Raw genomic sequence first — 57,671 nt, forward strand, 5'->3', positions numbered from 1 at the left:
GATTGGGAGCAAAACCTGGTTAAATTACTCTCTTTCGACATATATCGGTTAAACACCCGAATTTTTGAGTCTACGTCACTTAATCAGCTACTATCATAGTTTCTCTTTCTTTTTCCTCATACTTTAATTTTCTTGGCCTTCACTTGTTGCATCGCTACAGCTTGGCGGAACAGCTTTGGTGCTAAATCAAAGAGACTCCCGTGCATACGTCGTTCGTTGTAAAAACAGATATAGTTCGTCACGACCTCGTAGGCTTCCTGGTAGGTACCAAATTCATAGCGCTGTAAACATTCCGTTTCCAGTAAACTGTGAAACGACTCAATATGCGCATTCTTGTTTGGTGTCTTTGGCGGGATTCTCTCGTGCACGACCTCATACGCCTCACATGCTTCTTCAAAGACGTGAGAAATAAACTGCGGGCCATTGTCGGTGCGAATCACGGGCCGTTGCTTCGTCTCGAAAAGCTGTCGTTGCCACAGGGTACGCTGAATTAATCCTGCTGCATGCTTGCCTTCACAGGACAGTCCCATGTGGAAATCGATGATCTCACGGTCTAACACATCCAAAACGCATAGTAGGTAAAAAAAGCGCTGTTCTCCTGCAATGTAGCCGTATTTGATGTCCATTTCCCACAGTTCGTTGGAAGCCGCAATCTCACGGTTATTTGCCAATCTACGTGGATGTTTGATCCGCTTTTTCCGCTGAGGCTGGAGCATTTCCATCTCATCAAGCAGGCGATAAACCTTCTTCTTGTTGATCACCAGGTTGTACTCACGCTGCAAGCAGATCGTCAGTTTACGGTAGCCATAGACGTCAGTTTCGCCATTCAGCAGCTCACAAAGCCATTCCTGGATCTGACCATCACTAATCGGTACGCCGGCTTTCGTCATGGAGAAACCAGGCACCGGGCGACCACCTTTACCAGTAGAAGGAACCTGACTACTAGGCTGCTTCTTGCGGTAATAATAAATCTGTTCGCTCACACCGACAATCCGCAAAATGCGGCTGACCACATGTCCCAGCTTAATCCACTTGTCGGCTATTTCAATTTTGTCCGATAAGCTGGGTTCTGCTTTTTTAGCAAATCACGAAGAACGGCAATCTCCAGATCCTTCTCGCCAAGGAGTTCCTTCAGTTGTTTATTTTCGCCTTCAAGTGAACGAAACTCTTGCGGTGAAGGTGTATAAGCCGCAATCGCTTTGGATGCAGAATCTGTTGTTTTCCAATCCGTATGTTCAGCTTGCTCCATCCATCGGTATAACATCTTCGGATTTATGTTATGGCGGCGCGCTACTTGCGCAGCATTCCCGACCTCTTTAGCTTCTTGAATCACTTGCTGTTTGAACTCGATCGTAAACCGTCTACGTTGCATAAAAAATCCCCTCCACTGATTCTTCATCTAGCTTACTACGTTAAGTAGCCTAGACTCAAATCCAATTTCGGGGCTTAAGAGATATCCTCTTTTTCCCTCCCGATTTCAACAAAGGACCTATGCTTCGCAGTACAGTGCATTTCATCACATCAATTCTACTTCAACGAGGCATGTCTTTGTGATAATATTGAAAGGGAATGTAATGAATTTACTGAAAAAGAGTGATTACAATGCAGACCTTTCCTAAAGATATTACTGATGCGATGCGTACTTGCATATTGGCTATTTTTTGGCCAAAAGAGCAGATCGTCGATTTTCTTAAAAATAATGGTTGTACGAATCGTGACTTAAAAACCGTTTTAAGCCAGGGGCTAGAAAATAAGAATCGAGCTGCCATTATTGATGAAGTTTTCGGACAATTAAATGCACGTGACGATAAAGGAATTGGGCAGTTTAGAGCAATGTTAGCTTCCATTATTAACTGGGATCATTTTGATCCATACTATTTTAAACAGCTAAAGCGTTTAGATGAGGCAGAGGCAAAACGTTGCATAAATCACTTGAAACAAGTTCAAGAGATACGTGATGCAAAAACTAAAGAATTAAGGAAGCAAGCTGATGAAAGGAGAGCCGCAGCAGCTCCCAAAATCTCATTAGTCGATCTAGAGACAGAATTTATTAATCTATACCGAGGATATTCTTCAAATCAAAATAGGGGTTACCAGCTAGAAACCCTTCTAAAGAAGCTGTCTGATTTCTCAAATTTGTCTTTTTCAGAGCCTTTTAAGCTTAACGGGGAACAGTTAGATGGTTCACTAAAATTGGATGGGGAAAATTACTTAGTAGAAGCAAAATGGCATGATAGTTTGACTGCTAGCGATGCACTTTATCATTTTGCATATAAGGTTGAAGGGAAAATGTACGGACGAGGTTTATTCATTTCTATAAACGGCTACTCACGGGATGCCGTTAAAGCTTTAATTGCCGGAAAATCAATCAAGACAATCTTGATTGATGGCGGTGACCTTTCAATGGTATTCTCCGGAACCATACCATTTTTCGAAATGCTGGATGCAAAAATAAGAGCAGCACAAACAAAAGGTTTAATATATATTGACCCTTTAAACTTCAAGAGCAAAATCGAATAGAAAAACAAAGTTGTTCTGATGGACTACAAGGGACACGCGAGGCATCATCGCCCCCTTTTCTTTCCATCCTATCCCCAGTCCTCGGTAAGATCCAATTCTCTGTTGCAGATATCGCATCGAACCTTGATAACCTGCCCAATGCTTGTTGGAATGAATGTGTAAGCAAACTTTCCCCCTGTCACGTCTACTGCTTTACATGTGTCCCAATTCCTGATCTTTTCGTCCATTATTTCAGTAATTTCGAATATCAATTTTTGGCCCCTCCTAAAAAACACCCCGCCTTCAAAAGCAATCAGCGGTTATTGATCTTCCTCATCCCTTGTAGAAACGTCCATTTTCTTACCTAACAGGTAAATTAATAGCATTAAAGTTCCAATACTTATTGACTCGACAGCGTTTATCCAATCGTGATTTATTAGAAACCCAACTCCAAATCCAAATAACACAACTATTACAACTTTTATGATTGGATTTTCAAACTTATTTAGCCATCTTTTCATTAAAGCACCTTTAAATGATTTGTCTTGTCCATATATATTGAGCAACTCGACCGGTCAAACTAGTCTATCTACATGTTTCAACAAGCGAATTTTATCACTGTCACATACTACTGTCAAACTGATTTTTTTCCTATTCACTCATCAACTGTGCAGTGAAAAGGAAGCACTATCTATTTACATTGTAAAAAATTTTATCAACAAAATTCGACGAGTTTTTTCAAATTTGCTCCCAAATGTTGCTATGAATCTACCTCATTTTAATAGGGAATTTTGACTGAACGTCGAATAGTTGAATAATAGAGAGTCATTACGTTATCAAAAGGAGTCAGAAATGTACATATCCAGCCTAATAATAAAGGGTTTCCGCAGTTTCGGAGAACGCTGTGAAATCCCACTCAATAAAGGCTTAACAGTTTTGATCGGAGAAAATGGAAGCGGAAAATCGGCGATTATTGATTCCATCCGATTATTGCTTCAAGAAGATGAATACGGCCGCTTAAATGCCTTATCTAAGAGTGACTTTTGGAGACCCAGTACAAAAGGCAAAGATATCGTTGCGACTGATAAGTTCTCAGTCGACTGCGAATTCTCCGGACTAAGCCAAATTGAGCAGATTACTTATCTGCCTTGGCTGAATGCTCACACCCCAACCAAGGCTAGCCTTCATCTAGAAGTGACAAATAGCAACTCTGCTCGAAAAAGATTAAAGCGAGACATTTGGGCAGGCGATTCAAGAGCAAGCATATTTGAGTGGGATACCTATAATACGATCGAATGCAACTACCTGCCTCCTCTTAGAGATGCTGAAGAAAGGTTAAGGGCGATTCGCGGTTCGCGCCTATCTCGTCTTCTAACAAAGCTCGAACCGAAGGTGTCACGGGAACATGATCAAGAAGGCAATAAGATTACACTTGAAAAGAAAGTAAAGGATCAGAACGATGAATTACTAAAGGACCCTCTAATCCAGTTAGCAAATGAAAGAATACGCCAACGATTGTTAGATGCTTTAGGAGATGTCCTTGGACAAGATGTGCTAATTCTATTTACAGAAAGCCGATTTGAAAAAATACTAGAAAATTTGAGAATATTATTCTTTCCAAGATATCCGAGCCAAGGAACTACTACCCCAACTGATCTTTTTAGGGAATTATCAGAAAATAGTTTGGGTTATAACAATTTAATTTACCTTGCAACTGTGTTGGCAGAGCTTGAAGAGTCAGAAGAAGAGGATGATTCTCTACGTATTTTATTAATTGAAGAACCCGAAGCACACCTTCATCCTCAACTTCAAACAAGAGTCATGCAATATATTCAAACACAAGCGAATAAGGCCAATATTCAAATAATTGTTACTACTCATTCTCCTACCATAGCGGCCGCAGTTAGTTTGGATAGTTTAGTGGTGGTGACCCGACCGGATATCGACGCTTGCCCAAAAGTAATACCGTTATCCAAATGCGGATTAGAACCACATCAAAAGTTTTTCTTGGAGCGATGGCTGGACGTAACAAAATCAACTCTTCTCTTTGCGCGAGGAATAATTTTTGTAGAAGGCATTGCTGAAGCTTTGGTAGTCCCGGAACTAGCGAAACGAGTATTGTCAGAACATTTTAACTCGAAAGACCCAAAATCAACAAAAAAGTGTTACTCGCTTGAAGAATTTGCTGTCTCAGTAATAAACTTGGGTGGTATTTATTTCGAGTCCTTTTTTCAATTATTCCGCGGCGCGTCGGATAATGATCCAGCTACAGCTGGAATCCCGGTAAGGTGCGCCGGCATAACAGATTGTGATCCTAAAGCAGATGAAGCTCCCTACGAAGGCAATAATTGCGAATGTAAAAATCATGCATTGGGCCTTATTGTAGATTTACAAGAAAATAAGTATTGCCAATTATTTTATAATACGAAAACCTTCGAATACGACCTTGCCATGGAAAGCAACCACAATTTGAAATTGATGTGTGGGATTTTTCTTGAAATATTAACAACAGACGGACCAATTCGAGATGAGATCACAGCGATTATGAATGATCCGGATATGAAAACAGCGAGAGAAAAGGCCGAGGATGCAGCAACATTATTGAAAAGAATTGACGGAGTCGGAAAAGGGATATTTGCACAAAAACTTGCATTACGTCTAGCCGATCCAAAAACAACTTTTTCAGTTCCAGACTACATCAAGCGGGCCGTTCTTTGGGCATGCAGTATTTGAATATTTTGTCATTTATTTCGGAGGATTTGAACATGAACGCTAAAAATAGCTATGAGCTAAAATTAAGCAAAATTAAGACAATACTCGGAGACCAAAAAGTATTAAACGATCTAACAAATGAGCAATTGCTTTTTATACTTCAACCATTAGATCAGGGCTCTTTCTTAAGCGCATGTCCGGGAAGCGGAAAAACGCAGTGTGTAGGTGTAAAACTCGCTTTTCATGCGGCGCAATGGCTTAATCTCTCCAAGGGAATTGCCGTATTGTCTTTTACAAAAATCGCAGCAAATGAAATTAAAGAGCGCGCTAGTCTGTTCTCTAAGGACAAAGGTATTTCTACACCACATTTCGTTGGAACAATCGATAGTTGGATTCACAATTTTCTTTTTAACCCATTTGGTCACTCCGTAACTGGGTTTGAAGGAATCGACGGCGACTATTCACATCGACTAATCCAAAATGACTCTAGAGCACCTTTTCTCAATCAATACATTACTGTTCTGACTATGGAACAATCTACGACAACCGTAGATATCTTGGGCTTTTCTTTAGGTACGAAAAACGAACCTATTTGGGTTGGACAAGGAGAAAAGACATTTCCATCAGATGAACTTTGGAAATTAAAATCCAATAAAGAAGCTTTTGCAAAAAAAGGATTTGTTACGTACGCCGATATAGAATACTGGACTTTAAGATTGCTGCGAACAAGAAAAGAAATACGTAAATTACTGGTCCAAAGATTCCCGTATATTCTAATTGACGAGTGTCAGGATTTATCCAAAATGCAATTGGCTATCTTAAATGAATTAATTAAAGAAGGAGCTGCGGTTCATCTAATTGGCGATAAAGATCAAGCGATTTATGAATTTAGAAAAGTTGATCCGACATTAGTTGAAAAGTGTATTAACCATTGGAAACTTAATCGACTCCAGTTAACTAAAAGTTTTAGATGCGCTCAAACCATCTGTGATTTCGCCGCCAAACTCAAAGGACGCTCGCCAATGAAAGCAAATCATCCAGGAAGCGACGAGAGTTGTTTATTATGGGAATATGAACATGCTCATCTTTCAGATATTCAATCATCGTTTCACAAAACACTAGTTAAGTACGGAATTGAGCCCAAGAACGCAGTCATTGTTGCTCGTGGTCACACGATTCTAAAATTAATAAAGGGAACCAGTTTTACAGGAAAAAAAACAATTGCATACGACATTGCAACAGCCTTATTTAATTGGACAGTTCTAAATAAATCAGGCTCTGATATGCGCCAGGCAATCGAATTATGCGGTAAGGCAATCGAAGATTTAGCCTATGACGGTAGATACAATCACTTTCGAGTCCCTAATGGTTATTCATCAGCTGATTGGAGACGCCTGGTGGTGGAAATGTTAAATGAATTTAAGGATATTGCATTCTTCCTGCATAACTCTCAGCCTGCTACTTGGTCAGAATGGATTAATCGTTATCTCAAACCGAAATTACAAGCATTTTGGCCTAAGTTTAAAAACCATGTTCATTCATACGACGAAGCAAAAAACAGAATAAAAGCTGCGGCAGGAACTGCGAAAGAATTGGTTTTTGATGGTGATTTTAAGAATAAACATATCCAAGGGATAAAGTTGGAGACGATACATGGAATCAAAGGAGATACTTATGAAGCAACGCTCCTAGTTTCGGCTCCAAATAAGCAATCTAAAGGCGGACATTTTGAACACTGGTTAGAGAACCCCGAGAACGAATATAATCGATTTGCATACGTTGCTTGTACACGACCCAAGCAACTTCTAATTGTCGCTACCCCAAAACTAAAAAAAGCATCCAAGGATATAATGATTGGTTTGGGACTTAAGCCTTCAGCTATCCCGTAAGGACTCTCTGAAGAGATAACCCTTCAATAGAAGGGTTATCTCGAAAGAAATATAAAGAGCACCTTAGAAAGGACAAATTCTTCATCATCTATCCAATCTTCTAAATGACCTCCAATTCCAATTTTTAAAAGGTCATTAATTATATCCGTTTTAATGATTGCAACATCGATTTCTTTATTGAGATGATCCAAAGGTTAACCTATGATTGTTAAGCTATTCTTCTCATAATCAACTATTTTATTTAATTTTATCTTTAAGATTTTTTATTAAAAATCATATGGTGGGCAGTTACAAACATACCCTCCCCCATATGAAATGCACTCTCAAATCTTTTGTTTAATCATTATTTTGAACTTCAATATAAGCCATAGCAGCACTATACTTTTGGTACAATTCTTTAAACTTGCTCATGTAACTCCCTACTACGATCCATCTACTTATCTACCCACTGATTCCCCAAATTACCATATAAACGGTATTACGTTTTGAAGAATTCTGCCCTTCAGCTTAACGGTAGAGGGAGCAGTTGCCTCGGCGGCAAACTGCTTCCTGGATTGCTGAACTAGCGTCTCATTTAGTTGAAAAATTGGAAATTTTAACACTTCCTTTTCTGTCAGGCTTGTTCATGTAATGAATTACCTTTATTCAGTACAACTATATGATTATGCTTGTGCTGCTCAAATGTGGATTATCGCCTCTATATATGATACAAAATGTATTGACTTGAGCGACTTGCTTCATCTGGGGTTCGCTTGTGAATCGAACAGTAAAACTCTCGTTCCTGATCTATATGGACGCAAAGCAACTTCCGATACCTCTGGCAAATCGCGGTTAACAAGTCCCGATGTACTTTTAGCCTTGTTCCGTACGATAACTTTTCCCTAGAATACGACTCATCTTGATAGCCCTCCTGCCATTCCTCGTATTGAGCCACCAATTTGTCCTCTTGCAACAAATTTAATCCATCGAAAACAAGCTTGAAGTCTTGTACAATAAACGAAGCCAAACTGCATACTATGCTATGACCGGCAAAAAAAGGTGAGTTGTGTTGAACGGAGAGTAGTGGGAGAGACTCCCGATTCAGCAATCTTCTACTCTGTCCCCGTGTTTGTAATATCTCCGCGGTTTGAGTTTCGGTTACAGATACTTCCGTATGCCATCCGATCTTTTCAGTAAAGTGATCCACTTCTTCAATTGCCGAAGCATTTCCGTATACCAATTGCGGCACAAGATAAGCCTGTACTATCACATGTTGTTTATAGGGTACATTGTTGAACTCATCCTGCGCTAAATGCCTCCATTCGCAGACTGTTATCCAGTCGCCGACTGGTTCATCCGTTTGAAAGGCTGGAACCATATCCAACTCTTTGAGCCATTCTTCTTTATCCGTCACAATCAAAGGCTTAATATCGCCCGGCCTTAGCATCTTCCCGATCTTTGCAGTTGAGGGATCGGCAAGTTGAAATAAATGCCACAACGCGTCTACTTGATTGCTGCTAAGCCAGAGCATTCGAGTCACCTCATCGACGCACTCCCACAACAGATCCATAAACCGTTCAAAGAATGTAGTCGTAAACATGACAATGGGCCAGCCTTGAGGATGAACATGGCCACCATAGTCTTGCTCCAGTTGTTCCTTTTCCGGCTCTATTGACCACTCTTGTTCCATTAGCTTGTACTGAACTGCAGCCATCAGAAAACCAGGTTCGACCTCAAGTATCTGTTCTGCAACAGCAACCTGTCGCATAAAAAAATCCGGAACACATTGATCGAAAAACTCAAAATAATCAGCGTTGAGCTCTGCCTCTACAAGAGAGGAGTATTTTGTACCGGAAGTATACATCTGCTCTATTCGAATAAGTTTTTCAGTCACCTTATCATCTAATGGGTGCTTCTTGTTCAATCCCTCAAGCATACGCATAGCGATAATTCGGCAAAGAAAATGATCACGTTCGAGCAGGTCGGCGAGCAATTCGACATGAGGTTCCATGATACCCGACTCTTCTTCAACAACGCAGTAGATGATCGTTAACAGTCTACGTAGTAACCTTCCAGATGCCTCCGGCAATCGTCCAAGCAGAGGAAGAAGAGTAATTTCTGGCCGCTGGATAGCCAAAATGACAAGCGACCGTACAAGTTTTTCACCAAGATCAACCTCGGAATTATCGAGTTCCTGAAAAACAAACTCAATCGCCTTTGCCTCAAAACAAGTCGATTGGTCCTCTGAATCCGTACACGTATTGGATTGATACAACCAAGAGTAATCATATCTTTTGGGCAATTGGGCAAACATACTCGCGCAATGAGTCAGGAACTCCTTAACGACATTCTCTAGCTCGTTCTCCTTCAGTAAGTCAAACAAACCCGCTGCTGCAATGGCCGGAGTTGTGAAACCACCTTGCGATCCAATTGTCGATCGGTAACAGGCTTCCAATAGCACATGTGCTGCCCTCTGTTGATCGATTGCCGCGATATCAGCCAAATACCTGTTTGTTGCTGGCCAATGAGAGATCCTCAGGAATTCGTGATATGCCAATACAAAACTTGATATGGCATTGTTATAATCCCCCAATGCCACGAAACACTGACCCAACTCTTTCATAATTGTGGGTTCCGGTGAATTTCTCTGTGACTTTATAAACTCCAAGGTGCGCACTAACTCTGTGGAAGTTGAGGCTCTAGCTATATACTGTCTAAGAAATTGATTCATTAATTTGGGGGCGTAAAAATAACTGTTTTCCTGATTCAATCTCTCTACCACCGAGCAAAACACATCAAAGGAGCCGGTACATAACTCCAGCAGTTCTTGAACAGTGTATTTTTGTCCGTCAAGTAGATATTGTTCGGAACCCCGGTAAATGCTGTCAGGCTCCTCGTCCATGTTGATGTCATACCCTGATGCTTCCTTTAAATCAACAGGCCAAAATCGAGGAGAGATTTCGGTCATAACAAATCGGCGATACCGCTCCGTAAAAGCTGCATGTTTCGTCTTATCATTGATTACTTCAGTCATTTCGAGTATATGACTACGCGTTTTTAACATTTGACCAGTATAATCACTGGAATGATTGGCTACAGTTTCCGTAAGCCCCCACAAGAGGTAAGGGTCCTCATCAAGGGATGACGTAATATAGGCCTCAAGGCATTCTTGTACTTTCCACTTGCCTACCGACCTTGCATAGTGCAGTAGCAGGTTGAACGCCGCTGAACGATCAAGAAGAAGAACCGCTTCAAATGCTTTAGTATGTAGACCACTGGTCTCTTTTCCTGTTGTGAGATAAGGCATCAAGTCAACCAAGGGCAACAGCACCGCCATAAATTGCATGGCCTTATCACGATTCGTAAGTCCGACCAACGATACCATATCGATAAGATGATATAGCGTAACGTCTTTATGGTATCCGTAGATCAACGAGGAGCGAATCCCGTACTGCATCCACTGCGAGGATTCATCTTTGAGCCCAACCCTGCCCATGATTGCTGATAAGCGGAGGAAATGTTCGGCCCGGCTCTCCCCTTTCAAAAGGGGCGTTTGTTCATACGTCAGTGCGCACGCCCTGACAATAGGTATAAGTGCATGAGCAAACCCTTTGATTTGAGATAACCTTTCCCATACTAACAATTCAAATGAATAATTGCGAATAGACTCGTTGATTCCATAATGCGTCGTCCAGGTATAGGAGTTGCGCAGTTCTTGCAATAGTTCTGTCCACTCGACCATCCGCCGCGGCATGTTCCCAGTGACTTTCTCCGTCAAAATACCAATTGTGAGGGGAAGAATTTCCCTTATCAGGTCAATCGCTTCGATTGTCCGTTCAGTAACACCGCGCTTTGCACCAATCAGCGAAACAAGACATTCTTTTGCGACTTGGAACCACTCGCTCTCCTTATCTCTTAGCAGCAGTCCCACAGCGTAACCGGCTTGGTGAACATGACTGACAATCGCTCCCCAGAAAGTATCATTTTGCTCTTTATTTATTAAATATCCTTTTGCAATTTGCTTATAATTACCCTCGTAAGCCACAACTACAGCGGAGTAAAAATATTTATACAGGACAGGGTCTCCACTGGAAATACGATCAATTTGAGATAACTCCGGTGCATCAATCGTTCCTGCCAACTTAGTGACTTCTGCTGGAGGGTAACCTGCTATCGCGGCAAAGCTAGCAAGTTCAACATTGCTGTTTTCAGAATTATGCTCCAAGTATTGTGCTAACGCAATTTTCAGAAAGTCCAACCGGTTATAAAACGCAGCTACCCTCATTACATAATAACAAACCAATGCATTGGGGAAGAGCATTTTGACACGCAGGATAGAGAACAGCCGATTTCGTTGATCAAACTTCACCAGAGAGTCGATGTACGCCTCCAGGTGAGGAGCATAACCTGGTGAAAACAAATCCTTTCGTTCGAGAACATCCGGAGTGAAATCAAACTGTGACAGCCAAGATACGGCCCGCCCATGATTTGATGTATATAGCGCTAGACATTTGGCAATCTCGATCACCTGATGCTTCTTTTGTCTACCGTCAGAAAAACTGCCGTCAAATTCGGAAGTAAACACTTCAAATAACTGTTTTCCCCGTTCAATTCGATTTGTCTCAGCCATATAATACATGACCTTTAGAGCGGTTTCGCGATTTACCAACCATCTGTCTGCCTCAGATGAGTATGCAAAAGACATGAGATCTTGCTCGCGGCCTTGTGCCAGCAACGTTTCTGCGAGTAAAGTACGATTTAAATTTTCCTGGAGCCGTTCGCTTGTTCTAAACTTTAAAGCTCCCAACCGGCTTAACGCGACTATATCTTGAAGCTGGTAAGCTGATTCGATTGCAGTGTTTAACGTCTCATCAATTTCTCTTGAAGGACGACAATGCTGCAGTGATCGTTCTATGAAATCGGCATTCACTTCCTCTATAATATAATGCCACTGACCGACCTCCTGGGCGTACGCAAAGACATGTCCAAACCATCGTGGTGTATTTATCTTTTCCTTAAGGTATGAAAAGATGGATTTTCTAACTTCGGTTGTCCAGTCTTCCGGTAATTGCTCGATAATAAATTCTTTGAAACTGTTATGAAACACGGAAAGTCTGTCGTCCGAATTGCGCAGCAAATGACTCATCGTTTTGAAGGCATCTTCAAAATCCGCTCTCTGCAGACCGGATATGGCCATCAATTCTTCACGATGAATGTAGAAGCGCAAACATGCCATAACAGCACAAAGGTGTCTAGCGTTACCCATGCCAACCCGTTCGAATTCTTCCCAAATAAAATGATAATACCGAACAATGTTACCCTCGACTGCCGGATATAACGAGGCAACAATGTCCGACGTCGATTCTCCGGCGAGAATCCTTTCTGCGACATAAGACAAATAAAGAGGCAGACCTTGACTCTGCGATTGAATTTCTACAATCTGGGGGTGAGTAAGCCAATTTATGCCTCTTCTTTCAACTAAATAGCTTTCTGTTTCCCGCGGCGTAAACAATGGCATTGCTACATGGCGATCCGCATGGTTTCGAATAAGTCTCAAGAAATAAGGCCATTTGTGAAGTTCCTGACTCCCAATCAAAATGATCATACCGGCAGGCACCTCGGCTGGCAATGCCGAGATTACCGTATCCCTGATTTCCGATTCCAGTCGTTCCGCATGATCCAGTCCGTCTAAAAACAACAAAAATCTTCGGCCACGGCTAGATACATGCTTCGCTATAGCTTGTACACACTCATTAAAGTTGCCTTCACTATAATCGTACCGCCGACGCAGAATCCCGCGGTAGCGACGCTGCAATTCATGCAATAAATTTGAACGCAAACTCTCGGCTTTCACTCTACTACGCTGTGCATTGTCATGAACGCCCACAAAGCAATAGTAAGAGATCACTTCAAATTTTTCGTCACTCAGATTTCTGATGTATTCAGTCAGGGAAGTAGACTTGCCGCTTCCAGGTGGACCGGTAACAATGACATAACCATCGGCAACCTTCGATAAAGCATTGTCGAGGCGCCTTCCCAAAGTTTCCGGTTCCATATAGTGATCCTGTTGTACGGGAAATACTTGCGGAAGCAATAACGTATTCTGTGTACGGAGAATAATCTCCTCGATGACCTTAAGAGTGATCGGCTCTCTCGACTCGATCGCGTAGGTTTTGATAGCCTGTAGAAAATCATAGAAAACGGCGTCGCCTGATAATCCAAGCTCTCGATCCAACTGGACAATTCGAATGTAATCGGACAACTCCTTGATTTGTGGCAGACGAAGGAGAAATTGAAAGCTACAGAGCAGTTGCCGGAAATCATCTTCCAATAATCCGGACGCCTCTCTCATCTCCAAGCGCAGCCGCTTCAAGTCTCCTCTAATCCGATCTTCTATAAACACCTGCCTAAAGGTTCCATCTTCCTCTATACAATTGACTAAACTTGCATCCAATGCGCGATTAGAGCAAAGTCGAACCTTGATGGGTTGCTCCGGGAATCGCTCACTTAACATTTTCCAACTGTCGGCAAATTTCTTGAGAAATACCGGACTCTTCGGGTCTAGAAAGTGAGAGGCTTCATATACGTCAAATGCATGGACTGCATATTTTACCTGGTTACCGATCATTTGATCATCATCGAAGATGACGATATCATCCAAGTTTCCCGAACGTTCATACTCCAAATACATTTGAAAAGGCTTGTTTGCAATGTAGTATTCCAATGCGAATTGCAAAGCGGCCAAATCCTGAAAATCGTCACCTTTGCGCCGTGAACTCCCCAGTTTCCCCACTTCCGGCAATGCGTCCCCCTCCAATCATAACGGTTTTATAGAAATAAGTTGTTTTTCATCCTTGCTCATTCTCACTTGCTCTTAAATTTATGAATAAGGTCAACTTTTCTTCCATTAAATTTGCATACAGATCTAATCTCATGAAAACCAGGGACGTCATCAGTCATGTTAGTAACCACAATCTTTTCTTGAAATCCCATACAAACCAACGTTACAGAATATTGTTGCATATAGCTACAAATTAGGTCGTGGCTGATTAGAAGGCCATTTGTGTCACCGTTTATACAGATAATTTCCTTCTCACGAGATTCATTGATCCAAGACGAATGTCCGTCCCATTTCAATCCACCATAAGCAATTAGATTTGGTGAAGGAACTATTAGGTTATCTCCCTCTCCTTCTTCGCTACAGTCATACTCAAAATTCTTGCCTCGAAGTAAATCAATTGTCGTAATTTGTGCTTTCGTTCCGGGTATATTATTTTCCAGAAACAAGTCTCCCGTTTCTACTGTCTGATTCAAAGTAAGTGAATCGGGATATTCCCCAAGTAAAATACGATAATTATCTGGCGTATATTCTGAATGATCAGGATACCATTCTTCTAGCAGTATTGCTTGTTTCATTTTAGTCATATTTCGATTGGGCACAAAAACGGATGTTATCATTGTTGTAAAATAACGATATGGGTATCCGTCCTCCGTTGTATCCTTAACAATTCCCTTAATAGGATAATAGAGCGACAAATGAATCCATTCTTTTCCATTTCCATCAGTTACTCGAAGTGAATTCGTTATGTCCGGGAAATCATCCTGATGAATCCACTCCTCATGGGAGACTTGACTTACTTGATCAAAATCATATTCTACCGGCTTCCACCAACGTTTATCACTACTTTTCTCCTGAGTACTGTAAGCCCTAAGATCAGTTGGATCGATATCACGAAAATTTATTCCCTGTATCGCTGCTGCCTTAGTATTCCTACCGGAATTCCATCGATCAACCTTCTTTGGAATATGATCAGCAAAAATAGCGCCCAAGCGATGAAGCAATATCCAATAATATTTCTTTCCAAGCCGTTCTGCCCAAATCGGCTTTCCCCGACCTCCTCCAAATTTGCTTATCATATACCGATCATACTTATAACATCTCTCATCTAGACCTGGATATCCTAGATTAGATACACTTAAAATAAACCAACGATGTACCTGTTCCTCCGTGATCCCGGCTGCCTTTAAATCGTATTCATTGAGTAATCGAGGCTTTAATTTATATCGCGCAAAGTCGGTTCCTATACCTTGACCAAGAGCCATGTCGCGTTGAAAAGCAGTTTGCTGCGTTAATTCCACAATATCTTCCTCAGTCGGCCAGTGAATGGGCCACAAACTGTTATATGGTGGACGAAATTGATTCGGTTGTACTTCACTCAGAACTCCGCGATGATACGCATATTCCAAGATTAATCTCAACCAGTCGCGAATAAGTGCATTTACAGGAACCTTACCATCCTTAAATACTTTATTGTAAATTGACTTGCTGAGTTCTCCTAATACATCATCGTTTTCAAGTAACATCACAGCACTATAGGCTGCTAAACAGACTCTCTCTACAACGTAGTCATCATCTACATTTAAAAAATAGATTACCACATACCTCATAATCTCAGGGGATGAAACAAATATTCTCGTTAATCCTTTTGTGGCTCGGTCTCTCACACGCCGATCAGAAGAAGCACAAAACCATGCTAGAGTGAAAGCCCAGTTAGTGGCCGTTTCTTTGCCAAAAAACGAAAGTTCAGCTTTCAAAGCCCAATTCAATAGACGCCAACCTGCGCCACGCGTCTGGTAATCTTCATGCAAAATATAGCACCAAAACGTATCTCTGGTCGTCATACGTGTTTTTCTAAGCAAACGGTCTAGAAAATTTGCATTAAAAGGATGATTAGGAACCACAGCTGCATTCATGATTGCTTGCATAGCTGCAATACTCGAATTATGATACGACAATCCTTCTTGCACCAGTTCCTCGGTATGCTCCGTAAAACTCTCAATAGCCCGCCATTGAAACCCATCATACAGTATAGGCAACATCGTCTCGTATCGCGAAATTTGATTTGACAGGTCAACTAATTCGATTCCGAATGTTTCAGGCAAAATAATAGACATGGCTTCCAGCAAACCACGATTTGCCTCTGCATCTTTGTCAGACTTCAAAGCAAAATGTAGCCTTTCCGAAATTTGAGAGACCTCGTGCGTTATACCTTCAATGATCGAGGCTGCAATCATAAAATCCGCAACTCGTTCAAAGGTAAACCTACAAAACCACTCTTTGGGGCCAAGAAGACGCGATCTGTGTTCTACAAATGATATAACCCCTTCTTTTTCAAGGAGCAGCAGTAAAGAACGTGAATGGTCATTTGTAAAGAATATTTGTTCTATAACACTTTTGGCAACTTCTCTTGGAATCAATCGAGCTCCTAATTCTGCCATTTTGTTTGCCAAAGCATTAATAGTCGTATGTATCAAGTTATCACGTTCATCAAACCCATAAACCTTTGACGCCCTATGGTTTATGCCTTCTAGTATCAGACCTACTACGTCCGAAAAGCCGATGTACCCTAGAGGGATTTCGTTCATACCAGCACCTTTTAACCCTTTACATACCAAATGCAAAAATAACGGATTTACAAACTCCTTTTGCAATAGAGGTGTCGTCGGTGATTGTATGCCGTAAAATTCAAAGAATTTTTGAATAGCATCAAATTCTCTCCCTATAAATCCATTATGGATATATTCCGGCCACATACCTCTTTCGTCGATAACATCATTTAAATAGGTGTCGCGGCAAGATATACAAAGCTTTAACCAAGGAAAATGAGCTAGCTGTTGTCGCAAACCCGGCAACCACGCATGTTTCCAGCGCTCTCTCTCTTGGGACTCATTTAGAGCATCAACATAAATAATTGCATATTTACCTGATGCCTCTGCCACAGTATTCAGCATACCCCATAATTCATCACGGCTGATATTACCCGAAAATCCTAGCTTGCTTGCAATGACTTCCCAAGGCTCAGCCCCTGTAAAATCCTCACCAAACAAAACCACACTAACTTGACCTTGAAGATTTTTATATTTTGCATGATCGATAATGGCGTGAGTCTTGCCAACGCCAGCAGGTCCTCTAAGAAGCATCGTAGAACTTCTTGGAAGACTCGTTTCTGGTCCTTGCAACCACTCTTGAAGTTTATACAAACATTTGATTAGATCACGCGCCGAGTCAATCTTCGCAGCAGGAAATTCGCACATGTACTCTGCTTGAAATTGACGAAAACTAGGTGTATCCGCATTTTCGCCATGCTCTAAGAGGAACTCTTGTAAAAATTGCTCTTCGATCTCCTCTATACTTCCAAGCAAACGATTTGTCAGGGTTGCACATAAAGTATAATTAAACTGTGAATCAATACATGTTAAATTGTTTAGCTCCCCTCTTAACTGACTTAACTCGTCAGTAATTATGCGGACAAATTCAACCAGATGACCGGAGAGATTTTGCTCCCGACTTACGTCTCTTTCCCAGTGCTTGATTTCTATTACTACATATTTTTGTATTTCTTTTGCCTGATGAAGCCACTTATCTGAACAGGAAAATGCCTCTAGAATATCAAATGCAGGTACATCTATTGAGAGAGCAGGAGAGTATCGATGTCCAGCCTGTGCTTCTGCTTCTTGTAGTCTCTGCTGAAACCACTGAGGAGTTAGTATTTCACGATCAAACCAGTAGCGCCGCATCCCTCCACCATTATCCACTTCAATAAGTCGATCTCTTAAGACGCTTTCGGTCCAGAATTCTATTCTAGGATGAGCACCTTGCTCGGCTAAAATTGCTAGCCTTTGCTGCACCCATTCTTCAAGCTTCTGAACCTGGCTTCTCCCCCGGCGTCCATTGGCTCGCGGTCCGGTAGGATCAAATGGAATGCAAAAAATAAATCGAGATAACGTTGGATGGTTCATAAATGCAGCACTTATGGAGTCTTCCATTTGGATAAATTGGGTTTGTTCTAGTCCGTCGAAGTACTTGGCTTGAATCCCCCATTTCTCCCCATCTGGTAGTTGCCAGATTGCTTCGACTCCTCCGTCTCCACCAGAACCACGAAAACGAAAAAATCTGCTACCTTGTGGTAACTCACTAGCAAAAGTACGACGAAATATTTGACAACATAACTCCTCGAAAGAATCCCTAGCGCCGTTTTGAAAAGTCCGAATTTGTTTAAAGTTAATTTCCCTCATTCAATTTCTCCCCTGCTTACGCATGTTTGCAAAAACAAAATCAATTGCACGGCTGAATTAAGAATTTCATTGAATACTCCACGTAAGTCTTTTTCACCTATAGCAAATACTTTACAAATCTTCTCGTAGTTCTTTCCTTTTCGATGACCTACTCCAGATGAACGTAATTCATATAAATTTCTTAAAAATTTGATATGGACTTCAAACCCAGCTATGTTCCGTTGCTTCATCAACAATTCTAGTTTAGACAAGCCTTTGATTTTAGGATCATCAACAACAATGAGTCTCTCAATCTCTTTTTCATTCAAAGAGTCAATAATAATTTTTACAAGTGATAGAACCTGCTGATCAAATTCAGACTGGTCGTTTGTGAGTGGAATACGTAAGCTTTTGTAATGATGCTCATCTTTGCTTTCCAGTGGCTTAAAGAAATTCCAACGATAATGCTCCAGCCACAGTTTTTGAAAAGTTTCAAAGGTCAGCTTAAATATCAAATCCGAGCTTTCTGGGCTAGTCCATTCCGCCAAGAAGTCCCTCTTGAACTTTACAGAACTCATTTGACCGTCGGGAGGGATATTGAAACTTTTCCAGTATGTTTGCTCCTTATCAGGCAAATCCCGCCCCAAATCTCCCAAATAAACGATAACAAAAGAGGGGTGATTATTGTCTATTCTGAGAGACCAAAAACCGTTACATTCTATAGAGCCATCCTTAACTGTGTAGTTCTCAGGTTGAGAATAATATTTATTCAGGACTTCTCTCCTGAAAAATACGGGTGTTAAATAATGTGGCGCATCTGGGTTTCCGCCGAAATAATTGGCTAAATAATCAGGATTGCAATTATAGCTAACATCTGTCCCGTTTTCATCTATTTCTATAATAAAGTTCTGATATTGCCTTTTGGCCTCATAAGGCCAAATTCCGCTCGATTCTTTGGACATTCCTGCTATCAGCTTTTTCCCGATTATTCTAGAGAACGTTTTCAAAGACTTATCTGACATCCAAAAACATTCATTGATGTGGAAATGATATCGAATATCTCCTGACTTGTACTCTTGACTAATTTTTTTACCAATTGACAGTTCAGCTAATGTTTTTTTAGAATAGACATCAGCTTCGACATAAAGCGCTAATCGCAAGTCCTTTATCGCCAAAAACTGTTTTATATATTTAAGCTTAATACGCACTTCGTTATCACTTGCAATGATAGCAGTATCTTCGTCACCATTATCATCAAAGTGCAGGTAATTACTCGTTTTAGAATCATAATAAAAATTGTGGAATAATCGAAACTCCTCCGAAACTTCAACATAAGAGGGCTTTCTACCATGAAAATCTCTTACATATACCAATGGTTCTATCCCACTTTCATTGCCAAACCGTAGATATTTCACTATCGTTGAATTGCCATTGTACTGTTCAGAACATCCTGGCATCCCACGACCAATTAATAAGTCCCAAGAGTCGTTGTTAAGAACATCGTTCACCTTATTTTTTGGTATTAACGCACTCCAATAAGTGATTTTATTCGAGTCGTTATAACTGTTTTTATAAACCGTGACCCATTGTTCTGTTCCCAGTACATTAATAAGATGATTAATTTGTTCTATCTGAAATATAGGATCTTTTTGTTCTAGGCTCATCGTTGCCCCTCCACAGTGGAAGTTATGTATATATGATTACATCATCTTACAATTTCTCTGAATATCCTCGAAAATCCTGCTGGTTCTCCGCTGTGACTTTAAAGAACCGTGTATCACCATTTGAGACTCACATGAAGAAACTAGCTTTAAGTATTAGCGTATTAATAATAAAACACTTGAGTATTGCGATTTCCGAGAAAAATGCCTCAAATGGGCAGACCTGTAGCGAGAAGCAGAGTACAGCAGTTTAGGCGGGGATCTTGAGATGCTTAAGGATGTCGAATAACGGCCTCTTCTCTAAGGCTTGCTGATAAACATAGACGATGATCTGCCCGAAATAGGCTTGCCGAATGCGATACACCACATCTCCGAGCGTGAGATACTTGTCGTTCTTCATCCAGTCGTGGCGCTGAGACTCCAGAAAGTTCTGCGTCAGAAACTGAATCGCCCAAAACCGCTGAATGCCTTCAAAAGAAAGCAACTGATATTGGTCAAAGCCCAGCAGTTCCTTGAAATAGCGATAACCCGTTTCGATGTTCCACCTCACGTGATAGTAGCGTTGGATGGTGACGAGATCCAAGCGGATATCCGTGCACAGGAGACAAACCTGAGGTTTGCTCGAAGCGGTATATTCGTCTTTCCAAGACAGCAACGCTTTGACGTTTTCCATCTCGCTTACGGGACCTTCATATTCATAAATCCAGTACCTTCCCTGACTTTCCACCGTAACGGAGCGGAGGTCAGACTTGCGGATGTACTGGGCAGCGAAATCAGCTATGGAGATCGTGACGCCGCTCACGCAGATCAGCCGGTTCGTCTTTACAGCAGCGATGACATGGAATCCCTTGCGGTTACAGGCGTTGATGATTTTCTCGCTGGTGTACCAGTTATCCATGAGCACGTAAACCTGCTCATCCTGCGTAGCCGGAAACGCTTCGATCATTTCGATAGCGAGATCGTTTTTGCTTTTGAATGAAAAGCCGTGACTCGTGCAATATTCTTCACGATAGTAGGGACGGAAATCCCAAGCGTAGGAGCAGCCTTCGCTTACGACGTGGGCCGTGACCACGCAGTGGCACCAGACCGATTTCCCAGCTTCGTGTGAATATTGAAAACTGAGGGCTTCCATTTTCTTGGTTGAAGGTTCTTTCTTACAGCAAGTGTCGTCGACAATGAAGAACACAAGGCACCGTTTATCCCCGTTCTTCATGCGTTTTGCCCGGATTTTCTCCATGACGAATTGCGTTCTTCTACGTTGCATGCGATTGACGCACCAAGGAGAGTGATTCAAAAAGTTCGTCACATTACTAAGGTGACGCTCCCCACGGGCGGCATGCCGGATTTGCGTGATATTCTTACGTCCGGCACAAAGAATGATACCGTGGACGAGGGTAAACAAATGGCCAAGCTGTGGTTTAGAAAATTCCAGTTTCAGTGCTAAAATGAACTTGACGATAGGCAAGTAGAGGGATACCATGAGAGTGGGACATCTCCTTTTTCTTGGAAATTGTGGTGTGGTAACCGACAATTTCTCCATCCAAAGGCGATGTCCTCCTTGTTTCTATCCGTCCGACGAAGCTTCTGAAATCACGTCTTTATACGGCCTTTGTCGACAGCAATATTTTCGCAACACTCAAGTAAAACAGTAAATTGATGGTGACGAACTTTGCATATTACCACAAGTAGGAAAGAAAAATTCAAACGAAGATCATTAATAACCAAGCACCAATTCATCGCAAGTTATTTGTTTATATCTACTAGTGCCTTTTGGTTAACAATGACCCTCACGGCTTTTCGATTATCGATTCTTGCCGGTATTCTTTGCTGTATCATGTTATTCCCGCTCGTTGGATGGCGAATTAGTAGTCGCAATGTGTTCACTATTTTTCTCTGTTATTTCAGCCTCTACCCGACAGCTGCAGCCTGCTGGATATTATTTGCAATTTCATTCCTTTATACACTGAATGTACCGATAAATAACTCAATTGCCTCACTAGTCTTGCTCAGTGTTATTCCAGTATTCTCACTGTTAATTGTCTTTCTTAAACGAAAAAACAACGAGTTCTTAAATCGTGCTAAGAAATCTTTGGAGTTATTAAATGCTCTCTCTTTAACGGCAACGGGTGTAGCAGCTTTATTCGCGTACATGAATTCAGATTTCAACTTCATTGCTCCTTATATTGACTTTAGAAAGCTTCCGGAGCTCGGATTTCAGACAAGAGATGCGTTCAATTACATTAGTCTTTACCTATCTTTTCCTTTTGTTATTTCAGGAGCATTTTGTAAGTTTGCATTAGAAGTAATTGTTGATAACAAACAGATATCATAGAAATAAAACAAAACCTTAATGAGGGAGGTACGAAGCTTGGTAACAAGGATTCTTGATATTGATATGGACTTTTTCTTAAGCGACATCGCCCACTGGGTTGATAATAGTGAGCGGCTAGACAGTGAACAGTATGTACCTTGGGATGAAGAGAGATTCCGAGTATTTCTAGAGGAGCGGTGTCGACTAAATAAGGATAATCCAATTAAGGGAAGGGTTATAGAACATCATGATGAAGCATTCCATTTTTGGAAAGAACTTATTCATCGAGGTGATTTACAAACACCGTTCGTTCTTACTCATATTGATGCACATTCAGACACTGGACTGGGGGATGCTAACTATGTGTACATAATGAAAGAATTACTGCATCATCCTATGAACACACGCTTACGTAAACTTAATATAAAAAAAGTGAACTATGCTAATTATTTAGCATTTACATTGGCACTAGGGTGGGTAACTAAAGTTGAGTTCGTACTTCATCCTGAGTGGGACAACGATTTTTTATATCTTCATCTAAAGGACTTTTCCGACAGCAGCGGTTCATTTCAATTTAAAGCGTATAACAAAGATATCGATATTGTAATGCAAATGCATCGACTTTTAGAAATTAAACCGCTATTAGTCGATCCTGAAATCCCCTACTCTTTAATTAAAGAGGATGAATTTACGAGTGCTTTGCCATATGACCTTGCTGTATTCTGTAAATCCCCCGGATACACGCCGAAAGAAGCAGATTATATGCTTTCGATATTCAAAGAGTATATAGAGGAAATTTAATGTAGGTATTTCGATGGACTGGTCAGAACAATTTTATATGATTCTTTCTGTCTTTATTGTGACTTGTGCTATGTAGGATGTATTACCCGATTAATCAAAAGAAATTGACAAAAAAATGCAAGTACCTTCTATCAAGTTTCTTTTTAGGCAATCAAATTCAGTGAAATAAAATACCTTTGAATTAATCGAAGGATTTCGCTGTTAAGTATGGATGTAGTCGAGAGAGGACTTCGCACCTCCATTTCATTGCTGGCACGTCTGCTAATTCAGCCAAGACCATAAGGAAAGAGGCTCTAAAAATTCCAAATTCACTTTAAAGAATCATCTCTTCTTTGATAACGAAGTAATTTTAAATTTGAATAATCCAGTAACTCTTCTTTTGCGATATCTTCGAGATTTCTGTAGTTTTCCAACAATTTGAGCTCATCGTTTTGTAATCCAATATGTAGTTCTGCTTTTTGGTTTATTATCAACCAGTTCATATTAACCATATACTTCACTGCTAAAATAGCTAAGACATCGAAAGAAGGCTTAGCCTTTCCAGATTCTATCTCACTAAGCGTACCTTGTGATATTTCTAGGCTTTGAGCAAATTCAATTTGGGTCAGCTTATTTTGCCTTCTTATTAATTTTATTCTTTCTCCAACTGAAGTAAAATCATTCATTTATTTGCTCCACCCTAACTGGAGATTTAATGTATAAAACAAAAGCATACTTCCGTCCGATTTCGGACAAAAATATGCATTAGACTTTTAAGTATGGAGCCGAGGGGATTTGAACCCCTGTCCGAAGATAACGCCACATAAGCTTCTACGAGTGTAGCCACAGTTTTAATGTTACCCGAGCAGCGCCCCGTAACCGGCTCAGCGTTGGGTCAGCCTGATTATCTTCTTCCGTCGACCCCAGGCGGAGACCGAACGGCGTATCCCACTATAGTTGAGCCCCTATCCCAGTCACATGGGCGATGCTGAGGAGGAGCACGCTAACAGGTTATTAAGCTGCTAAAGCGTAAGGTTGTTGTTGTTTGCCGTTTAATAGGCTTTAGCGTTGATGAAGTGGACGCGTCCCCACTACTCGCTACTCATGCTCGAACTATCCCCGTCGAATCCATAAACGGCCCCGAGCTAAAGAAATTAAATATTAAAGCAAATGTTTGCCGCGAGTTTATTAAAGCATATGCTTGCCGCGGCGGCAAAGCTTTGGTTTAACTCTCAACCTCGTGAGGTCGCTTTTCTGATAGTATTGGTGGAGGCGAGGGGAGTCGAACCCCTGTCCGAAGATAACGCCACACAGGCTTCTACGGGTGTAGTCACGGTATTGATGTCACCCGAGCGTCGTCCCGTAACCGACTACGCGTTGGGTCAGCCTGATTATCTTCTTCCGTCGACCCCAGGCGGAGACCGATCGGCGTATCCCACTACTTGTTAGCCCCTATCCCAGTCACATGGGCGATGCTAGGTAGAAGCACGCTCACAGGTTATTAAGCTGCGAAAGCGTAAGATTGTTGTTGTTTGCCAGTTAATTGGCTTTAGCGTTGATGAAGCGGACGCGTCCCCACTACCCGCAACCCATGCTCGAACTATCCCCGTCGAATCCAAAAACGCCCCCGAATTGGCATAAACGGCTCCTGCAGGCAAGCATCCGGCTATTTGCTGTTAAGCAAAAGCTTATCGCTGCCGCACATCCGTTTAGCGTAAAAGATCACTTGGATATTGCCCTGCATCACTGCAGCGGCAAATGAGCATGAATCGTAAAAACTTGAAAAACATCTTTCATTGCTGCTTGTTTAGTATACCATGTCCGGCACCAATTAGCTCGCGCTTCTTATTGGGAAGAGTGGCCACAGGTGGAGCCTGTTCCAATGATATTTCTGCCAGGCGGCGCCGCCGACGTTAACGGGCAGCCTTCTGCTTCTCACGCAGCGCACGCTGAATGTCGCGTTGTGCGTCACGTTTGGCTGCAGTGTCTCGCTTGTCGTATTGCTTTTTGCCTTTGCCAAGGCCAATAAGCAGCTTCGCGTATCCGTTGCGCACATAAATTTTGAGCGGCACAATTGAGTAGCCTTCCTGCTTGGACTGTCCCAGCAGCTTATGAATCTGCGCCTTGTGCAGCAACAGCTTGCGGGCCCGTGTCGGGTCCGACGGGTTATGCCGGTTGCCCTGCTCGAACGGGCTGATGTGCATGTTGTGGATATGAATCTCGCCGTTACGAATGGTCGCAAACGCATCGCTAATGTTTGCCCGCCCATTACGCAAAGATTTGATCTCCGTCCCGGTCAGCACCATGCCCGCTTCGTATGTTTCCTCGATGAAATAGTCATGGGAAGCTTTTTTGTTCTGGGCGAGCTGTTTCCCGTCAGCTTTTTTACCCATGCCAATCACCCCTAGCTCATAGTATTTCTCAACTTTTGCCGCTCCATCCGACGCCAACAGGGTAGCGAAATAGGGAATAAGCGTAGTAATTTATTTTAGCAATTATAGAAGCTAAAAGCAATAACCCGAGACCTCCCTGGACGGCTGCGCAAAAAAGAGCCGCCCGACCGATAGGTCGAAGCGGCTCTCCGAAACGCTGTGTTATCGCTTATTACAGCTTAACAACGTTTTCTGCTTGTGGTCCGCGGCTTCCGTCAACCACGTTGAATTCTACGCGTTGGCCTTCGTCAAGCGTTTTGAAACCGTCGCCTTGGATAGCGGAGAAGTGTACGAATACGTCGTTACCGCCTTCAACTGCGATGAAGCCGTAGCCTTTCTCAGCGTTGAACCATTTAACTGTACCTTGTTGCATGTGTGTTACCTCCAAAAAAAATATATTAATATGCGCTTCTACGTTCTTATTAAACAAGAAATTCACACATTGAGAAAGATCCCATGATTGTGCATGATACCCTTTTCAACAAGTGAATTCAGGCCAGTGCGATAAGTGTAATTTTATTTGAGTGTACTATACCAGACCTTAAAAAGCAAGCAGCAACTTTCGCCTAAATGTTGACATGAGGAGGGCTGCTCTCCTATGCTAACAGCCCCCTGCCAATTCCACTGCTACTTTCTTTTCTTACGTACAAATGCGCTCATCGCGCCGCCTTTTTTACCTTTTTTACGGCTGTCTCCGCTTTGTTTGGCACGGTTTTGTCCGCCGCCTCCATTGCCGGAATCCGGCTCTGAAGAAGAAGGGCGTCCTTCGCCTCCGTCCCCTACAAAAATACCGCTGGCAGACGTATCATCCCGCCGCCGTTTGCGCCCGCCGCCGTATGAACGTCCGTCGCTGCCAGAACGCTCCTGCTGGCGGCCTCCCCGGTCTCCACGGCCTTCGCTGCGTCCCGACGATCCGCGTTCCGGAAAGCCGCCTTCACGGCCTCCGCTCGAGCGTCCAGGCCCGCCGCTCCCGCGGCCGCCGCGGCCATCACGGCGCTCTGACGAACCGCCTGCTTCATGGCCGTCGTCGTACCGGTTTGCGGACCCGCCGCTGCGGCGGATTGGCAGCCCCCACATATCCGTGCGGACGCCGCCCTTGCCGCGGCTGCTGCGCTCATTCGCCGCTTCCAGCGTCTCGCCCGGCTCCAGCCACGGGTTCCCCGTGCCTGCCGCTGCGCCGCCCGTGCGGCCCGCTGCCGCAGCTCCGCCGCCGCGGCCAAAACCGCCGCCGCTGCGCGGCCCTGCTGCGCCGCCAAAGCCTGCTCCGCGCCCGCTGGCGCTGCTTCGCCCAGCGCCAGCGCCGCCCTTGCCGCGTCCCTCGGCTGCGCCAGTGCGTCCCGCACCGCCGCCTGCAGCGCTGCCGCGCCCGCCGGCGCCGCGTCCGGCGCGGCCTGCACCGGCTGCGCCGGGACGATCGGCGCGGAATCCTTCGCGCCGCTTCTTGCGGCCGCCGTAGCCCGCGTCGGCCACGCCCCGGAAGCTGCTGCGCGACTTCATATCGACCATCTCGAAGTCAATCGTATGGTCGTCCATATTGACACGCGCCACACGGATATTGACCTCGTCGCCGATGCGGTACACTTTGGAGGTACGCTCGCCGATGAGCACCATATGCACTTCGTGGAAGTGGTAGTAATCGTCGCTCAGTTCGCTCAGCCGGATAAGCCCTTCCACCGTATTGTCCAGCTCCACAAACATGCCGAAGCTGGTTACGCTGCTAATGATGCCGTCGAATTCCTCGCCGACTTTGTCCAGCATATATTCGCATTTTTTGAGCCGTTCCGTATCCCGCTCCGCGTCCACCGCCACACGCTCGCGTTCGGACGATTGCTGCGCAATCTCCGGCATACGCGCCGCCAGCGCCTCCTGGCGCGCATCGGTCAGCGCGCCGCCGTTCTCGATGACTTCCCGCATGACGCGGTGAATAACAAGGTCCGGGTAACGGCGGATCGGCGATGTGAAATGCGTATAGAACTCCGCAGCGAGGCCAAAATGCCCCAAGCTTTCGGCATCGTATTTGGCCTGCTTCATGGAACGGAGCATCATCGTTGAAATAACCGTCTCTTCTTTTGTCCCCTGAATTTCCTCCAGCAGCGTCTGCAGCGCGCGGGGATGGACGGAGTTGCCTTTGCCTTTGACCACATACCCGAAGTTCGTCGCGAACTGCATAAACGTCAGCAGCTTCTCGGAATCCGGATCTTCATGGATCCGGTACAAGAACGGCACGCGCAGCCAGTGAAAATGCTCCGCAACCGTCTCATTGGCCGCCAGCATAAATTCCTCGATAATTTGCTCGGCGACCGAACGCTCGCGTTTCACAATGTCGACGGCTTTGCCATTCTCGTCGACAATAACTTTCGATTCCTGAAAGTCAAAATCAATTGCTCCGCGTTTCATCCGTTTCCGGCGCAGCTTCATCGCCAGCTCTTCCATAAGCGTAAACATATCAAGCAGCCCGGCGTAACGTTCTTTCAGTTCCGTCTCCGGCTCTTCTTCCGTAGCCGTCAGCAAGCGGCGGACGTTCGTATAGGTCATCCGCTCCGTTGTCTTAATGACGCTTGTAAAAATATCATGCCGTACGCGTTTCAGCGTCTTGGGATCAAACTCCATTTCGCAGGACATCGTCAGCCGGTCCACCTGCGGATTCAGCGAGCAGATGCCGTTCGACAGCCGGTGCGGCAGCATCGGAATAACGCGGTCCACCAAGTAGACGCTGCAGCCGCGGCGGTAAGCCTCCTGGTCCAGCGCCGATTTCTCCCGCACATAATAGCCGACATCCGCAATATGGACGCCCAGCAGATAGTTGCCGTTGTCGAGCCGCTTCACATGTACGGCATCATCCAGATCCTTGGCATCTTCGCCGTCAATGGTTACAATCGTTTCTCCGCGCAAATCCCGCCGCCCCTGCTGCACGATCTCCTCTTCCGTAATGGAATCGGGAGCGGATTCCGCTTCTGCCATCACATCGTCCGGGAATCCTTCCGGCAGCATATGCTTGCGGATAATCGACAAAATATCGACGCCGGGATCATCTTTATGGCCAAGCGTTTCAATAATCTCGCCTTCCGCCGCCGAACGGCCTTCCGGGTAAGATACAATGCGGACTACGACCTTTTGCCCGGTTACCGCCCCTTGGAAACCGCCTTTCGGAATAAAAATATCCCGGTTAATCCGTTTATCGTCCGGAATGACAAAGCCGTATGCCTCATGATTCTGAAACGTGCCGACGACCTGCGTTACCGCACGCTGCACGATGCGGGCAACCTCGCCCTCCATCCGGCCTCCGCTTTCGCTTTTGGATATAATCCGGACAAGCACAATGTCTCCGTTCATTGCGCTTTTCAAATCATTGGCATGGATATACACATCCGGATGATCCTTTTCGTCCGGAATTAGAAAAGCAAATCCTTTGGCGTGCGCCTGCAAGCGCCCTCTCAGCAAGTTCATGCGCTCCGGCACGCCATAGCGGTCATTGCGCGTACGCAAAATTTGTCCCGCTTCCTCCAGCTCGTTCAGCAGTTTCAGAAACGATTTGAAATCGTCCGGATCATCAATGCCGAAATGCTGCTCCAGTTCGTTATATGTCATCGGTTTATAAGCGGTTTCCCGCATAAAATCAAGCAGATCCTGCCCGCTAATCATCTATCTTTTCGCCACCCTATCGTCCGACCACGCGAGCGAATGCTCTGCACTTGCATTCCTTGCAACCGGTTAGTAAATATTCACATACCATTCAGTATACACGAAACTGTTCACGTATATCCGTATCATTGTACCATTTTATGCTAACAGGAATGACATAAGGCAACAAAAAAAAGCGGGAATCATCCCGCTTTTCTTAAAACTTGTTTATTACACTTTTACCACATAGGCCACAACCAGAGACAATACAAAAAATCCGACTGCCAGTCCGATTGTCAAACGCTGAAGGAGCAAATCGAGCCCGCGCGCTTTCGTTTTACCGAACAGATGCTCAGCGCCGCCGCTAATCGCACCGGACAAACCGGCGCTTTTGCCCTTTTGCAGCAACACGACTGCAATAAGACCAAGTGCAAAAATAACCAATACAATTTTCAGAGCGACTTCCACACATTCCACCTCCAACACAGCAGGAGTTCCGTTAAAAACAGATAGATTCAGTGTATCATATGCCCAAGCCTAATACAATACTCCTGCCCTATACATACCCTGCTCTTTGAAGAAAAGACAAACTTTTCTTGGCGCTTTGTTCCGCAAGGATTTGAAATTACCCTTTCTTGACGATCAGATAAGGAATGCCTGAGGCGGATAAGTACGGCTGCAGCCGGTTGTATTCGGAGCCTCGCACCATGCAAAAGCTATAAAAAAGCGCGGCCCCTTCGCGCGAAGGGGCCGCTTGCCTCATTCAAATATTATTTGAATTTTTTCAGGTTGTAGAAAGCCGATTTGCCAGCGTATTGCGCTGTCGAACCCAGTTGGTCCTCAATGCGGAGCAATTGGTTGTATTTCGCTACGCGGTCCGTACGGGAAGGAGCGCCGGTTTTGATTTGGCCAGCGTTCGTTGCGACAGCGATGTCAGCGATTGTGCTGTCTTCGCTTTCGCCGGAACGGTGCGAGATAACAGCCGTGTAGCCAGCGCGTTTGGCCATTTCGATCGCGTCGAATGTTTCCGTCAGGGAACCAATTTGGTTCACTTTAACGAGAATCGAGTTGCCTACGCCTTTGTCGATACCGTCGGAGAGACGTTCCGTGTTCGTTACGAACAGGTCGTCGCCAACGAGCTGAACTTTGCCGCCCAATTTTTCCGTAAGCAGCTTCCAGCCAGCCCAGTCGTCTTCGGAGCAGCCGTCTTCGATTGTAATGATCGGGTATTTATCAACCCACGAAGCGAGCAGGTCCACGAACTCTTCGGATGTGAACGATTTGCCTTCGCCTTCGAGGTGGTATTTGCCGTCTTTGTAGAACTCAGTCGAAGCTACGTCCATACCGAGGAATACGTCTTCGCCCGGTTTGTAGCCCGCACGTTCGATCGCAGCGATAATCGTTGTGATCGCTTCTTCGTTGGAAGCCAGGTTAGGCGCAAAGCCGCCTTCGTCGCCAACAGCCGTGTTCAAGCCTTTTTCTTTCAGGACGGATTTCAGGTTGTGGAAAATTTCAGCGCCGATACGAAGCGCTTCTTTGAACGTAGGCGCGCCAACCGGCAGCACCATGAACTCTTGCACGTCAACGTTGTTGTCGGCATGAGCGCCGCCGTTCACGATGTTCATCATCGGAACCGGAAGCGTCTTAGCGTTGAATCCGCCCAGGTATGTGTACAAAGGTACGTCCAGCACGTCAGCAGCTGCGCGAGCAACCGCCATCGATACAGCCAGAATGGCGTTAGCGCCCAGTTTGCCTTTGTTAGGCGTGCCGTCCAGCTCGATCATTTTGCGGTCGATCGCAACTTGATCAAGTGCGTCCAGGCCAATGACTTCAGGAGCGATAATGGAGTTTACGTTATCTACCGCTTTCTCAACGCCTTTGCCGAGGTAACGGCCTTTGTCGCCGTCGCGAAGCTCAACAGCTTCGTATGCGCCGGTGGAAGCGCCGGATGGCACGATGGCACGGCCTTTGCCGCCGGATTCAGTGGTTACTTCTACTTCTACAGTCGGGTTGCCGCGGGAATCAAGCACTTCGCGTGCGTATACGTCAACGATAATAGACATGTTAGGAAACACTCCTTTTTTATATGTGATGTAATAGTGGGACAGCTTCTTATTTGATCAAAGAAGTACCTGTCATTTCAGCCGGCTTAGCCAGCTCCATCAGGTCGAGGACCGTTGGCGCCAGGTCAGCCAGTATGCCGCCTTCACGCAGCGTGACGCCTTGTTTCGTTACGATAACCGGAACCGGGTTCGTCGTATGCGCCGTAAACGGACGGCCTTGCTCGTCGATCACCATATCGGCGTTGCCATGGTCAGCGGTAATAATGCAGACGCCGCCTTTGGCGAGCACCGCTTCTACCACTTTGCCCAGACACTCGTCCGTTGCTTCAACCGCTTTGATCGTTGGCTCCAGCATGCCGGAGTGGCCAACCATATCCGGGTTCGCAAAGTTCAGGATAATCGCATCTTGCCGGTCTGCTTCGATTTCGGCTACAGCCGCCGCCGCTACCTCGTAGGCGCTCATCTCCGGCTGCAGGTCATAAGTCGCGACCTTCGGCGAGTTGATCAGAATACGGGTTTCGCCCGGAAGCTCTACGTCGCGGCCGCCGCTGAAGAAAAACGTGACATGCGGATATTTTTCCGTTTCCGCGATGCGCAGCTGCTTTTTGCCGTTTTGCACCAGCACTTCGCCGAGCGTATTGTCCAAGTTTTTAGGAGAATACGCTACATATCCGCCAACCGTTTCGCTGAACAGCGTCAAGCAGACAAAATACAAATGTTTTGGCGCTTTATCGCCGCGGTCGAAACCGCGGAAATCTTCGTTTGTGAACACTTGGCCAAGCTGAATCGCGCGGTCCGGACGGAAGTTGAAGAAAATAACAGCATCCTCCGACTCCACAAGGCCAACCGGCTTGCCGTCTTCGCCTGTAATAACGGTTGGCATAACGAATTCATCATAAACGGATTTCTCGTAGGATTCAACTACCGCCTTGATCGGATCGGTATATTGCGGGCCTTCGCCGTAAACCATGGCGCGGTACGATTTTTCCGTACGTTCCCACCGTTTGTCGCGGTCCATCGCATAATAACGGCCTTGAACCGTTGCGATTTGGCCGACGCCAACCTCCTCAATTTTCGCCTGCAGCTGCTCCAGGTAGCCTTTTGCGCTGTCCGGCGCCACGTCGCGGCCGTCCAGGAAGGCATGGATATATACATCTGTCAGCCCTTCCCGCTTTGCCAGCTCCAACAGCGCGAACAGATGGTCAATATGGCTGTGCACGCCGCCGTCGGACAGCAGGCCGTACAGGTGCAGCTTCTTGTTGTTGGCCTTCACATGGTTCACAGCGCCAAGCAGCGTTTCGTTGCCGAAAAACTCTTCATCGCGGATCGACTTGCTGATGCGGGTCAAATCCTGATAAACAATGCGTCCTGCGCCGATGTTCAAGTGGCCGACCTCGGAGTTGCCCATTTGGCCCTCCGGCAAGCCTACCGCTTCACCGGAAGCCGTCAGCGTCGAGTTCGGGTAGGTGGCCATGTAACGGTCGTAATTCGGCTTTTTCGCTTGTGCAACCGCATTGCCGGTTACATCATTACGAAGGCCAAATCCGTCCAAAATAATTAATGCTACTGGTTTTGGTGCCATATACTATTTCGCTCCCTCAACAAGCGCAATATAGGATGCCGGCTCCAGGCTCGCTCCGCCTACAAGCGCACCGTCGATGTCCGCTTCTCCCATATATTCCGCTACATTGTTTGGTTTTACGCTCCCGCCGTATTGGATACGAACCGCTTCAGCCGTAGCTTCGCCATAAAGGCCCGCTACAATTCCGCGGATGTAGCCGATCACGTCCTGAGCGTCAGCCGCCGTCGACGATTTGCCCGTGCCGATCGCCCAGATCGGCTCGTATGCAATGACCACTTCGGCAGCCTGCGCGGCGCTTAAGCCTTCAAACGCAGCTTCCGTCTGCCCTTTGCAGACGTCCTTCGTTTGGCCCGCCTCCCGTTCCTCCAGCTTTTCGCCGACGCAAACGATAGGGGTAAGGCCATGCTTAAACGCAGCGTGAATTTTTTTGTTCACGATGGCGTCCGATTCCGCAAAATAAGCGCGGCGTTCGGAATGCCCGATAATGACATATTTCACGCCCAGTTCCTTCAGCATAACGCCGCTGATTTCGCCTGTGTACGCGCCATTGTCCTCGTAATGCAAATTTTGAGCTCCGATGGCGATAGAGGTGCCTTTCGCCGCTTGCACAAGTGCCGGAAGGGCCGTAAACGGAGCGCAAATGACGCTCTCCACGCCTTCCACTTCCGCTTTGCCTTTTACTTCGGTGAAGAACGATTCCGCTTCGGAAACGGTTTTAAACATTTTCCAGTTTCCCGCAATGATTGGTTTTCTCAAAGCAATCCCTCCAAAAGATCGGTCCTAAGTTTCTCCATCGCCATCCAAAGCTTTATTTTTCTATTTTTTTGTCTGTTGGTGCTTATTTGTCGTTGAGCGCAACAACGCCTGGAAGCGCCTTGCCTTCCATAAATTCAAGCGAAGCGCCGCCGCCTGTGGAAATATGGTCCATTTTGTCGGCCAGGCCAAATTTCTCAGCCGCCGCCGCGGAGTCGCCGCCGCCGATGACGGTGTAGCCTGCTGTCTCGGCGCATGCGCGCGCTACAGCTTGCGTGCCGTGCGAGAACGGCTCGATTTCGAATACGCCCATTGGCCCGTTCCAGACGACCAGTTTGGATTTTCGGATTACGTCCGCGTACAGCTCGCGCGTTTTCGGACCGATGTCGATGCCTTCCCATTCAGCTGGAATGCCGTCTACGTCGACTGCTTTCGTATTTGCATCTTTGCTGAAGTCGTCGGCTACGATAATGTCGACCGGAATAAGGAAGTTTTTGCCGAGATCTTTCGCTTTCTGAATAAAGCTGAGAGCCAGGTCAAGCTTCTCGTTGTCGACCAGCGATTTGCCGATTTCATATCCTTGCGCTTTGAAGAACGTATAGGACAAGCCGCCGCCGATGATGATGTTGTCGGCAATCTCGATCATTTTGTTGATAACGTCGATTTTGTCTTTTACTTTCGAACCGCCTACGATAGCGGTGAAAGGGCGTTCCGGATTGTTCAGCGCTTTGCCGAGCACATCCAGCTCTTTCTCCATCAGAAGGCCGGACACAGCCGGCAAGTAATGCGCGATGCCTTCCGTCGACGCATGCGCACGGTGAGCGGCGCCAAACGCGTCGTTGACGTACAGGTCGGCCAGCTCGGCAAAAGCTTTCGCCAGCTCCGGATCGTTTTTCTCTTCGCCCGCATAGAAGCGCACGTTCTCAAGCAGCAGGACGTCGCCGTTTTGCAATGCGGCTACTTGCGCTTTCACCGCATCGCCAATCGCTTCGTTTGCTTTCGCAACCGGCTGGCCGAGCAGTTCGGACAAACGCTCTGCAGCAGGCGTCAGGCGAAGCTCTTCTACAACCGCACCTTTTGGACGGCCAAGATGGCTGGCAAGAATCACTTTTGCGCCTTTTTCCGTCAAATATTTGATTGTCGGAAGCGTTTCGCGAATACGCGTATCATCCGTAATTTTACCATTTTCGAGCGGTACATTAAAATCGACGCGGACAAATACCCGTTTGCCGGATACTTCTACGTCACGGACGCTTTTTTTATTCATCGTGAATCCCCCTAATCGGTTATGGTCATCAGTCGCATCAAGCGCGTGCAAAAGGGCGTTCCTGTGGAGGAACGCCCTTTTGCGTAAAAAGGCATTAAACGGCTTTCGCGTTACACGCAACCGGTCACAACCCCGCGAAAGCTCGCTTATTACGTTCCAAGTGCCAAGCTGCTTTCAGCCGGTCTTACAGACCTTTGCTTGCGATATAAGCGGCAAGGTCAACAACGCGATTCGAGTAGCCCCACTCGTTGTCGTACCAGGAAACGACTTTCACCATGTTGCCTTCAACAACCATCGTCGACAAGGAGTCGATTGTCGAGGAAGCTGGGTCGCCGTTGTAGTCGCTCGATACAAGCGGCTCTTCGGAGAAGTTCAAGATGCCTTTCAGCGGGCCTTCGGAAGCGGCTTTCAGCGCTGCGTTCACTTCGTCAACCGTTACGTTTACTTTCAGTTCGGCAACGAGGTCCGTTACGGAAACGTTTTTCGTAGGAACACGCATCGACATACCGTTCAGCTTGCCTTTCAGCTCAGGCAGTACAAGGCCTACCGCTTTTGCAGCGCCAGTTGTCGAAGGGATGATGTTTTCTGCAGCAGCGCGGGCGCGGCGCAGATCTTTGTGAGGCAGGTCAAGCACTTGCTGGTCGTTCGTGTACGAGTGAACCGTCGTCATCATGCCTTTTACGATACCGAACTTGTCGTTCAGCACTTTCGCGAAAGGAGCGAGACAGTTCGTGGTGCAGGAAGCGTTCGAAATAACCGTGTGGCTTGCTGCATCGTATTTGTCTTCGTTAACGCCCATAACGATCGTGATGTCTTCGTTAGTAGCAGGAGCGGAAATGATAACTTTTTTCGCGCCGCCTTTCAGGTGAAGCTCGGCTTTTTCTTTCGCTGTGAAAATACCTGTCGATTCTACAACGATTTCAACGCCGTATTGCGCCCAAGGAAGGTTCTCAGGGTTGCGTTCTGCAAACACTTTGATTTCGCGGCCGTTCACAACGAGCGCGCCTTCTTTTGCTTCTACTGTAGCGTCCAGTCTGCCGTGCGTTGTGTCGTATTTGAGCAGGTGAGCCAGCGTGTTTGTGTCCGTCAAGTCGTTGACTGCAACAACTTCTACTTCAGGGTTGTTCAGAGCAGCGCGGAATACGTTGCGGCCGATACGTCCAAAACCATTGATACCAACTTTAACCATTGTGAGTTGCCTCCTAAATGTCTTTTATGATGAAAAATATATTTCAAGACAGGACACGGCTGACAGGTGTGCAGACCCGGCGTGCCCCGTCAAGATAGCTTGTGCTGCTCTTCCTCTTCGATAAAGGCGATAATATCATGCGCGGCGGCTTCATCCGTCACCAGCACATCATCGTGGCCAAACCGCATGATGGCGGTAATAGCTTCCGCTTTGCTTTTGCCGCCGGCTACACCGATAACAACCTCAGTGTTCACAATATCCTCCAGGTGTAATCCTACCGTCTGATTTTTGTGGACAACCGAACCGTTTTTATCAAAATAAAAGCCAAACGCTTCAGCGAGCGCGCCTTCCTGCGCCATTTCCTCAATTTCCTTCTCATCCAGCTTCCGGCGTCTTGCCATGACGGCAGCTTCGCCAATCCCGTGCACCACGATCCGGGCGCTGCGGATGACCTTTACCATTTCGCGGATGGTCGGCTCCTGCATAATCGAAGCAAAAGCTTCTTCGCCTAAATGGTCCGGCACATGAAGCAGCCGGTAATGCGCCCCCGTCCGTTTCGCCATGGTGGAAGCAAGCGTATTCGCCTGATAATCCAAGCTTTCGCCTAGCCCTCCTCGGGCCGGTACGAACAGATTGGTTTTCAGCGGCGCCGGCGCGGTCAACTGATTCGCGACTTGCGCAAGCGTCGAACCGCCGGTAATGGCGACTACGTCGTTTGGCCTGAGCATCTTGCCCAGCACCTGGCTTCCCGCCTTGCCAAGCTCGCGTTTCGTTTGCGGTGAAATGTCGGAATCTCCCGCTACAACGATCACTTGCTTCAGCTTAAAATGCGCGCGGATTTTTTCTTCCAGCTGGTTAAGGCCGATAAGCGACTTATAAAATGGCTCCAGCTTCTCCAGCAATTCCTTGCCTGCTTCGCTGATCCGCATGCCGTTTGGGTAAATCTCTAGCAAGCCCTGCGACTTCAGCAGGTCCGTCTCTGCACGCAATACCCTTTCGGTCATTCCGAGTGTTGAGGCAAGCGCGCGGCGGCCAATCAGATCGGAGAGCATAACCTGATGCAAAATGGAGTAGCGTTTCGACATGACATCCAACAGATCGGGCAGAAGCTGCTGCTGCAGTTCAATGATCTGATGCATCTTTTTTTCATTCACTCCAGTTGGACTGAACCCCAATTGTATAGGACGTTTTACGTCCCGCGGTAACATTTTAAGTCCCACAATTATCTTAACCAAAATGAACCTGTTGTGCAACCTATTGAAAACGCTTGCCGACATTTTTCATACAAAAATATTTTTTTGAATCGCCGCTTGCAATTCGGCACACCGAGATATATAATAAATCTTGCTTTTGTTTTTTATGCGCCCGTGGTCCAATGGATATGACGTAGGCCTCCGGAGCCTGAGATCTAGGTTCGATTCCTAGCGGGCGCGCCATTTGATATGAACTGACAGCCTCTGCTTCTGCGCAGAGGCTTTTTTCATGCCTGTTTCCCGCTGCGGTCCGGCTGCTGCGGATGTCCAGCCGCAGCAGCCGGGCGTTCGCACCCTTGCACTACTATGGAAAAGGACGGCTCCTGCTCTTTGCTGCCTATCGTCAGCGTTACGCTGATATGCTCTGCTTTAAGGCCACCTGAGCCTTGTCCGCCTCGAACTGGACAGTGTAACCCAGCGCTTCTCCGAGGCTTCACTCCTTAAATTTAACTTTTGCACATAATGACCATAATACCTCTAAAAAATCGGAAGTGCGGCACTCATTTTCTTTTGTTTGACTTTCTTTGACTTTTGTTGTCCAATTCGTTAGAATGGGTACATTAGCAATAAAATTAACCGTTTCCGAATGAGGAGGGAATTGTAATGGATATGAACTTTGTCCCCATGGTTATTGAGCAAAACAATCGAGGCGAACGTGCCTATGACATCTACTCCCGTCTGTTGAAGGACCGGATTATTTTCCTCGGCACCGGCGTGAATGACGTTGTTGCGAACTCGATTATCGCACAAATGCTGTTCCTGGCGGCTGACGATCCGGAGAAGGACATCTCCCTTTACATTAACAGCCCCGGCGGTTCCATCACGGCGGGAATGGCCATCTACGATACAATGCAATACATTAAACCGGATGTGTCGACGATTTGCGTAGGCATGGCCGCTTCGATGGGCGCGTTCCTGCTGACGGCAGGCGCCAAAGGCAAACGTTACGCATTGCCGAACAGCGAAGTGATGATTCACCAGCCGCTGGGCGGAGCCGAAGGCCAAGCAAGCGACATCGAAATCCGGGCGCGCCGCATTCTGAAAATGCGCGACAAGTTAAACGGCATTCTAGCTGAACGTTCGGGACAGCCGCTTGACCGGATCGAACGGGATACGGACCGCGATTATTTCATGAGCGCTCATGAAGCGGTTGAATACGGCCTGATCGATAAAGTGATCGACAAAGTCCAATAAACCAAAAACCGGCCCCATTATTGCAGCTGCTGCAATAATGGGGCCGGTTTTTGGTTTAGACGAAACATCGGCTTGGCTAGGGTTCCCCTTGGCTGCGCCAAACGCCAAGGCTCTTATCGGGTAACGTTAAGAGCCCCACCAAAAAAAGCTCCACAACGGAGCTTTTGGTCAACGTGCTTTATGGTGACGCAAAGAAAAACGAGTTATTGGTTCTCGAGCTCTTCTTTGCTGACAAGTGCAACTAAAGCGTTTACAGCCTGTTCCGCGTCCGAACCTTCCGCACTTATATATACTTCAGTTCCGGAGCTAATCGCCAGGCTCATAATGCCCATGATCGATTTAGCGTTTACTTTTTTATCGTCTTTCTCCACAAAAACTTCTGAGGAAAATTTATTCGCTTCTTGAACGAATAGCGCAGCTGGTCTTGCGTGAAGACCTGTTTTCAACCGAACGACAACCGGTAGTCTTGCCATGGAATTACCCCCTATATCATAATCAACCTGCTTCATGTATTGGTGCTGGACCGGTACGACTCTCGACCTTCGATGCGCCTCCGATCGTTCCGTAGGCAAAGCTGTACAGCTCCACAAAAACGCATATTGCAAAGAAGTCGATTCCCCACATTATTATATCATTATACAATCGGATGCACTAGCCAAAAAAGTCTATCCGTTCCTTAATTTTTCCGCAAGTTCATCAATTTTTCGCAATCGGTGATTCACACCGGATTTGCTCACTTTCATTTTTAGCATTTCCCCAACCTCTTTTAAATTCATGTCGGGATGCTGCAGCCGGATTTGGGCGACTTCCTTCAGCTTCTCAGGCAAATTGTCCAGTCCGACCTCGCGTTCAAGCAGCTTTATATTTTCGATTTGGCGCACGGCAGCACCTATCGTTTTATTCAAATTCGCGGTTTCACAGTTCACGATCCGGTTGACCGAGTTCCGCATGTCGCGCATAATCCGAACATCCTCGAATTTGAATAAAGCCTGGTGAGCGCCAATGATATTCAACAGTTCGATAATTTTTTCGCCTTCCTTGATGTAGAAAACGAAACCTTTTTTACGCTCGATGCAGCGCGCATTCAGATCAAACTTATTGGCCAGTTCCACCAGCGCGCCGCAATGTTCCTCATACATCGACGAAATTTCGAGATGGTAAGAGGAGCCTTCCGGATTGTTCACCGAGCCGCCCGCCAAAAAAGCGCCGCGGAGATACGACCGTTTACAGCATGGCTTACGGATAATTTCTTTATCAATACCGTCTTGAAAAATAAAACCTTCCGATACGATCCTCAAGTCGCTTAAAATTTCCTGTACCTTGGTAGGAATACGGACAATGTAAACATTATTTTTTTTCAGACGCATTTTTTTACGGACCAGCAATTCGGTATGAACGTTAAATATCCGTTTCACCAGCGAATAAATGCGTCTGGCGATCGCTGCGTTTTCAGTGGATATATCCAATACGACCTTGCGGCTGGATAAGCTGACAGAACCGTTCATACGAATAAGGGCGGACAATTCGGCTTTTTCGCAGCAAGCATCCGCTTCGATGAGCGTCAGTTCTTTTTTAGTTTGCGCCGCAAACGACATGGTTCATCCCCTCTTTCGCAACATCCAATTCTCTACTAATTTATAAATATGATGGCTTAACCGTTCGGCATCATGCCGGAGATACGTCCGGAACAAAACCAGCTTGTCGGCGATGACATGGCATCCCCGTTTATTAATTTCTTCAAAGTCCAGCGTTACTTCATGCGCGCCTTTTTCACCGTATTTGCTTTTAACCTCCGGCGGTATTTCGCCGTCGTTCACGATGACATAGTCAAACAGCTGATGCCCGATATGCCGTTCAATGGCATCCATATGGTCGCTGACCGAATAATCATCCGTTTCGCCTGGCTGCGTCATCACATTGCATACAAACAGCTTCACCGCGGCCGATTCAATAATCGCCTCGGCAAGCTTCGGCACAAGCAAATTCGGAATAATGCTGGTGTACAAGCTTCCCGGTCCAATCAGTATCGCATCAGCCTGCCGGATCGCCTCCACCGCTTCCGGAAGCGGCTCTACATGAGCCGGGTCAATAAACACTCTGCGGATCGATTTGCCCGCTTTTGGGATTAAAGACTCACCAACAACGATGGAGCCATCCTCCATCTCCGCTTTCAATACGATGGCTTCTCCTGCCGCAGGCAGCACTCTTCCCCGCACTGCAAGCACTTTGCTAAGCTCTTTGATGCCCGTGACAAAATCGCCGGCGATGTCGGTCATCGCGGCAAGCATCAGGTTGCCCAGACTGTGCCCGGCAAGGCCGGAGCCATTATTGAACCGGTACTGCAAGAGGCCGGTCAGCAGCGGCTCCACATCTGCAAGCGCCATCAGCACGTTGCGGATATCGCCCGGCGGCGGCATTTGCAGCTCATTGCGAAGAATGCCCGAGCTGCCGCCGTCATCGGCTACCGTTACAATGGCCGTTATATCCAGCGGTTTCTCCTTGAGACCCCGCAGCATAACGGACAACCCCGTTCCTCCGCCAATGACGACGATTTTCGGACGATCCTTCATTTTTTGCCTATTGTCCATTTTCTCACCCCGTTAATGCTTGTCGCGGTCGGCATCTCGATGAGTCACCCTGACGCGTTCGGTGTCGCTGCTGCCAAGCATACGGCCCAAATATTCCGAAATGGCGACGGAACGGTGTTTGCCCCCCGTACAGCCTATGCCGATTACAACTTGGCTCTTGCCTTCCTTGTGGTATAACGGAATGAGAAATTGCAGCATATCGAGCAGTTTGGTAAGAAACTGCTGGGTTTCCGGCCATTTCATCACATAATCGTATACATCGGGATTTTGGCCGGTATGAGGCCTCAGCTGGTCGATATAATGCGGGTTCGGCAAAAACCGCACATCATAAATCAGATCGGCGTCAATCGGTATGCCATACTTAAAGCCAAAGGAGATGACATTCACCGACATGGCATTCTGCTCTACATTGACAAAACGCGATATAATTTGCTCTTTCAAATGCGCCGGCTTCAGCGTGCTTGTATCAATGACCAGGGAAGCGGAGCCTTTCAGATCCTGGAGCATGCGGCGCTCCAGCTCTATGCCTTCCAGCGGCATGCCGTCCGGAGCAAGCGGATGCCGCCTCCTGCTCTCCTTGTACCGCTGCACAAGCACATCGTCGCGCGCATCCAGAAAGACGATTTCGCAGCTGATCGTAGAATGATTTTGGATAAAATGTAACGATTCCGATAAAGCGGTAAAAAATTCGCGGCCGCGCAAGTCGATTACGAGGGCGATCTTGCCAATTTTGCCGTTCGACTGCTCAATTAGTTCCGCGAATTTGGGAATTAGCACCGGCGGTAAATTATCCACGCAGAAGAAGCCTAAATCTTCAAGGCTTTGCACGGCAATCGTTTTGCCCGCACCCGACATGCCCGTAATAATGACCAGCTTTGCCGTTGCTCCTGTCGTATCCATGTGCTCCTCCTTCTCCGCTTCTCCGCTCGTCAAATGATGCATGGAGATGCCCTAAGCTCTCAAAATCAAGCCTGCAGCACCAACTACACCAGCGTCGTTGCCAAGCGTAGCGGCTACAATCTTCACATTTTCTTTTGCTTCGTTTTGGGTATACTTCTCATAGACCTCGCGAATTTGCGCAAACAGGAATTCGCCGGCTTTCGATACGCCGCCGCCGATAATAAAGCATTCCGGGTTCAGCACGACGGACAGAAGCGCCATCGAGCGGCCCAAATAATAAGCAGCGCGGCTAACGATACGCGCCGCAACCTCGTCGCCTTCTTTAGCTGCGTCAATCACGTCTTTTGCCATAATATTTTCAACGGAAACAAGCGTTGTACGGTCGCCGCGAGCGACAGCGTCTTTCGCCATTTTGATAATGCCGGTTGCCGAAGACACGGTCTCGAGGCATCCCATTTTGCCGCAGCCGCATTGGATCGCTTCCAGATCCGGAACGATTGCGATATGGCCAAGCTCGCCGGCCATGCCTGCAAAACCTTCGACGATTTTGCCGTTTATAATGACGCCGCCGCCAACACCGGTGCCCAGCGTGTAGCATACGCAGTTGTCGATGCCTTTGCCGGCTCCCGCCCATGCTTCACCAAGCGCAGCTACGTTGGCATCGTTGTTGACAAGCACTTTAACTTGAAGCTTGTCTTCCAGATAGCTCTTCAAGTTTACGTTTTGGATTTTCAAGTTTGGAGCAAATTTCACAATCCCGTTCGGAATATCAAGGAAGCCGGCTACGCCTACGCCTACCCCGGCAACTTGTTCCCACTCATACGGAGACTCTGTTACGATGTCCCTTGCATATTGTGCAATATTATGAAGAATCGTGTCCGTGCCCTTGCTTGTTTCGGTTGGTCCTTCGTACGTTTGGAGGAGATCCCCGTCAGCATTGCATATCCCCACTTTAATTGTGGTTCCGCCAACATCGACTCCAACATAAATGTTCTGAGACATCAATTGTCCACCTCTTAACTGTAATGTTCACTGTTTTCACTATAATTGAAGGCCCCTTCTTCGGTCAAGACAACTCCCCTGCGCCAAAATGCCGTCATTATGCATCGCAGCCGGCATTTCGATAAGCGGAGCCAAGCGCTATAGAAGAATGAAGCCGGGCTTTCAACGGTGCTTGGTCAGCGTGAAAGCCCCTCGCAGTAGAGGGGCTTTCAGTCATGCTGCCAATATCACAAGCCTTTGCACAGTACCGTTATTGCGGCAGGCTTTCGCCCCAATCCTGGGTAATGCTGCCTTCCAGGAACTTCTCGCAGTCGAGGGCTGCCATACAGCCGCTGCCCGCTGCGGTAATCGCCTGGCGGTACTTGTTGTCCTGCACATCGCCGCAGGCAAACACGCCGGGGATGTTCGTCTCGCTGGAGCCGGGTTTCGTTCGAATATAGCCGTGCTCGTCCGTGTCGATCTGCCCGTTCAGGAAACCGGTATTTGGCGTATGGCCAATCGCGATAAACACGCCGCTCGTTTCGATCAGCTCTTCTTCGCCGGTTGCATTATTGCGGACTTTGAGGCCCGTTACACCCATTCCATTCGCTACCACTTCAAGCGGCGTCCGGTTCAGGGACCATACGATTTTGTCATTGCTTTTGGCGCGATCCTGCATAATCTTGGAAGCGCGCAGCTCATCGCGGCGGTTGACCAGCTCCACCTCAGTGGCAAACCGGGTCAGGAAGTTCGCTTCTTCCATCGCGGAGTCGCCGCCGCCGATGACGATAATTTTTTTGTTGCGGAAGAAAAAGCCGTCACAGGTCGCACAAGTGCTTACGCCGCGGCCAACGTTATCTTTTTCCCCCGGAATGCCCAAATATTTCGCCGAAGCGCCCGTCGAAATGATGAGCGATTCGCCTACAATTTCGCCTTGGCCTTCCACCTGCAGCTTGAACGGACGCTCGCTCAAATCAACACTGTTCACCCAGCCGGTAATAAACTTCGCGCCGAAACGTTCCGCCTGCTTGCGCATATTCGCCATCAGCTCGGGACCCATAATGCCTTCCGGGAATCCCGGGAAATTCTCCACTTCCGTTGTGGTCGTCAGCTGGCCGCCAGGCTCCGGACCTTCTATCACCAGCGGATTCATATTGGCGCGCGCCAAATAAATAGCTGCCGTAAGGCCGGATGGGCCGGTTCCGATAATAATGGATTTGTACATGGTGCAACCTCCTGTCGCGAAATACGGGTGTACAATGCTTGTCATTTATTTCGACATCCGCCAATAGCGGGAAACCGTCAAAACTTATTCCGTTTCGACCGTTTCCGCGTTAGCGAACACGGCGTTAGTAGTACGCATCTTCTCTCTAATACCGCAAATCTCGTCGATCCGTTTCACATTTTTGCTGACCGTAGTAATGGATACGCCGTATTTTTCCGCCACTTCATGGTACGAAATCGCTCTGCGGTGCATTTTGGCGGTCAAATATTCAAGCGCCGCCGCCCAGCTCTCCGGTTTCGCAAACCGTGGAATATCCGGGTGCAGACGGGACAGAAATTCGACCCAAAGCGTCATGAGATCATGCTGCTGCACCAAGTCGTAATGCTTATTCATGGAGGCTAACGCGATGTCGGCAATCTCCTGCCATTTCGCATCCCATACCGGCAGCTTGGAAGGCACGCGGTTCGGTTCGATCATAACCGGCCGCCCCTCCAAGACCGCTTCAAGCGGCTCCTGCACACCGATAATGCGCAGCACGAATATCGCGATCCGTTTCAGGTAATCGTCCTCTTCCGGCTCCAGCAAAAAGGCGCTCAGCACTTCTTTCACCTCATTGTCGGCAATCATGCCAAGCGCCTGAATCACTTGCAGCTTCGTATGGCGGTCGCCATGGCGAAGCGCCCAAAAAAAGGAGGAGCGCACCAGCGGGTCTCGTTTCAGATGATCGGGAATTCCGCCTTCAACCTGCTCCCAAAGCTTAAACTGCTCTTCAAACGGCAAATGATAATGATAACTGATCGGCGCAATGGACTCACCGCTGCGCACACGCTGCAGCTGCTCCAAGTAATAACGGGGGATGCCTGATGCCGAATCAATCTTCAGCGCTTGCCGCCACAGCCGTTCTGCTTCGTAATACCGGCCCGAATTGCACGCCGCGACCGCTGCGTAATGGAATAGGCTGGGATCCTGCTCCAGCTGCGCTTCCCTTAACAGCCGGTGGAACTGCCGGTATGCTGCAGCATGTTCTCCTAAGATGCCCATTGTCGTGGCCAGTTTAAACACATGTTCTTCATGGAACGGCTCGGTTTTTTTCAGCAAAGCCGTTAATGCCGCCAAGTTTTCCTTATCCCCGGCATGCTGGTAAAAAATCGCCAGGTTGCAAAGCGCATGCAGATTGCCCGGCTCGTTATCCAACGCCTCGCGGATCGTTTCCATCGCTTTGTCGAACATGCCCATATAATAAAAGGCAAGCGCCAAATTGTTGCGGGCCGCCATAAAATCCGGATGAGCAGCAATGATCTGCTCCAGCATCCGCACCGCTTCGGTAAACTTGCCTTCCTCCAGCATCGAACGGGCTTTATCATGTTCCGCGATACCCTCGCGCGATTTGATGCTTGCTACCCGTGTCGGCCGTTCCAGCTCATAATGGAACAGCTCCATCATCTCTTCTGCTTCATCCAGAAACTGGCCGTCCGCGTCTTCTTCTAAATATTGCACCAAAGCGCCTTCAGCCGCTTCATAATTTTCCATATTGGCAAAGTTGTTCGCCATATAAAAATGACATTCCGTCATAGTTGGGTCGAGTTCATCCACAATCCACTTCAATATCCGGTTCGACTCTTCATAATCGCCCATCTCAGACAAAATGCCGGCCATATTGCAATGGTTGACCGGATTATCAGGCTCGTATTCAACGGCGCGCCGGAAATACTTCAATGCCTTGTCATAATGATAGCGATCAAGCGACCGGACTGCTCTCTCGAAAAAGAACGTTGCGTCCCAGTGTATAGGTATGATGTTGGAATGTGACTCTGCGGCAGCACGTTTTTTCCCTGTCATTGTCACAAGGCACCTCCCGGACTTCCGATTTTTCTACGATTATACCATACACAACTTGTCCAAACACCCAAGAATATGTGGGAAAATCGCGGGTGGCATTTACCAGTCCGCGATTTTCCCTGTTGTTGCTTATTGAATTGCAGCTTGCTTATACGCCGTGGTTCTTGAACAGCGTGCTGATCGATCCGCCTTCGATAATGATGCGTGTAGACTCTGCGAGCAGCGGAGCTACCGACAGCACTTTAAAGCGGCCGGAACGGTTATCAGGCAAAGCGATGGAGTCCGTAACGATAACTTCATTTATACCCGGATGGTCTAAGCGCTCAAGAGCATTGCCGGAGAAAAGCGGGTGAGTCGCGCATACATATACTTCCTTCGCGCCGCGCTCGCGCAAGCTTTCGACGACATTGACAATTGTGGTGCCTGTATCGATCAGGTCCTCGATAATGATCGCGGTCTGCCCTTCCACATCGCCGATCACGTGTGTAATAACCGATTCATTATGGGCAGGACGCTTCTTGATCATGATCGCAAACGGAGAGTCCAAGTAGTTCGCAAGTTTCTCGGCCGTCGAAGCACGTCCGGCATCCGGCGATACGACAACCGGATTTTGAATGTTTTTGCTCTTCAGGTAGTCACTGATCAAATCAAGGCCGGTAAGATGATCTACAGGGATATTAAAGAAACCTTGAATAGCCGGAGCATGGAGGTCGATCGTAATAATCCGCGTAGCGCCAACCGTTGTCAGCACGTCTGCGACCATCTTCGCGGAAATTGGCTCCCGCGGCGCTGCTTTGCGTTCCTGGCGCGCATAACCGTAGTAAGGCATGATGACGTTAATCGTCTTGGCCGATGCCCGTTTTGCTGCGTCAATCATAACCAGAAGCTCAACGAAATGTTCGTTGATCGGATGTGAGAACGACTGAACCAGGAAGACGTCGCAGTTACGAATCGATTCTTCGTAATGGACATAGATTTCCCCGCTTTTAAAACGGGACATTTTGATGGAACCGAGCGAAACGCCCAACTCTCTACAGATGTCCTGTGCCAGTACCGGGTTGGACGAACCCGAAAAAATACGCAAATTGTCGCTTAACATGATACCCTCCTGAGCGAATTAAACCAATAATTTAGACGTTTATCCTATACAAGCCTGCAAGAAAACCGTGGTGTCAAGCCTTCCGGAGCTTGTTTTCATTCTTATTATACATCTTATTTGATATAACACAAAAAACGAATACGTACTATTTTTCGACAAATGCGGCGCTTTCTTTCGACAAGCGCTTGCGTGGCAGACCGATTGCGCCAAATTCCGTCCCTTTGCCGTTCAATAGCTCCCCGTTTCGCCGGGACGAAAAGCGTGAAGCGCCGCCTCGCATGGCAGCGCCTCGATCACGGCGCATCAAGACCAATCCCGCGCATCTGCGCAGCGCCGCCGCTGAAGAAGCGCGCCAGCGCTTCTCCAGCGGCTTCGTCAGCCTGCTTGCAGGCAAGCCATAAAAAAGCCCGGCGGAAGCCGATGCCATTAAGATAAGCTTTAACTTAATGGCATTGGGCCGGAGCCGGGAGCTTGCTATCTCATTTTGTTGGTCGTCGGCTTGCCGTGGCGCTCATCCAGCTCGCGCAGCAGCTCGTCGATGGACAAGCCGCGCTCGCGCAGCAGCACCATCAAGTGAAAAATAAGGTCGCTTGCTTCCATACGAAGCTCGTTGTTGTCCTTATTTTTCGCTGCGATAATGACTTCCGCCGATTCCTCGCCGACTTTTTTCAAAATTTTATCGACGCCCTTCTCGAACAGATACGTCGTGTACGAGCCTTCCGGGCGCTCCGCATAACGCTTCGCGATAATCGACTCCAGGCGTCCCAGCGCGCCAAAGCGGTCGCCTGCAGCTGCCTCTGCCGCCGCTTCGGACGATGAACCCGCCGTTTCGATCGGGTTAAAAAAGCAGCTGTAGCTGCCGGTATGACAAGCCGGCCCTTGCTGTTCTACGCGGACAAGCAGCGTATCGCCGTCGCAATCATACGCCATGGAGCGGATGCGCTGCTTATGGCCGCTGGTCGCTCCTTTATTCCACAATTCGCCGCGCGAACGGCTCCAGAACCAGGTCTCGCCTGTCTCAACCGATTTTGCCAGCGATTCCTTGTTCATATAGGCCATCATCAGCACTTCTTTGGTTAGATCGTCCTGCACGATAGCCGGTACAAGCCCCGCTTCGTCCCATTTAATTTGATCCGCTGTCATCGAATTTCCACTCCTTTGCTGCGCAAATCATCCTTCACTTCGGCAATGGTCATTTCCTTGTAATGGAATATAGTTGCCGCAAGCGCCGCATCCGCATGCGCTTCCTCAAACACGTCGTAGAAATGAGAAATCTGCCCCGCTCCGCCCGATGCGATAACCGGTATGCCAACCGAATCCGAAACGGCACGTGTCAGCTTCACGTCAAAGCCGTCCTTCGTGCCGTCCGCATCCATGCTCGTCAGCAAAATTTCGCCCGCGCCCAGGCGCTCCGCTTCGCGTACCCACTCCAGAACCTTCATGCCCGTCGTCTGGCGGCCGCCGTGCGTGTACACTTCCCACTCCTGCCACTCTTCGTTCCATTTGGCGTCAACCGCAACCACAATGCATTGCGAGCCAAATTTGCGCGCTCCCTCTTGAATCAGGCCCGGATTTTTGACCGCGGATGTATTGATCGCGATTTTGTCCGCGCCCGCCCGCAGCAGCCGCTTCATATCATCTACATGCGAGATGCCTCCGCCTACCGTAAACGGAATCGTAATCTCGCCTGCCGTACGCTTCACGACCTCCACCATCGTGGAACGCCCTTCATGCGAAGCCGAAATGTCCAAAAAGACAAGCTCGTCGGCGCCTTCCCGGTCGTAAGTTGCAGCAAGCTCAACCGGATCCCCGGCATCCCGGAGGTTAACGAAGTTAACCCCTTTGACGACTCTGCCGTCCTTTACGTCGAGGCAAGGAATAATACGTTTTGCCAGCATAAGGCACCCTCCTCCTCTACGCCAGACGCTGGATCGCGTCCGCCAGGTTGATGCTGCCCGTGTACAGCGCTTTGCCGACAATCGCGCCGGCTACGCCGTCCGCGCGGTGCTGCGCCAGCTTCACGAGATCGTCCATCACCGATACGCCGCCCGATGCAATGACGTTGCTGCGCGAGACGCGCGCCAGCTCCACGATCGCTTCCGTGTTCGGGCCTTTCATCATGCCGTCCCGCGAAATGTCGGTGAAAATAAACGTCGAAGCGCCTTGCGCCGCAAGCTCAACGGCAAGCTGCTCCGCCTTCACCTCGGAAGTTTCCAGCCAGCCGCGTGTTGCCACATAGCCGTTTCGCGCATCAATGCCAATCGCCACCTTGTCGCCGTAGCGCGCCAGCACCTTTTTCACGAATTCACGGTCCTCAATCGCAGCCGTACCCAAAATGACACGGGAGACGCCCAGCTCAATCAGCTTCTCGACATCCTCCATCGTGCGCAGTCCGCCGCCCACCTGCACCGGAACGTTAACCGACTTCGCAATCTGCCCGATCAGCTCGGCATTGGCCGGACGCCCCTCCTTTGCGCCATCCAGGTCGACGAGATGAATCCAAGCCGCGCCAGCTGCCTGCCAGTCTTTAGCCGCTGCAACAGGGCTGTCGTTATACACCGTCTCCTGATTGTAATCGCCTTGAATCAGGCGTACCGCTTTGCCGCCGCGAATGTCGATGGCCGGATATATGGTAAAAGTAGACATGATTCATCCTCCTGTTATAACTTCGACGTCGGTTCTCCCGTCAATGCAGCAAAATTGCTTAATAGCCGCATGCCGACTTCCCCGCTTTTTTCCGGGTGGAACTGCATCCCGTACACATTGCCTCTGCCAACGATAGCCGTTACCGGCTGGTAATAATTGGTGACCGCCAGCAGATCGGAAGCGAGCTCCGGCTTCACATGATACGAATGGACAAAATAAACATGGCCTTCGGCCAAATCGCGGAACAGCGGGCTGTCCTGGTTAAAAGCAAGACGGTTCCAGCCCATATGCGGCACCTTGTAGCCCCCTTCGAAGCGAACGACCTTGCCCGGCAGCAGCGACAGCCCTTCGTGTTTGCCGTATTCGTCGCTTTCGTCAAAAAGCAGCTGCATCCCGAGGCAAATGCCTAGCAGCGGCTTGCCGGATGCAGCGTATGCTTTCGTCACTTCATCGAGGCCGGTTGCCCGCAAATTGTCCATCGCGTCGCCATAAGCGCCTACGCCCGGCAAAATCGCGCCGTCGGCATTCCTAATAACCGCCGGATCGGCGGTTACAACCGCCTCATAGCCAAGGCGCTCCACCGCCTTGCTGACGCTGTGCAGGTTGCCCATGCCGTAATCGATGATCGCAATCATCTACAGCACCCCTTTCGTCGAAGGCACTCCTTGCACGCGAGGATCAATCGAAGTCGCTTCGTCCAGCGCACGGCCAAGCGCTTTGAACACCGCCTCGATCATGTGATGCGTATTGCGCCCATAGTGCACGATGACATGCAGCGTAACGCGTGCTTCCAGCGCCAGCTTCCACAGGAATTCATGCACCAGCTCGACTTGGAAGCTGCCGACCTGCGCCGACGGATATTCCGCCCGGTATTCAAAATGCGGCCGGTTGCTCACGTCGATAACGACTTGCGCCAGCGCTTCGTCCATCGGAACAAATACGCTTGCGTAACGTTTAATGCCTTTTTTGTCGCCAAGCGCTTCTCGCAGCGTTTGGCCGAGGCAAATGCCGATATCCTCTACCGTATGGTGATCGTCGATGTCGACGTCGCCCCGCGCTTCCACTTCCAGATTGAAGTGGCCGTGCTTCGCAAACAGGTCCAGCATATGATTGAGGAAAGGCACGTCCGTGTCGATTTTCACCTCGCCCGTTCCGTCTACTGCAAAAGCCAGCTTAATGTCCGTTTCATTTGTTTTGCGCGCTACCGATGCCTCGCGTGCTCGATTGTCCGCCATACTCCACACCTTGTCCTTTCTGTATTTACCTTATATATGCAGCCATTCATAAAGTTCGGCTTGCTGTAATACTTGAGCAGGCCAGCCAGGCAGTCAGGCAGTCCGGTCGCAGCTATGCCGCAAGCCGCAGAGCCGGCCGCTTCCGGCTCTGCTCGATTCATTATTGATGGCCTTCCTGCTCCAGCCGCACCTCGATGGCGCGGGCATGGCCTTCAAGCCCTTCATGGCGCGCCAGCGTCATAATTTTTTCGCCGTTTGCCAGAAGCGCCGCTTTGCTGTAATAGATCAAGCTCGATTTTTTCAGAAAATCGTCCACATTAACCGGCGAGGAAAACCGTGCCGTCCCGTTAGTCGGAATAATATGGTTGGGTCCGGCAAAATAATCGCCAACCGGCTCCGAGCTGTACGCGCCGAGGAAAATCGCGCCGGCGTTTTCGATCAAGCCAAGCAGGCTTGTTGGATCCGCCGTCATCAATTCCAAATGCTCCGGCGCCAGCCCGTTGACCACATCCGCTCCTGCTTCGATAGAATCAACTAGCAGCACCGCGCCGTAGTTGTCAATCGAGCTGCGCGCAATCGCTTCACGCGGCAAAACGGACAACTGGCGCTCCACTTCCGCCGCCACCGCTTCCGCAAGCGGCTGCGACGGCGTAATAAGAATGGCCGACGCCATCTCATCATGCTCCGCCTGCGACAGCAGATCGGCCGCCACATAAACCGGATTGGCCGTCTCGTCCGCCAGCACTACAATTTCGCTTGGTCCGGCGATGCTGTCAATATCGACAGCGCCAAATACGGCCCGCTTCGCCAGTGCTACGTAAATATTGCCCGGTCCGCAAATTTTATCGACCGGCTTGATCGACTCCGTTCCGTAAGCGAGCGCTGCAATCGCCTGCGCTCCGCCAACCTGGTACATTTCCTTCACGCCCGCTTCTGCGGCCGCGACCAGAATGTAAGGGTCAATACCGGCTTTGCCGCCGGTTGCCGGAGGCGTTACCATCACGATTTCCGGCACGCCCGCTACTTGCGCCGGAATGACGTTCATCAGCACGGAAGACGGGTAAGCCGCCTTGCCCCGGGCACATAAACGCCAACCCGCTTCAGCGGACGAAGGATTTGGCCAAGCTGCGTGCCGTCCGGCTGCAGATCGATCCATGAGTTGCGCATTTGCTTCTCATGGAATTTGCGAATATTGGCCGCCGCTTCCCGGATCGCTTCCAGGAACGCCGCATCCACCTTGTTGTATGCTGCCTGAATGTCCTCATCCGTTACCCGCAGCGCCTCTGCTTCCAGCTTCACCCGGTCGAACTTCTCCGTATAACGAAGCAGCGCAGCATCGCCTTCTTCGCGGATAGCTTCAACAATTTGCTTTACCGTTTCATTTTGCTCAGGGGAGCCGTACTCGACTTCCCGTTTTAAACCAAACTGCTCCGCGCGTATGATTTTCATTGTTTACCCCGCCTTTCCAATGCTTAAGCGGCGGCCAGCGTTCCGGCTAATGCCGCGCCAGCCTTCCGTTCCTTATACTTTCGCAGCGATAGCCGACTGCAGCCGGTCGCATAGGCCTTGTATCGCTTCATTTTTCATCCGGTAGCTGACCCGGTTTGCAATTAAACGGCTTGTAATGCCAAATATCTCTTTCATCTCAACCAATCCGTTCTCGCGGAGCGTTTGGCCCGTTTCCACCATATCGACGATGCGGTCGGCCAAGCCGATCAGCGGCGCAAGCTCGATGGAGCCGTTCAGCTTGATCACTTCAACCTGCTGCCCCTGCTCGCGAAAATATTGCGAAGCGACATTCGGGTATTTCGTCGCCACGCGGGGATGGATCGTTGGCTTCCAATCCGGCAGTCCGATAACGGACATCCGGCATTTGGCAATGCCAAGGTCCAGCAGCTCGTAGACGTCTTTGTCTTCCTCCATCAGCACGTCTTTGCCAACAACACCAATATCGGCTACGCCGTATTCCACATAAGTTGGCACATCAACCGGCTTCGCCATAATAAATTCCATGCCAACCTCCGGCAGCTCGATGACGAGCTTGCGCGTATCGTCGAAATCGGCCGGAATCGGCAGCCCCGCCGCCCGAAACAGCTTGGAGGCTTGCTTATAGATACGCCCCTTGGGCATCGCTACTTTTAATAAATCAGGCTTTGCGCTACTCATTGCTCGCCGCTTCCTTTCTTTTCTGCCCGTCAAACCTATGGAAATCGCTGTAGACGGTACCTCCATACTTATAACATCCGTTTGCTTGAACCGGCGGCGTGAAGCCGATGCCCATCCGCTCCGTCACGACCGTTACGCCTTCCGCGCGCAGCCGCTGCGCTTCGGCCAGCGCCTCCGCACGGCCCGCCCGGTCATAGGCGATAAGAACCCGCTCTCCCCCCGTGTCCTCTCCATACGACAACAGCTCCAGAATCCGGTTCGTCTTCATAGCGAAGCCGGTTGCCGGCGCTGGCCGGCCGAACTGCGACAGCAAATTATCATACCGGCCGCCGCTTGCAACCGGGAAACCGTGATCGGATGCGTATCCTTCAAACGTCATGCCTGTATAATACGAAAAATCGCCGATCATCGTCAGGTCAATCAGCACATGTTCGCTGACGCCGTATTCGACAAGCGCATCCCATACTTCGCACAAATGGCGGATCGATGCTTGTGCCGATTCATTGCTGCTCAGCTTCATGGCCTGCTCGCAAATTTCCTGACCGCCGCGCAAACGCAAAATGTACTCCAGCTCCTGCCGTACATGCTCCTCCAGCGACAGCTGGCGCAGCTGCTCACGGTAACCAACATAGTCACGGCCAAGCAGGCACGCTTTAAGCTGGCTTTGCTCTTCTTCTTGGTCCGGCAGCGTTTCGTCGAGCAGCCCTTTCAGGAAGCCGACATGCCCGATCGCGATTTTGAACCGGCTTACCCCGGCCGCTTTAAGCGAAGCGACGGCGAGTGCCACGATCTCCGCATCCGCTTCCGGCGACGGGTCGCCAACAAGCTCTACGCCTGTTTGGAAAAACTCGGCGTCTCTTCCCGCTTCCTCTTCAAACGCGCGGAAAATATTCGCATGATAAGACAATCGCAGCGGAAAATCCGTTGCTTTCAATAAAGACGAAACAACGCGCGCAATCGGCGCCGTCATATCTGAACGGAGCACCAGCGTTTGCCCGCGGTGATTCAGCAGTTTAAACAGTTTCGCGTCCGATGTGGAGCTGGCCACACCTACTGTATCGTAATACTCCAGCGTAGGAGTAATCATTTGCTCATATCCCCAACCGCTCATGCAGCTGAGCACATCCCGTTCGATCTGGCGCAGCTTCGCTACGGCATCCGGGAGGTAGTCTTTTAATCCGGTTGGTTTTTCAAACACTTTGGGCTTAGCCATTTATGTTCACCTTTCGTTTCACTTTAGTATATTAAAGCGATACCATGTTACCATGCTAACAAAATAAAGATTTAATATGAATGTTAGCACGCAGATAAAACATCGTCAAGCGGTACAGTTACTCTCATCGGCATTTTTCCAATATTTTTAAACGAACCTCTGTTCCGGGTATATAAACAAAACAAAAACCCGGTCCTTCATAAAGAACCGGGTTTGCTGAACGACTCTTGCAATGGCGGCTGGACTTCTTCCCCAGCCGGCCGCCTTCCTTCCGCGCTCTGTTTCCGAATGTCGCGAAGCGGATTGCCCCCTACAAAAGCATGCGCCGGAACACTCCGATGAACAACCGACCCTGCTGCAACAACAGCGTAATCGCCAATGGTAACGCCGGGCAATATGGTTGAATTGGCTCCAATCATGACATTGGAGCCGATAATGACATCACCCAGCCGGTATTCCTGAATTAAATACTCATGAGCCAATATCGTCGTGTTATACCCGATAATCGTATTGTGCCCGACGCGAATCCGTTCCGGAAAAAAAACATCGGGCATGACCATAAGCGCAAATGCAGTATCTTTGCCGATCTTCATGCCGACTGAACGGTACAGCATGTTTTTCAGCGGTAAAATCGGGCAGTATCTGGCGAGCTGAATCAGAATGAAATTGCGGATTCCTTTCCAGGGGCTGACCGTGCGGTAAATTTGCCGCAGCGAATTCGTGCCCTCTACCGGATAGCGTTCAACATTGCGCACGTTTGTCTACCGCTCCAATCCAACGAATGCGTACAGATCGCGCATATCGTGAATAATATGCTGCGCCCCGCTATCTCGCAGCAGCTGCTCTCCCTTCAAAGACCAGGCAACGCCAACCGGAATCGTTCCGGCAGCAGCCGCAGACGCAATATCTACTTTGCTGTCACCTACCATCATCGTGGTAGCCGGATCGGCTCCTAGCAGCTTAATCGCTGCAAGCACCGGTTCCGGATGCGGCTTCGGATTCGTAACATCATCTATCGTAACAATTGCATCCACTACATCGCTCACTCCGATAAAGCGAAGCCCTTTTTCGGTCGTCAGTCTGATCTTGGTCGTGACCACGCCAATCTGAATGCCGTTATCGTGCAGCCGCCGCAGCACTTCCTCTACATGCGGGAACGGCTGTACCAGCTCATCATGCAGCCGCAAATTTATTTCCCGGTAAGAAGCCACGAGATGCGATACTTCCTCCAGCCCGGAAAAATAACGAAGCTGATGTTCAAGCGGCTCCCCATGCTTGGAATAATATGCTCTCGCGAGAAGCCTTCCGGCGCTACATCTTTCAGCGCTTCGAGAAAGGTACGGATAATCAGCTCGTTCGTATCCAATATCGTACCGTCCAAATCAAACAATATTGTACGGATGTTAGTCATAGATGCCCATCTCCTTCCAATACTCCGCTATCATTTACTCCGTCTTTGCTGGAACATCAGCAGAAGTATTTGCCGGATTGCCTCCGTTAGCGTCATTTACGTTTTGGCGGGTTGAAACAATCGGGTCCAAATAACGCTCCGACGCCCAGCCGTTTACGCGGCGGATAACGATAAAAACGATAGCCGCAATAACTAGCAGCAGCGCAAGCAGCTGCGAAATCCGGATGTTGCCGTACACCGGATCCAGATAACCTTGTTCGAATACAATCGTCATCGGCGACCACAATGCATCCATCAGCGATGCCAGCCAGTCCGGCCCTTGATAAGCCAGGCTGTCCGTGCGGAGCGCTTCGATAAAGAAACGGCCGATCGAATACCAGATAAAATAGCTGGCTACAAGCTCGCCGGCACGCAAAAACCGCTGACGGCGCAGCACGAGTAAAATAATAAGCCCTACCAAATTCCAAAGCGATTCATACAGAAACGTCGGATGATGGTAAACGCCTTCCACATTCATTTGATTAACGATAAAATCAGGCAAATGGAGCGTATGGCGCAGGAAGTGTTCGGACACCTCGCCGCCGTAGGCTTCCTGGTTCATAAAATTGCCCCAGCGGCCAATAAGCTGGCCGGCAATGAGGGACGGAGCGCAAATATCGGCTATCCGCCAAAAGCGATACCCTTTGTAACGGAAATAGAAGAAGCCGCATATGAAAGCGCCGATTAAAGCGCCGTAGATGGCGATACCGCCTTCCCATATTTTAAAAATATCAAGCGGACGGTCTTTATAGTCATTCCACATAAAACCTACATAATACAGCCGTGCGCCAATAATCGCGGAAGGGACTCCAAGCAGCAGCAAATCCATAAAGAAATCCGGATTGATTTTGAACCGTTTGCCCTCTTGTACCGCAAGCAGCAGGCCGACCAGGGCGGCCGTTCCTAAAATAATGCCGTACCACCGTACTTCCAGGGAACCTAACGAGAAGGCTACCGGATTAATGAGAAGTGGCAAATTCATGTTCTGCATTCTCCTTTATTTATCAATCGTAATCGTCAATATCGTCCGCGATCGTTTCCGTCAGCTTATTCGTGAACTGCAATGCGGCATTGTAGCCCATTCGCTTCAGACGGAAATTCATCGCGCCAACCTCAATGATAACCGCAAGGTTTCGTCCGGGACGAACCGGTACGGTAAGCAGCGGAATATCGGTATCGATAATGCGCGTCGTTTCTTCATCCAGCCCGAGGCGGTCGTATTGCTTGTCTTGCTGCCAGTTTTCCAGCTTCACGACAAGAGTAATCCGTTTCTGGTTGCGAATCGCCCCTGCACCGAACAAAGTCATCGCATTAATGATGCCGAGACCGCGGATTTCCAGCAGGTGGCGGATAAGCTCGGGAGCGCTGCCGTACAGCTGGCCGTCGGACGTTTGGCGGATTTCGACCGCATCGTCCGCCACAAGGCGATGGCCGCGTTTGACCAGCTCAAGTGCTGTTTCGCTTTTACCGATGCCGCTGCCTCCCGTAATCAGGATGCCGGAGCCGTATACATCGACCAGCACGCCATGAATAGTAGCCGTTGGAGCCAGCTTTTTCTCCAGGAAATCTGTCAGCCGGCTTTGCAAAATCGTCGTTGCCGCTTGGCTGCGCAATACCGGAATTTGCCGCTGGCTGGAGTATTCGATTAACTCCGCAGGAGGCTCCAAGCCTCTCGTAATAATAATGCAAGGCGTCTCGTCATGGCATAGCCGCTCCAGACGGAACTTGCGCTCCTCACTTGTTAAAGTGGAAATAAAAGAAATTTCAGTTTTTCCCAGCAGCTGAACGCGTTCAATCGGGTGATAATCGAAGTAGCCAGCCATTTCAAGTCCGGGACGGTACAAATCATCTACAGATATAGCACGTTTCAAGCCGTCTTCACCGGACAAGATTTCCAGCTGGAATTGGTGGACAAGCTCGGATACCTTTACTTTTTTAGCCACACCCAGACCTCCTTTACGCTGTATGCTTGCTAAGCCGAGCGTGCGAGCATTCATTTTTTCCAATGCTTTCATCGTAAATGAAAAAGACGCCAAACGCAACGTTTCTGCCATTGCGGGCGTCTCTTTCCTGTTTATTTTATCGGAAG

The 57,671-nt window shown here is 48.1% G+C and carries 42 protein-coding genes, 1 tRNA gene, 2 other RNA genes and 2 pseudogenes (1 of these 47 running past the window's edge); 7 read left to right on the top strand and 40 right to left on the bottom strand.

Annotated elements, in window-relative coordinates; genetic code table 11:
* Positions 1-116 precede the first annotated feature (116 nt).
* Together ET464_RS13735 and ET464_RS13740 are read right to left on the bottom strand one after the other, a co-directional pair.
* Positions 117-1,013, bottom strand: coding sequence for an IS3 family transposase (locus ET464_RS13735; protein WP_165279986.1), 897 nt, complete (start codon positions 1,011-1,013; stop codon positions 117-119).
* Between the two features lie 26 nt (positions 1,014-1,039).
* Entirely contained in the window at positions 1,040-1,372 is a 333-nt protein-coding gene (locus ET464_RS13740) for a transposase (protein WP_129441192.1), read from the bottom strand.
* Positions 1,373-1,602: 230 nt separating this feature from the next.
* On the opposite strand from ET464_RS13740, the gene ET464_RS13745 reads away from it, so the two are divergent.
* From ET464_RS13745 to ET464_RS13755, 3 genes are all read left to right on the top strand, one after another.
* Positions 1,603-2,520, top strand: coding sequence for a restriction endonuclease (locus ET464_RS13745; protein WP_129444400.1), 918 nt, complete (start codon positions 1,603-1,605; stop codon positions 2,518-2,520).
* Positions 2,521-3,351: 831 nt separating this feature from the next.
* Positions 3,352-5,232, top strand: coding sequence for an ATP-dependent nuclease (locus ET464_RS13750; RefSeq protein WP_129444402.1), 1,881 nt, complete (start codon positions 3,352-3,354; stop codon positions 5,230-5,232).
* Between the two features lie 32 nt (positions 5,233-5,264).
* Complete coding sequence (locus ET464_RS13755) at positions 5,265-7,100, top strand: UvrD-helicase domain-containing protein (RefSeq protein ID WP_165280007.1); 1,836 nt, start codon at positions 5,265-5,267, stop codon at positions 7,098-7,100.
* Positions 7,101-7,797: 697 nt separating this feature from the next.
* On the opposite strand, the gene ET464_RS13760 is transcribed toward ET464_RS13755, so the two are convergent.
* From ET464_RS13760 to ET464_RS13775, 4 genes are all read right to left on the bottom strand, one after another.
* On the bottom strand, positions 7,798-13,872 hold the full coding sequence (locus ET464_RS13760; protein ID WP_244226772.1) for an AAA family ATPase: 6,075 nt from the start codon (positions 13,870-13,872) through the stop codon (positions 7,798-7,800).
* Between the two features lie 71 nt (positions 13,873-13,943).
* Positions 13,944-18,155: an NACHT domain-containing protein gene (locus ET464_RS13765; protein ID WP_129441789.1), complete on the bottom strand. Its 4,212-nt coding sequence runs from the start codon at positions 18,153-18,155 to the stop codon at positions 13,944-13,946.
* On the bottom strand, positions 18,152-19,798 hold the full coding sequence (locus ET464_RS13770; protein WP_129441791.1) for a hypothetical protein: 1,647 nt from the start codon (positions 19,796-19,798) through the stop codon (positions 18,152-18,154). The genes ET464_RS13765 and ET464_RS13770 overlap by 4 nt, the downstream gene beginning before the upstream one ends.
* Before the next feature lie 247 nt (positions 19,799-20,045).
* A complete protein-coding gene (locus ET464_RS13775) occupies positions 20,046-21,335 on the bottom strand; it encodes an IS701 family transposase (RefSeq protein WP_129441793.1) in 1,290 nt (429 codons plus the stop codon).
* An 828-nt stretch (positions 21,336-22,163) separates the two neighbouring features.
* Here ET464_RS13775 and ET464_RS13780 point away from each other — a divergent pair.
* Positions 22,164-22,907 (top strand): peptide arginase family protein, encoded by a 744-nt coding sequence (locus ET464_RS13780; protein WP_165280008.1) that lies wholly within the window; start codon positions 22,164-22,166, stop codon positions 22,905-22,907.
* Between the two features lie 308 nt (positions 22,908-23,215).
* Here the strand turns inward: ET464_RS13780 and ET464_RS13785 are convergent, their stop codons facing one another.
* The 13 genes from ET464_RS13785 to ET464_RS13845 form a co-directional block, all read right to left on the bottom strand.
* Complete coding sequence (locus ET464_RS13785) at positions 23,216-23,572, bottom strand: helix-turn-helix domain-containing protein (protein WP_129441797.1); 357 nt, start codon at positions 23,570-23,572, stop codon at positions 23,216-23,218.
* Between the two features lie 91 nt (positions 23,573-23,663).
* Positions 23,664-24,028: a transfer-messenger RNA gene (gene ssrA, locus ET464_RS13790) on the bottom strand.
* A 122-nt stretch (positions 24,029-24,150) separates the two neighbouring features.
* Positions 24,151-24,515: a transfer-messenger RNA gene (gene ssrA, locus ET464_RS13795) on the bottom strand.
* Between the two features lie 284 nt (positions 24,516-24,799).
* Positions 24,800-25,279, bottom strand: a complete 480-nt coding sequence (gene smpB / locus ET464_RS13800; RefSeq protein ID WP_129441799.1) for an SsrA-binding protein SmpB — start codon at positions 25,277-25,279, stop codon at positions 24,800-24,802.
* 211 nt (positions 25,280-25,490) lie between these two features.
* Entirely contained in the window at positions 25,491-25,691 is a 201-nt protein-coding gene (locus ET464_RS13805; RefSeq protein WP_129441802.1) for a cold-shock protein, read from the bottom strand.
* Between the two features lie 254 nt (positions 25,692-25,945).
* On the bottom strand, positions 25,946-28,960 hold the full coding sequence (gene rnr, locus ET464_RS13810; RefSeq protein WP_129441805.1) for a ribonuclease R: 3,015 nt from the start codon (positions 28,958-28,960) through the stop codon (positions 25,946-25,948).
* Between the two features lie 210 nt (positions 28,961-29,170).
* Complete coding sequence (secG, locus tag ET464_RS13815) at positions 29,171-29,407, bottom strand: preprotein translocase subunit SecG (protein ID WP_129441807.1); 237 nt, start codon at positions 29,405-29,407, stop codon at positions 29,171-29,173.
* Between the two features lie 302 nt (positions 29,408-29,709).
* Positions 29,710-31,002 carry a phosphopyruvate hydratase gene (gene eno / locus ET464_RS13820; RefSeq protein ID WP_129441809.1) on the bottom strand — a complete coding sequence of 431 codons (1,293 nt, stop codon included), beginning with the start codon at positions 31,000-31,002 and terminating at the stop codon, positions 29,710-29,712.
* Positions 31,003-31,051: 49 nt separating this feature from the next.
* The gene (gene gpmI, locus ET464_RS13825; RefSeq protein WP_129441812.1) at positions 31,052-32,584 is read right to left on the bottom strand and encodes a 2,3-bisphosphoglycerate-independent phosphoglycerate mutase; all 1,533 of its coding nucleotides are present in this window, start codon (positions 32,582-32,584) and stop codon (positions 31,052-31,054) included.
* A gap of 3 nt (positions 32,585-32,587) precedes the next feature.
* On the bottom strand, positions 32,588-33,340 hold the full coding sequence (tpiA, locus tag ET464_RS13830; protein WP_129441814.1) for a triose-phosphate isomerase: 753 nt from the start codon (positions 33,338-33,340) through the stop codon (positions 32,588-32,590).
* Between the two features lie 82 nt (positions 33,341-33,422).
* Complete coding sequence (locus tag ET464_RS13835) at positions 33,423-34,604, bottom strand: phosphoglycerate kinase (protein WP_129441816.1); 1,182 nt, start codon at positions 34,602-34,604, stop codon at positions 33,423-33,425.
* A 184-nt stretch (positions 34,605-34,788) separates the two neighbouring features.
* Entirely contained in the window at positions 34,789-35,793 is a 1,005-nt protein-coding gene (gene gap / locus ET464_RS13840; protein ID WP_129441819.1) for a type I glyceraldehyde-3-phosphate dehydrogenase, read from the bottom strand.
* A gap of 89 nt (positions 35,794-35,882) precedes the next feature.
* Complete coding sequence (locus ET464_RS13845) at positions 35,883-36,932, bottom strand: sugar-binding transcriptional regulator (protein WP_129444404.1); 1,050 nt, start codon at positions 36,930-36,932, stop codon at positions 35,883-35,885.
* Positions 36,933-37,154: 222 nt separating this feature from the next.
* Here ET464_RS13845 and ET464_RS13850 point away from each other — a divergent pair.
* Positions 37,155-37,229 (top strand) — tRNA-Arg (locus tag ET464_RS13850).
* A 426-nt stretch (positions 37,230-37,655) separates the two neighbouring features.
* The gene (gene clpP, locus ET464_RS13855; protein WP_208543950.1) at positions 37,656-38,240 is read left to right on the top strand and encodes an ATP-dependent Clp endopeptidase proteolytic subunit ClpP; all 585 of its coding nucleotides are present in this window, start codon (positions 37,656-37,658) and stop codon (positions 38,238-38,240) included.
* Positions 38,241-38,443: 203 nt separating this feature from the next.
* Here clpP and ET464_RS13860 read toward each other — a convergent pair whose 3' ends face one another.
* The 8 genes from ET464_RS13860 to ET464_RS13895 form a co-directional block, all read right to left on the bottom strand.
* Entirely contained in the window at positions 38,444-38,713 is a 270-nt protein-coding gene (locus ET464_RS13860) for an HPr family phosphocarrier protein (protein WP_129444406.1), read from the bottom strand.
* Positions 38,714-38,905: 192 nt separating this feature from the next.
* A complete protein-coding gene (whiA, locus tag ET464_RS13865) occupies positions 38,906-39,835 on the bottom strand; it encodes a DNA-binding protein WhiA (protein WP_129441823.1) in 930 nt (309 codons plus the stop codon).
* A gap of 3 nt (positions 39,836-39,838) precedes the next feature.
* A complete protein-coding gene (locus tag ET464_RS13870) occupies positions 39,839-40,828 on the bottom strand; it encodes a gluconeogenesis factor YvcK family protein (protein WP_129441825.1) in 990 nt (329 codons plus the stop codon).
* A 12-nt stretch (positions 40,829-40,840) separates the two neighbouring features.
* Positions 40,841-41,728 (bottom strand): RNase adapter RapZ, encoded by an 888-nt coding sequence (gene rapZ / locus ET464_RS13875; protein WP_129444408.1) that lies wholly within the window; start codon positions 41,726-41,728, stop codon positions 40,841-40,843.
* A gap of 51 nt (positions 41,729-41,779) precedes the next feature.
* Positions 41,780-42,730 carry an ROK family glucokinase gene (locus ET464_RS13880; protein WP_129441827.1) on the bottom strand — a complete coding sequence of 317 codons (951 nt, stop codon included), beginning with the start codon at positions 42,728-42,730 and terminating at the stop codon, positions 41,780-41,782.
* 250 nt (positions 42,731-42,980) lie between these two features.
* Complete coding sequence (gene trxB / locus ET464_RS13885; RefSeq protein ID WP_129441829.1) at positions 42,981-43,934, bottom strand: thioredoxin-disulfide reductase; 954 nt, start codon at positions 43,932-43,934, stop codon at positions 42,981-42,983.
* 84 nt (positions 43,935-44,018) lie between these two features.
* A complete protein-coding gene (locus tag ET464_RS13890; protein WP_129441832.1) occupies positions 44,019-45,773 on the bottom strand; it encodes a tetratricopeptide repeat protein in 1,755 nt (584 codons plus the stop codon).
* Between the two features lie 148 nt (positions 45,774-45,921).
* Entirely contained in the window at positions 45,922-46,872 is a 951-nt protein-coding gene (locus tag ET464_RS13895) for a ribose-phosphate diphosphokinase (RefSeq protein ID WP_129441834.1), read from the bottom strand.
* 89 nt (positions 46,873-46,961) lie between these two features.
* On the opposite strand from ET464_RS13895, the gene ET464_RS13900 reads away from it, so the two are divergent.
* Positions 46,962-47,273, top strand: coding sequence for a hypothetical protein (locus tag ET464_RS13900; protein ID WP_129441836.1), 312 nt, complete (start codon positions 46,962-46,964; stop codon positions 47,271-47,273).
* Positions 47,274-47,346: 73 nt separating this feature from the next.
* Here ET464_RS13900 and hisIE read toward each other — a convergent pair whose 3' ends face one another.
* The 13 genes and pseudogenes from hisIE to ET464_RS13965 all read right to left on the bottom strand — a co-directional run.
* Positions 47,347-48,015, bottom strand: coding sequence for a bifunctional phosphoribosyl-AMP cyclohydrolase/phosphoribosyl-ATP diphosphatase HisIE (gene hisIE, locus ET464_RS13905; protein WP_129441838.1), 669 nt, complete (start codon positions 48,013-48,015; stop codon positions 47,347-47,349).
* Positions 48,012-48,770 (bottom strand): imidazole glycerol phosphate synthase subunit HisF, encoded by a 759-nt coding sequence (hisF, locus tag ET464_RS13910; protein WP_129441840.1) that lies wholly within the window; start codon positions 48,768-48,770, stop codon positions 48,012-48,014. The genes hisIE and hisF overlap by 4 nt, the downstream gene beginning before the upstream one ends.
* A gap of 16 nt (positions 48,771-48,786) precedes the next feature.
* Complete coding sequence (hisA, locus tag ET464_RS13915) at positions 48,787-49,518, bottom strand: 1-(5-phosphoribosyl)-5-[(5-phosphoribosylamino)methylideneamino]imidazole-4-carboxamide isomerase (protein ID WP_129441842.1); 732 nt, start codon at positions 49,516-49,518, stop codon at positions 48,787-48,789.
* 14 nt (positions 49,519-49,532) lie between these two features.
* A complete protein-coding gene (gene hisH / locus ET464_RS13920; protein WP_129441844.1) occupies positions 49,533-50,153 on the bottom strand; it encodes an imidazole glycerol phosphate synthase subunit HisH in 621 nt (206 codons plus the stop codon).
* Positions 50,154-50,753 carry an imidazoleglycerol-phosphate dehydratase HisB gene (gene hisB / locus ET464_RS13925; RefSeq protein WP_129441846.1) on the bottom strand — a complete coding sequence of 200 codons (600 nt, stop codon included), beginning with the start codon at positions 50,751-50,753 and terminating at the stop codon, positions 50,154-50,156.
* Positions 50,754-50,913: 160 nt separating this feature from the next.
* Positions 50,914-52,202, bottom strand: a pseudogene (hisD, locus tag ET464_RS13930) (histidinol dehydrogenase).
* Between the two features lie 72 nt (positions 52,203-52,274).
* Positions 52,275-52,919, bottom strand: a complete 645-nt coding sequence (gene hisG, locus ET464_RS13935) for an ATP phosphoribosyltransferase (RefSeq protein WP_129441848.1) — start codon at positions 52,917-52,919, stop codon at positions 52,275-52,277.
* Positions 52,912-54,132: an ATP phosphoribosyltransferase regulatory subunit gene (locus ET464_RS13940; protein ID WP_129441850.1), complete on the bottom strand. Its 1,221-nt coding sequence runs from the start codon at positions 54,130-54,132 to the stop codon at positions 52,912-52,914. The genes hisG and ET464_RS13940 overlap by 8 nt, the downstream gene beginning before the upstream one ends.
* A gap of 197 nt (positions 54,133-54,329) precedes the next feature.
* Complete coding sequence (locus ET464_RS13945; RefSeq protein WP_129441852.1) at positions 54,330-54,887, bottom strand: acyltransferase; 558 nt, start codon at positions 54,885-54,887, stop codon at positions 54,330-54,332.
* A 6-nt stretch (positions 54,888-54,893) separates the two neighbouring features.
* A pseudogene (ppaX, locus tag ET464_RS13950) lies at positions 54,894-55,543 on the bottom strand (pyrophosphatase PpaX).
* A gap of 34 nt (positions 55,544-55,577) precedes the next feature.
* Positions 55,578-56,564 (bottom strand): prolipoprotein diacylglyceryl transferase, encoded by a 987-nt coding sequence (gene lgt / locus ET464_RS13955; protein WP_244226540.1) that lies wholly within the window; start codon positions 56,562-56,564, stop codon positions 55,578-55,580.
* 22 nt (positions 56,565-56,586) lie between these two features.
* Positions 56,587-57,525, bottom strand: coding sequence for an HPr(Ser) kinase/phosphatase (gene hprK, locus ET464_RS13960; protein ID WP_129441856.1), 939 nt, complete (start codon positions 57,523-57,525; stop codon positions 56,587-56,589).
* A gap of 131 nt (positions 57,526-57,656) precedes the next feature.
* Positions 57,657-57,671: the 3' portion of a DUF4179 domain-containing protein gene (locus ET464_RS13965; RefSeq protein WP_129441858.1), read on the bottom strand. Its footprint extends 1,389 nt past the window's final position; 15 of the gene's 1,404 nt are visible here — the last part of the coding sequence; its start codon lies off the right edge, out of view — the gene reads right to left on this strand; its stop codon occupies positions 57,657-57,659.

This window comes from Paenibacillus protaetiae (assembly GCF_004135365.1).
GTDB lineage: Bacteria > Bacillota > Bacilli > Paenibacillales > Paenibacillaceae > Paenibacillus_AP > Paenibacillus_AP protaetiae.

Coding starts and splice junctions, on each gene's coding strand:
- ET464_RS13740 (WP_129441192.1), bottom strand. CDS start 1,372: ATGCAACGTAGACGGTTTACGATCGAGTTCAAACAGCAAGTGATTCAA.
- ET464_RS13860 (WP_129444406.1), bottom strand. CDS start 38,713: ATGGCAAGACTACCGGTTGTCGTTCGGTTGAAAACAGGTCTTCACGCA.
- hisA (WP_129441842.1), bottom strand. CDS start 49,518: ATGTCTACTTTTACCATATATCCGGCCATCGACATTCGCGGCGGCAAA.
- eno (WP_129441809.1), bottom strand. CDS start 31,002: ATGTCTATTATCGTTGACGTATACGCACGCGAAGTGCTTGATTCCCGC.
- hisIE (WP_129441838.1), bottom strand. CDS start 48,015: ATGACAGCGGATCAAATTAAATGGGACGAAGCGGGGCTTGTACCGGCT.
- ET464_RS13745 (WP_129444400.1), top strand. CDS start 1,603: ATGCAGACCTTTCCTAAAGATATTACTGATGCGATGCGTACTTGCATA.
- trxB (WP_129441829.1), bottom strand. CDS start 43,934: ATGTACAAATCCATTATTATCGGAACCGGCCCATCCGGCCTTACGGCA.
- hisB (WP_129441846.1), bottom strand. CDS start 50,753: ATGGCGGACAATCGAGCACGCGAGGCATCGGTAGCGCGCAAAACAAAT.
- hisG (WP_129441848.1), bottom strand. CDS start 52,919: ATGAGTAGCGCAAAGCCTGATTTATTAAAAGTAGCGATGCCCAAGGGG.
- ET464_RS13890 (WP_129441832.1), bottom strand. CDS start 45,773: ATGACAGGGAAAAAACGTGCTGCCGCAGAGTCACATTCCAACATCATA.
- hisF (WP_129441840.1), bottom strand. CDS start 48,770: ATGCTGGCAAAACGTATTATTCCTTGCCTCGACGTAAAGGACGGCAGA.
- gap (WP_129441819.1), bottom strand. CDS start 35,793: ATGGTTAAAGTTGGTATCAATGGTTTTGGACGTATCGGCCGCAACGTA.
- smpB (WP_129441799.1), bottom strand. CDS start 25,279: ATGGGTAAAAAAGCTGACGGGAAACAGCTCGCCCAGAACAAAAAAGCT.
- gpmI (WP_129441812.1), bottom strand. CDS start 32,584: ATGGCACCAAAACCAGTAGCATTAATTATTTTGGACGGATTTGGCCTT.
- ET464_RS13770 (WP_129441791.1), bottom strand. CDS start 19,798: ATGAGCCTAGAACAAAAAGATCCTATATTTCAGATAGAACAAATTAAT.
- rnr (WP_129441805.1), bottom strand. CDS start 28,960: ATGATTAGCGGGCAGGATCTGCTTGATTTTATGCGGGAAACCGCTTAT.
- ET464_RS13835 (WP_129441816.1), bottom strand. CDS start 34,604: ATGAATAAAAAAAGCGTCCGTGACGTAGAAGTATCCGGCAAACGGGTA.
- rapZ (WP_129444408.1), bottom strand. CDS start 41,728: ATGGATACGACAGGAGCAACGGCAAAGCTGGTCATTATTACGGGCATG.
- ET464_RS13895 (WP_129441834.1), bottom strand. CDS start 46,872: ATGTTAAGCGACAATTTGCGTATTTTTTCGGGTTCGTCCAACCCGGTA.
- lgt (WP_244226540.1), bottom strand. CDS start 56,564: ATGAATTTGCCACTTCTCATTAATCCGGTAGCCTTCTCGTTAGGTTCC.
- ET464_RS13845 (WP_129444404.1), bottom strand. CDS start 36,932: ATGCATCAGATCATTGAACTGCAGCAGCAGCTTCTGCCCGATCTGTTG.
- clpP (WP_208543950.1), top strand. CDS start 37,656: ATGAACTTTGTCCCCATGGTTATTGAGCAAAACAATCGAGGCGAACGT.
- ET464_RS13940 (WP_129441850.1), bottom strand. CDS start 54,132: ATGGCTAAGCCCAAAGTGTTTGAAAAACCAACCGGATTAAAAGACTAC.
- whiA (WP_129441823.1), bottom strand. CDS start 39,835: ATGTCGTTTGCGGCGCAAACTAAAAAAGAACTGACGCTCATCGAAGCG.
- ET464_RS13785 (WP_129441797.1), bottom strand. CDS start 23,572: ATGAATGATTTTACTTCAGTTGGAGAAAGAATAAAATTAATAAGAAGG.
- ET464_RS13870 (WP_129441825.1), bottom strand. CDS start 40,828: ATGGACAATAGGCAAAAAATGAAGGATCGTCCGAAAATCGTCGTCATT.
- ET464_RS13750 (WP_129444402.1), top strand. CDS start 3,352: ATGTACATATCCAGCCTAATAATAAAGGGTTTCCGCAGTTTCGGAGAA.
- ET464_RS13755 (WP_165280007.1), top strand. CDS start 5,265: ATGAACGCTAAAAATAGCTATGAGCTAAAATTAAGCAAAATTAAGACA.
- ET464_RS13775 (WP_129441793.1), bottom strand. CDS start 21,335: ATGGAGAAATTGTCGGTTACCACACCACAATTTCCAAGAAAAAGGAGA.
- ET464_RS13805 (WP_129441802.1), bottom strand. CDS start 25,691: ATGCAACAAGGTACAGTTAAATGGTTCAACGCTGAGAAAGGCTACGGC.
- ET464_RS13765 (WP_129441789.1), bottom strand. CDS start 18,155: ATGAGGGAAATTAACTTTAAACAAATTCGGACTTTTCAAAACGGCGCT.
- hisH (WP_129441844.1), bottom strand. CDS start 50,153: ATGATTGCGATCATCGATTACGGCATGGGCAACCTGCACAGCGTCAGC.
- ET464_RS13880 (WP_129441827.1), bottom strand. CDS start 42,730: ATGTCTCAGAACATTTATGTTGGAGTCGATGTTGGCGGAACCACAATT.